Raw genomic sequence first — 54,745 nt, forward strand, 5'->3', positions numbered from 1 at the left:
GCTCAGCCGCAGGGCCGCCGTGTCCTCGTCCTCGCCGGAGAGACCCTCCGCCGCGCGACGGAGGTGGTCGAGGCCGCGGTCGACGTCGTGGCGGGCGAGTTCGCGGGCGGCGCGCACCAGGCAGGCGGCCGGCCCGGTCGTGTCCGGGGGCATCCCGGCGAAGAGCCCGTCGAGGCGTTCGGCGTCCAGGCCCGTCAGCAGGCGGCCGATGGCCAGCTCGTCGACGAGCCGGCCCGCCGCGAGATCCCATTCGCCCGCCCCCGCGGCGTGCGGCAGCGCCTCCGCGAGGAGCCCCGCGTCGCTCAGCCAGCGGGCCGCCCGCCGGTGCAGCTCGGGTTCGAGCCCGGGGTTCCTGACGTGCAGATGGACGCGGAGGATCTCCGCGAAGAGGGGGTGCAGCCGGTACCAGCCGTGTCCGATGGCCTCGACGAACGCGTTGGCGTGCTGCAGTCCGGCCAGGATCGCCTGCGCGTCGTCCCGGCCCGTCAGGACGTCGGCGAGTTCAGGGTGGATCTGGTCGAGGACACTCGTCCGCAGCAGCAGGTCCTGCGTCTCGTCGGACTGCGCCTCCAGCACCTCGGCCAGCAGGAAGTCGGCGAGGGTGCTCTGCCCCGCCTCGAAGTTCTTGATGAAGGTGTCCGGATCGTCCGCGCCGCGCGCGGCGAGGATGCACAGGCGCAGGCCCGCCGCCCAGCCGCCGGTCCACTCGGTCAGCGCCCGCGTCCCGTCGTCCGACAGGCCGAGGTCGTGGTGGCGCAGCAGGTCGACCGTCTCGTCCACGGCGAACGCCAGGTCGGCGCCGCGCACCTCGGCCACCGCTCCGGCGGCGCGGTAGCGGTGCAGCGGCAGCTGCGGCTCGGTCCGGCTGACGAGCACCAGGCGCAGTCCGCCGCCCGCGTGGCTCAGGACGAACTGGACCTCCTCCGCGACCGCGGGTGAGGCTCCCGCCCGGTCGAAGTCGTCGAGCACCAGCACCACGGGATCGACCCGCTCGCTCAGCCAGGCGGCGAGCCGGGTGAGCAGGGAGTGGTCCACGTCGCCGGGGCCGGCCGGACTGCCGACGCCGTCCGGCACGCTCACGCCGTGCCGGCGCAGGGACTCCAGTACGTACGTCCAGAAGATGCCCGGTCCCGCGTCCTCGTGCTCGACCGTCAGCCAGGCGAGGTCCCCGGGGTGTTCCCGGGTGGAGGCCCAGTGGGCGACGAGGAGGGTCTTGCCGGCGCCCGCCGGTCCGTTGACCAGGGTCAGCGGACCCTGGACGCCCCGGGCCAGCCGGTCGACCAGGCGGGCTCTGCGGACGAAGGTCTCGGTGAGGTCCGGGACGGCGAACCGTACGGCGAGCAGGGGATCGCCGCCCGGTGTCAGAAGCCCTGCCATGGGGTCGGCCTCCGCGATCTCTCGGCTGCGGCGCGGCGTCTCGGTCCGGAGCGACCGGCTCCGGCGCGGTCCTGTCCCGTCCTGCCCGGAGCGGTCCGGGCGCCACAGCCCACGGTCCGGAGCGGTCCCGCCCACTGATCGTCACCCCGTGCACCGGAAGTCGCAAGGCAGGCTCCGCTCGCCCGCGGCGGGTGAGGCGCGAGGGCCCAGAATCCGGTGTCATGGGGGCAGGGCAGGAGCCGGACGCGGTGGGTCCGAGGGACCGGCGGCGACGGCAGGCCCGGTGAGGTGGTGACCGGTGAAGCACTGGCACGCGCTGATGGTGCTCGGGACGGCCCAGTTCCTGATGGTCCTGGACACCTCGGTCATGAACGTCTCGATCAGTCAGCTGGTCGAGGACTTCGACACCGAGGTCACCTCCATCCAGGCCGTCATCACGCTCTACGCACTGGTCATGGCGGCCTTCATGGCCACCGGCGGCCGGCTCGGGGACATCCTCGGGCGTCGGCGTCTGTTCCTGGTCGGACTCGTCGTCTACGGCGTGGGGTCGGCCCTGACCGCGGTGGCCCCGACCCTGTGGGTCCTCGCCCTCGGCTGGTCGGTCGTGGAGGGGCTGGGCGCGGCGATGGTGCTGCCGGCCATGGCGGCCCTGGTGGCCGAGTCGTACACCGGAAAGGACCGGGCGGTCGCCTACGGCGTCATCGGCGGGCTCGCCGGGGCGGGCATCGCCGTCGGGCCGCTCCTCGGCGGCTGGGTGACGACGTATCTGACCTGGCGCCTGGTGTTCGCCGGGGAGGTCGTGGTCGTCGTCCTGATGCTCTGCTTCCGCGGGGTGATCACCGAGTCGGCCCGCTCCGGGCCGCGCCCCCGGCTGGACGGTGTCGGCGCCGCGCTCTCCGCGGCCGGCCTGGGACTGGGTGTCCTCGGCGTGCTCCAGAGCAGTTCCTGGGGCTGGGTGCAGCCCCGCAACCCTCCGTTCACCGTGCTCGGCTTCGCCCCGACCCTGTTCGTCGTCGCCGCCGGAGTCGTCGTCCTCGCTCTCTTCGCCCGGTGGGAGCGCCACCGCGAGGCGCAGGGCGCCGATCCGCTGGTCCACCTCTCCCTGCTGCGCGTCCCGCCCCTGCGCTCGGGGCTGCTGACCCTGGTCAGCCAGAACCTCATCCTGCTCGGCCTGTTCTTCGCCATCCCGCTGTATCTCCAGGTGGTGCAGGGCTTCGACGCGTTCCAGACCGGGCTGCGGCTGCTCCCGGTGTCCGTCACCATGCTGGTCGCCTCCGTGCTGGCCTCGCGGCTCGGGCGGGTGATGGGGCCGCGCCGGGTGGTGCGGCTCGCCCTGCTGACCCTGCTCGGCGCCATCGTGTGGCTGCTGGCCACCATCGACCCGGTCATCGACGACGCCCAGTTCGCGGGTGCCATGGCTCTGCTCGGTGTCGGCATGGGGCTGCTCGCCTCGCAGTTGGGCAACGTGGTGCAGTCCAGCGTCGGGGAGAAGGAGCGCAGCGAGGTCGGCGGGCTCCAGTTCACCGCGCAGAACCTGGGTTCAGCGCTGGGCACCGCGCTCATCGGGTCGATCCTGATCGGCGCCCTGGCGCAGGCGTTCACCACCCAGGTGGAGAAGAACCCGAGCGTGTCCGAGGAGGCGCGGCAGCAGACGGGTGTGGCCCTGGAGGCGGGGATCAGCTTCGTCCCCACGGACCAGGTCCGTGCCGGGGCGGAGCAGGCCGGACTCCCGCCGCGCGAGGTGGACGCCGTCACGGACTCGTACGCGACGGCGCAGTTGAACGGTCTGAAGGCGGCGGTGCTCGCCGCCGGCGGCATCACGCTCGTCAGTTTCCTGGTCACCGGGCATCTGCCGTCCGGCCGCACCGGACGCGGGAAGGCCGGTACGACGGCGCGGGCCACGGGCACGGGCGCCGGGACCGACACCGAACCCGGCGCGTCCGCCGACTCGCCCGGAGCGGCGTGAACGCGCCGGGCCCACGTTCACCTGCCGCGGGTGAGGGCGGACGGGCCCCCGCGTCGGATGATCGCAGGGAAGGGCCGTCCGCCTGCCCCAGGCCGCTCGCCGGGGGGAGCACAGCATGCGTTACGAGATCCGCGTCGAGGGACATCTGTCGGAGACGCTCGCCGAGGCGTTCCCGGAGATGGAACACGTGGTGGTCTCCGGACAGACGATCCTGTTCGGCCCCGTCGTCGACGAGGCTCACCTGTACGGGCTGCTGGCCCGTTGCCGGTCGCTGGGGCTGCGCGTCGTGGAGATGCGCCAACTGCCCGAGTGACCAGGAGGATCACCCGTCGGGGGTGACCCGCGGGCGGGTGGCGGACGGGACGCTGAAGTGCGGGAACCCACCCGCCGTCCCGTCGGCGGTCCGGCGGTGCGCCGCTCGACCGCGTGAGGAGGAGCCATGACCCAATCGCGTGGTCCGACGCCGCACACCGGGTCGGAGTCAGGGCCCGGCGGGACGGCTTCGGCGTCCCCAAGTGACCCGGCGGAGCTGCTGGCCGGAGTGGGTGCCTCGTGGACCTGGCTCCTCGGCTCGGCGCTCGCGACCCTGATCCCGGGCATCCTGGTCCTGGTCTGGCCCGAGGAGACGCTGCATGTGCTGGCCGTTCTCCTCGGTCTCTATCTGCTGGTGATCGGCGGCTTCCGCTTCGTGTCGGTCTTCGGCCACCGGGAGCAGGGCGACCGCATCGCCGGCCTGCTGATCGCGGTGCTGTACGTGCTCGCCGGGGTCCTGTGCCTGCGCAATCCCTTGCAGACCATCGCCGCGCTGTCCGTGATCATCGGCATCGTCTGGCTGGTCTCCGGTGTGCTCACCGCCTACACCGCCCTGGCCACCAGGGATCTGCCGCACCGCGGGTTCGTGCTGTGCGCGGCGGCCATCGGTGTCATCGCGGGCATCGTGGTCCTCGCCCTGCCGACCGAGTCGGCGCGCGCCCTGACCCGGCTGCTCGGCCTGTGGATGATCCTGATCGGCCTGGTGGAGCTGGCCGTGGCCTTCGCCTGGCGGTCCGCCCTGCGCAGGGCGCTGGCGGTGACACCGCGCGATCCGGCCTCGCCGATCTGAGCGGGCCGCCGGCGCCCCGTCCGTGCGGGAACTCCCCGACGAATTCGGGTGGCGGCCGGTGAGCAGGCCGGGGAGTCGCGCACGTACCAAGGGGCATGCCGACTTTCATGGCCAGCAGGCACGACGACCGCGTGCCGGTGGGCGGCGACGCGACGTCCGCCACCGGGCGGTGGGGGGGCCTGCGGCGGCACCGGCGGGCGCTGTTCGCGGTGGCCGTGGTCCTGCTGCTGGCGCAGATGACGGTCGCGATGGTGACCTCGGCCGTGGAGCAGACGCCGACGATCGACGAACCCGTCTACGCGGGCACGGCCGTGGTCTACGTCCAGCAGCACAGCCTGCGCTACAACCCGGAGCATCCGCCGCTGGGGAAGCTGATCATCGGCGGCGGCATGCTGTTCGCCCGCCCGCACCTCGACCCGGCGTTCCGGGGCGACCAGACGGAGCTGGGCCGGCATCTGCTGTACGAGTCGGGCAACGACCCGTGGCGGGTGATGCTGTGGGCGCGGCTGCCTGTGATCGTCCTGACGCTGCTGTTCGGTCTGGTCGTCCTCGCGTTCACCCGTGAACTCGTCGGCCGGGTCGGGGCGTTGACGGCGCTCGCGCTGTACGCGTTCTCACCGGACGTGATCGCCCACGGCTCACTGGCGACACTGGACGTCCCCGCGTCCGGGTTCCTGCTGACGTCGGTGTGGCTGGTGTGGCGGGCCCGGCGGCGGCCCCGGCTGTACGTGCCGCTCGCCGGTCTGGCCCTCGGCGCGGCCCTGGCCACGAAGATGAGCACGCTGCCGGCGGTCCCGGTGCTGCTGCTCCTCGCGGTCCTGTCCGTACGGCACGCGGGCCGCCCGGCCCCCGACGCCGCACCGCGCGACGGCGGAAGGGCCGGGCCCCGGCTCTCCGGCACCGGCGTCGCGGCACGGGACGACGAGGCCGTCGAGACCGACGAGGGCGTGGGGAAGCGGCCGCCCGCCCGTCCCCTCGTGCCGGGAGGGGACGAGCCGGTGGAGGTCCGGCCGCCACGATCGGTGGGTGCGGTGCCCCACCGCACCGGTGGCGCCCTACGGCTGCTCGGGAGCGGTGCGGTGGCGGCGGCCGGGATGGCTCTGGTGGCCGTCGCCACGGTCTGGGCGGCCTATCTCGCGGTCGATCCCCGGCTGCGCTGGACGGCACCCGCGGACCTGCCCGCCGTGCACGGGCTGCGCGCGCTGGCGGTCGACCTGCTGCCCCTGCCCCAGCCCTACCGGGACGGCATGCGGATCCAGTTCGGCTTCGAGAACACGGTCTGGCAGGGCTTCCTCTTCGGCCGGCTCTACCGGGGTTCCCTCTGGTACTACCTGCCGGCCGCGCTGCTGGTGAAGACCCCGCTCGGCATGGCCGCCCTGTGGGCGGCCGGCACCGCCGCCCTGACGGCCGTGCGCCGCCTGCGGCCCGCCGTCCCGTACCTCCTGCTTCCCCCCGTGGTGCTGCTGGCCGCGGCGATGACCGGCTCCCGTGATCTCGGCGTGCGCTACGCGCTGTTCGTGCCGGTGTTCCTCGCGGTCGTGGCGGGCTGTGCCGTCGTCGTGCGGCGGCGCTGGGCGGGGATCGGCGCGGCGGCGCTCGTCCTGTTCGTCGCGGTCAGCTCCTTGCTGGCGTACCCGTACTACCTGCCGTACTCCAACGAGGCGTTCGGCGGGCCGGCCGAGACCCGGCTGCGGCTGCACGACTCGAACGTCGACTGGGGCCAGGACCTCGGGCGCCTGGCGGACCGGCTCCGCGAGGAGCATCCGCACGAGAAGGTGTGGCTCGTGTACAAGGGCGCAGGTGTGCCCGCCGCGTACGGGATCGACGCGGCCGATCCGCGCACGGTGCCGCCGGGCCGGGTGCACGGACTGCTCGTGGTGTCCGACTCGGCGATCGCCAAGGCCGATGCCCGGCTGAAGGCGCTCCTCGCCGGCAGCCGGCGGATCGACGACGTCGGGCACTCGATCACCGTGTTCCGGCGGCCCTGACCGTCAGGCGCGCCCGCCCTCTCCCTCCGGGCCGCCGAGCAGGTCAAGGACCCGCTCCCACCGGAAGTCCCCTCGCCCGCCGTCTTGTTGGTCCTCGCCGGCGTACGGGTCGCCGAAGCGCACGCCCATCCCGGTCAGCCGTTCGACGCTCGCGCGGTACGCGGGGTGGACGGCCAACGCCTCGTTCACGCACGGCAGTACGGCGATCGGAACGCCGAGTCCGTACGCCTCGTTCAGTGTTCCGAGGGCGAGCGTGTCCGATATGCCGGCCGCCCACTTGTTGACGGTGTTGAAGGTGGCGGGCGCGACGGCCACCGCGTCCGGGGCGGGGAAGGGGCGCGGCTCGCCGGGAGTTCGCCAGGCGGAGCGGAGCGGGCGGCCGGTCCGGGCCTCGACGGCGGCCGCGTCGAAGAAACCGAGACTCTGGGGGGTGGCGATGACGCCGACCTCCCAGTTCCGCCGCTGGGCCGCGGTGATCAGCGTGTCGATGTCCTCGGCGACGCCCGCCGCGCAGACCACGACGTAGAGGAAGGGCTTCTCGGTCGGTTCACTCACACGGGGAACACTAAGGGGAACACCGAAGAGTGCCCCACCGGTGTCCCCCGGGCCCTGTCCCGGAGCCCGCGGCCGGTGCGTCCGTCCGCGGGCCGGGCCCGGCCGAGCCGGCGCCCGGCCCGGCGCGACCCGGCCTCGATGCCCGTCGGCCCGTCGCCGACGAGGCCGCCCTCAGGTCTCCTTCACGGTGATGGCGGCGACGGGGCAGGCCCGGGCGGCCTCCCGGAGCATCGGGTCGCCCCCGCCGTCCGTGCCGCCCGGCAGCAGTTCGCTGAACCCGTCGTCGTCCTGGGTGAAGACCCGTGGCGCGGCCAGGGCGCACTGGCCCGCGCCGATGCAGACGTCCCTGTCGATGGCGATGTCGACGCTCATCCGGCCCTCCGCTACCAGGTCACGGGGAGTTCGAGCATCCCCTGGATCGTGTCCCCGGGCTTGAAGGGGACGGTGTCGGCGGGGGTCGCCAGCCGCAGACCGGGGAAACGGTCGAAGAGAGACAGCAGCGCGATCTCCATCTCGGCCCGGGCGAGGTTCTGCCCGAGGCACTGGTGGATGCCGAAGCCGAACGCGACGTGGTGCCGGGCCGGACGGTGCCAGTCCAGGTCGTCGGGGTCGGGGAAGGTCCCCGCGTCACGGTTGATGACGGAGGTGGAGAAGACCACGCCGTCGTCGGCGCGGATCGTCGTGCCGGCCACCTCGATGTCCTCGGTGGCGACCCGCAGCAGGCCGTCCGCGATGGACAGGAACCGCAGCAGTTCCTCGACCGCGGCGGGCATCAGCCCCGGGTCGGCGCGCAGTTCGTCGAGCTGTTCCGGGTGCCTGAGCAGCGTGAAGGTGCCCAGCGAGATCATGTTGGCCGTCGTCTCGTGCCCGGCCACGAGCAGGATGGTCGCCAGCCGGATCAGCTCCTGCCGGTCGACCTTCCCCTCCCGCATCTGGTCGTGGATGAGTTCGTCGAGCAGCCCGTCCCCGGGGTCCGCCTGCTTGCGGTCGATCAACGAGCCGAAGTAGTCGTCCAGTTCACTCCGGGCGGCGTCGACGTCCGCTCCGCCGGGACCGCGCAGCAGTCGGCGGGACTGCGCCTCGAAGAAGTCGTGGTCGGCGTACGGGACACCGAGGAGCGCGCAGATCACCGTGGAGGGCACGGGGAGCGCGAAGTCGTTCACCAGCTCGGCGGGCGGCCCCTGTTCGGCCATCCGGTCCAGGAGCCGGTCCACGGTCTCCTGGATACGGGGGCGCAGGGCGCCGATCCGCCGGAGCGTGAAACTCGGCACCAGCATGCGGCGCTGGACGTGGTGTTCGGGATCGTCGACGCCGAGCAGCGCGACCCGGCGGTCGCGGGACGCGGCCAGCCGTTCCGTGGTCGCCGGGAAGGCGGGCCGCGTACGGTCCGAGGACAGCCGCTGGTCGGAGAGGAGGTCCCGGGCGGCGGCATGACCGGTGACCACCCACACCGCGCGCCCGTCGAACAGGGAGATCCGCGAGAGAGGGCGTTCCTCGCGCAGCTGCCGGTAGCCGGTGGGCGGGTGGTACGGGCACGTGCGGTCCTGCGGAAACGCGACCGGGTCGGCGTGCTGCGACGTGGGCGCCTGTGACGTGGGGGGTCGGTGGGTCAGGGGGGCTTCTGTCATGAGTGACCTCGCAAGCGATGGTTCCCTCTTACCGATCTTCATTAGATGCCCCAGGCATCTATGTGGCCACGCGAAGTTCGGCCAGATGCGCCGTTCGCCCGATCTGGCCGAAGTGCGGCGGCACGCATTCCGGTTTCCTTGGGAATGCGGCGCACGCCCTCGCCCCGGCGCCGAGTCCATGGCCTGATCCGCGCGTCGACGCCCCTTCCGAAATTCGGTTGCGTGGGCAGATCCGGTGCCCCGAACATCAGCCCATGTCCACGATCGAAGCCTTCCTGCCGCCGACCTCCGCCGCCGTTCGTCCGGTGCGGGTCCAGCAGCAGCCCGGCCGCCCGCGGAGGCCCGACCGTTCCGCGTCGTGACCGCCGCGCTGCTCGCGGGCCTCCTCGCGGGCTACGGCATCGCCGTCCCCGTCGGAGCGGTCTCGACCTACCTCGTCTCCCTCACCGCCCGCACGACCCTGCGGACCGGTGCCTGCGCGGCGCTCGGCGTCGCCACGGCCGACGGCCTGTACGCCCTCGTCGCCACTCTCGGCGGTACGGCACTCGCCGCCGCCCTCCAGCCCGTCCTGGTGCCGCTGCGCTGGGCCTCGGCCCTGGTCCTCGCGGTCCTGGCGGTCCGGGGCGCGGTCGGCGCCCTGCGGCAGTACCGCGGGCGCCGGCTCACCACGCGGTCCGCGCAGGATCCACCGCGGCCGGCCCTCGCCTATCTGGCCCTGCTGGGCATCACACTGCTCAACCCCACCACGGTCGTCTACTTCGCCGCGCTGGTGCTCGGCAGCCGGACCGCCGAGGCCGTCCGTCCGCTGGAGCAGGGGGTGTTCGTGCTCGCCGCGTTCGCCGCCTCCGCCAGCTGGCAGCTCTTCCTCGCCGGGGGCGGCGCCCTGCTGGGCCGCGCCCTGACCGGTCACCGCGGACGGCTGGTCACGGGGCTGCTGTCGAGCGTCGTGATCATGCTGCTCGCGGTACGCGTGTTCGTGGCGCCGTGACGTGGTCCCTTCGCCTGTCACATTCCCGCGCCGGGCTCCGTCAGTGCGATGACGGCGCGACGGGCGCCGCGAACGGTCGAGGAGAGCGCGATGCAGGCACGGATGAAGAACCCGGCGATGATCCTTCCCGGCGCCATGGAGGCGATCCAGGGGCTGTACAAGGCGACGAACAAGGGCGGTGTCCCCCAGCAGACCCTGGAACTCGTCCATCTGCGGGCCAGTCAGATCAACGGGTGCAGCGCCTGTGTCGACGCGGGCGGCAGGGGCGGCCGGAAGGCCGGGCTGACGGACGAGCGGCTGTGGTCGGTCGCGGCGTGGCGCGAGGCGCCGTACTACTCGGACGCCGAACGCGCCGCCCTGGCCCTGGCCGAGGAGATGACGCGGCTGAACGACCGCGGCGGGGACGCGGTCTCCGACGAGCTGTGGGACGAGGTGGCCGACCACTACGACGAGCAGCAGGTCGCCGCGCTGATCCTGTGGATCGCCACGACCAACTTCTTCAACCGTCTCAACGCGACCATCAAGGAGCCCGCGGGAGCGACCTGGGGCTGAACGCGGTCGCCGGGGTCGCCGGCCCCGGCCCCGGCCCGCACGGGTCGGACGCGCGGGGCCCGCCCCCGGCGGGGGCGGACTCCGACGCGAGCCGCAACTCGGGCCGCCGGTGCGGAAGATTCGCGTCCGCTCTGGTGTTGAATCGTGCCGAGACACGACCAGTCCGACGCGATGATGGGACGGAAGTCATGCCACTCGAGGGCGAGTACGAACCCAGCCCGACCCAGTGGGTGCGGGACCAGGTGGAGTTGTACGAGGGGTCCGGCGGGACCAAGGGGACGACGCTGGCGGACACCGGCCTGCCCGTCATCATCCTCACGACACGCGGAGCCAAGAGCGGGAAGATCCGCAAGACCCCGCTGATGCGCGTCGAGAACGACGGACGCTACGCGGTGGTCGCCTCGCTCGGCGGAGCCCCCAAGCACCCGGTCTGGTACTTCAACATCAAGTCCGACCCGCAGGTGGAGCTCCAGGACGGAGCCGTCCGCAAGGAGTACACGGCGCGGGAGATCACCGGCGACGAGAAGGCCCAGTGGTGGGAGCGCGCGGTCGCCGCGTACCCCCCGTACACCGACTACCAGAAGAAGACCGACCGGGAGATCCCCGTCTTCGTGCTGGAGCCGACCGGCTGACGGGCGTCCGCCCGCGCACACGCGTGGCCCGGGCCGGCATCGTCGCCGGCCCGGGCCACGCGTGTGCGGGTTGCCCGGCGGGGGACGGCCGCGGGACCCGGTGCGCATGAACGCGCGGGCATCGGGCACCCGGCCGTCAGGCCCCGCCGCGCTCCCCCGTCGCGGCGGGGCTTTCCGCTGCCGTGTCGTCGACGTGCCCCCAGTCGCTCACCCCGGTCTCGCCGCGCCGTGCGGCAGCCCGCGCGGTCTTCGCGTCGGTCACGTCGAGGAAGATCTGGTCGGCCGCCGGAAAGGTGTGGGCGACGGAACGCTTGATGCGGACGGCGACGTCCTCGACCTCCTCGCTGTCGAGTCCCGGCACGAGGTCGATGCGTGCGGCCACCAGCGTCGAGTCGAGGCCCAGCTCCATGGTCAGCAGCGTCTCGACACTGTCGATCTCGGGCTGCGCCTTCAGCAGCTCACGGATCCGGTCGCTCTCCTCCTCGTCGACGGCCCGCCCGATCAGCTGGTCACGGGCGTCCCGGCCGAGCCAAAAGGCGACGAACACGAGCAGCAGACCGATGGCGAAGGAGGCCGACGCCTCCCAGACGACCTGGCCGGTGACCATGTGCAGCACCATGCCGATGATCGCGAGGGTGACGCCGAGCACCGCGGTGCCGTCCTCGGCGACGACGGTGCGCAGGGCCGGGTCCTTCATCCCCGCCGCGCCGCCCTGGCGGCGCACCTGGAGGAGGGCCCGCAGCAGGGAGGCGCCCTCGGCGAGCAGCGACACGACGAGGACCGCGATGCCGACCATGTAGCCGCTGAAGGACTCCTCGGCGCCGTTGCGCAGGGCTTCGAAGCCCTGGAAGAAGGAGAAGCAGCCGCCCATGACGAAGATGCCGACGGCGGCGAGAAGGGACCAGAAGAACCGTTCCTTGCCGTAGCCGAAGGGGTGCTTGCGGTCGGCGGGGCGCTTGCTGCGGCGGAGCGCGGCGAGGAGGAAGACCTCGTTGAGGCTGTCCGCCACGGAGTGCGCGGCCTCGGACAGCAGCGCGGGCGAGCCCGAGATCAGGCCGCCGACGGCCTTGGCCACGGCGATCACCAGGTTGGCGCCCAGCGCCACGAACACGGTGACCCGCGTACTGCTGTCGGATCCGCTGCCTCTGCCCTTGCCTTCGCTCTCGCTGTCGCCCGTGTCGGCTGGGGTGGTCTCCGGCTGTTCCTTCGTGTCTTCACTGGTCACCCCGGCCGGTTTCCCCTGCCCTCGCTCCTCAACCATGCGGACGGAGTGAATCGGTGGGCATACTTCGGGCACTCGTACCGCGTCGGACGGGGCGGTGTACGCCCACGGCCGCCTCTGCACCGAGAGCGAGAAGGAGCCCCAGTGTCCAAGAAGCAGAAGAAGCAGAAGCTGTCCCTGGCCTACAAGCCCGTCGGCTTCGCGCTGAGCTGGGCCGGAGGCTCCCTGGCCGGGCTCGCCTTCCAGAAGACCTGGATGGCCATCCGGCACGAGGAGAACGCGCCCGACGCCCTCGACCGCGACCGCGGCTGGGGCGAGGTACTCCTCGCGGCCGCCATCCAGGGTGCGATCTTCGCCGTCGTACGCAGCGCGGTGGACCGGTCGGGCGCGAAGGCCATCGAGCGTTCGACGGGCGTGTGGCCCGCCGCCGCCAAGAGCGGCGGCCGCGACTGAACCGGTCCGGCGGGCCCCGTCCACCGTGGCGGGGCCCGCCGGATCAGCCCTGCTTGGGTGCGGTGGAACGGACGCATCGCAGCGTGAAGGAGTGCCCGGACGGGTCCGCGTAGCCGCGTTCCTCGTACGGTCCCGCCATGTCCTTGGTCTCCAGGGGGCGCCCGCCGAGGCCGATCACCTGGCGCTCCGCCGCGTCGAGATCCTCGACGTGGAAGTCGATGTGGGCCTGGAACGAGTTCTCGGGGCGCGGCCAGCTCGGCGGGGTGGCGGTCACGTCCCGGCGGAAGGCCATCCGCATGCCGTCGGCGCCCTTGATCTCGACGCGGTTGCCGCTCGCGTCCGTCTCCTCCGCGCCCAGCATCTCCTTGTAGAACGCGGCGAGCTTCTCGGGCTCGGCGCAGTCCAGCACCACGACCGCTGCCGTGACGAGTGCCATGTGTCCTCCGTAGGGTTCCGGGACGACGGCCGGCGTCCGGCCGCCACTGCCCTGTCGTCCCGGGTTACCCCGTCCGGCCGATTCAGTCGGCCACGAGCCACTCACCGTCGCGCATGAGGTCGCGTCCGGCGATCTCGTTCGCCTCGCGCCAGGCCTGCACCCGCTGCGGTGTGACCCGGAAGTACCGGTAGTGCGCGGTGAGTTCGCGGGGGTCGAAGCCGGTCCCCGCCGCGAAGGCGTCCCCCACCCCGTCCGGCAGCTCGCCCGCCTCCAGGGTCTCCACGGTGCCGTCGATCATGACGACGTCGCGGGTCGGCCCGATACCGAGCCGCACGGTGCCGCTCGACCGCAGGTTGAGCCCGGTGGGGCTGCCCGCGAGGGTCGCCAGCAGCAGGGTCGTCCCGTCCCAGAGGTAGGACAGGGGGACGAGGTAGGACGTGCCGCCGGTGCCGTCGGCGGTGGACACCCAGGTGTCGACGTCGGACTCCAGCCGGGCGAGCGTGTCCTGCTTGCGCTGCTTCGGGGTGCGGGCGGGCGCGTTCATCTGTGGACTGCCTCCTGGTCGGCGTGCGGGGACGACGCGCCCGCGGAAGGGCGCGCGCGTCGGTCTGCCTCGATGACGGTGGAGCGGCCCTCAGTGTGACGGGCCGCGGGGCCGTGATCCCCCTCCGGACGCCCCCGGGCCGGCCTCGACCTCCGCGAGCCGGGCCGCGGCGGCGCTCAGCAGCAAGTCGAGGGCGCTCGGGTAGGCGCTGCGCCCCATGTCGCGCACCAGGTGGTGGGCGGTCGCGGCGATGTTCGGGTGGCTGGCGGCGGGCAGCCGCGCGTACATCGCCCGCCACACGCCGGCCTCCGCCTCGCGCGCGGCGCGGGGCAGGGCGACGCTCGCGGCGTCGAGGGCGGCGAACGCCAGGGCCTGGTCGACGAACGCGTGGTAGATCCGTACGGCGTCGGGATCGGGGAAGCCGGCGCCGCGCAGCACCCCGATGATCGTCTCCACCGCCTCGATCTCGTGGACGCGGCCGGTCACCCGGTAGGAGCTGAGCACCGCGGCCTGTGGATGGGCGAGGGCTCCGGCGTGGATGCGCAGGCCGAGATCGCGCAGGTCGGCGCGCCAGATGCCGGTGGCCCGCCAGTCGCGCAGCGTACGTCCGATCAGCTCGTCGGCGATGGCGAGGAGCAGGTCGTCGGTGTCACGGAAGTAGCGGTACAGGGCGCTCGGGTCGGCGCCCAGGGCCAGCCCGAGGCGGCGGACGGTGAGCGCGTCGGCGCCGTGCTCCCTGAGCAGCCGCAGCGCGGTCTGGACGATCAGTTCCTCGGAGAGGACCACGCCTGTCTTGGTGGGGCGTCTGCGCCGCCGGGCGGCGGCGGGGACGACACGGTCGTTGGCGGACGTCATGGCGTTCTCCCTCCGGTCCCGGCACCTTATGACAACAGCGTTGACCTGTTAAGGCCCCGCGCAGTTTCATTTCCGGTCATCGGGCCGGAATCAGGCCCCGGGTGCGATCGGAGCAGGCCATGACGCAGAAGCCGTACGGTGTGGATCCCCCGTCCTTGCGCAGGACCCTCGGTGTGGCGGACGGCGTCGCCATCGCCGCGTCCAGCACCGCGGCGACGACGAGCATCGGCATCGGGCTGGGGGTGACGGCCGGGGTGGTCGGGCTGCATCTGCCGGCGATCATGCTGCTGGCCTTCCTGCCGATCCTCGGGATCGCGGGCGCCTACTCCCGGCTGAACAAGGTGGAGCCGAACGCGGGCAACGGCTACGTGTGGGTGGGGCGTTCGCTCAGCCCCTGGCTGGGGTTCCTGGTCGGCTGGGTGAGCATCGTCGCCACGGTCGCGTTCCTCGCCTACACCACGGCGGTGACCGGTTCGGCGATGATCCAGCTCGCCGGTGAGGCGGGCGTGCACGAGGTGGCGGGCCTGACGCTCGATCCGGGCTCGACGGCCCAGACGACGGCCGTGGGCATCCTGGTCCTCGTCGCCGTCACCCTCACGGCGGTGACCGGGGTGAAGACGGCTGCGCGGCTGCAGAGCGGGCTGCTGGTCTTCGAGTACGTGGTGCTCCTCGGCTTCTGCTGCTACGGCATCGTGACCGGCCCGCACCCCTTCAGCCTGAGCTGGTTCGACCCCTTCCAGATCCCCTCGACGACGGCGCTGGCGCAGGGACTGCTGCTGTCGGTGTTCTGTTACTGGGGCTTCGAGGCGGCCTTCACGGTGAACGAGGAGGTGCGCGATCCCCGGGACGCCTCCCGGGCCGGGACGATCACGCTGGTGACCATGCTGGGGCTGTTCCTGCTCGGCTCGGTGGCCTTCCAACGGGTGCTGTCCGAGGACGAGTTGGCCGGGCACGGCGCGGAGGGACTGGCCTTCCTGGGGAACCGGCTCGCCGATCAGCCGCTGGCCGCGCTGCCCCTGGTCGCCCTGATGTTCTCGGCGGTCGCCTCGCTCCAGGCGGGCGTGATCCCGACGGCGCGCGGGATGTTCGCGATGAGCCGCGACCGTACGCTCGGGCCCGTGTGGTCCCGGGTGAGCACCCGGTACGGGACCCCGGCGACCGGAACGCTGCTGATCGGCGCGCTGGCCGTCGGCGTGGCGGGGCTCGCCCTGGTGATCCCCCGGCTCGCCGACATGATCATGGCGACGGTCAACGCGGTCGGGATCGTCGTCGCACTGTCCTACGCCCTCACCGCCCTCGCGGCCGCCGTCCGTTTCCGCGGGCTGCTCCGGGAGGACTGGCGGGTGGGTGTCCGCGCGGTCGTCTTCCCGGCACTGAGCGCCTGCGCGCTGCTCGGGCTCGGCGGCTATCTGGCCTGGTCCTTCTACACCTCGACCGACCACTTCGAGGTGAGCGCGGACAACGGCTGGTTCCTGCTGCTGACGCCGACCGTCATGGTCGTCTCCGGTTTCGCCGCCGCCGCGTGGGCCAAGTGGGTCCGCAAGTCCCCCTACTTCACCACCGGACGGGGCACCGACGCCGACGCGCCCCAGCTCCTCGCCACCCCCAACTAAGGAACAGAAGAGCATGCACGCTGACCTCATCCTCACCGGCGGCCCGGTGTTCACGCCCGAGGGCCCCGCCGCGACCACCGTCGCGGTCACCGGCGACCGGATCACCGCCGTCGGCGCCTCCGAGGTCCTCGACCTGAGAGGTCCGGACACCGAGGTCGTCGACCTGGCCGGGCGGCTCCTGCTGCCCGGGTTCCAGGACGCGCACGTCCATCCGGTCCCGGCCGGCCTGGAACTGGCCCAGTGCGACCTGACCGGCGCGAAGACCGCCGAGGACACCGTCGCCGCCGTCCGGGCGTACGCCGACGCCCACCCCGGACGGGAGTGGATCCTGGGCGGCGGCTGGTCCATGGAGGCCTTCGCCGGCGGCACACCCACGAAGGAGCTGCTGGACGCGGTCGTACCGGACCGGCCCGTGTACCTGCCCAACCGGGACCATCACGGAGCCTGGGTCAACAGCCGCGCGCTGGAGCTGGCGGGGGTCGACCGCGACACACCGGATCCCGCCGACGGGCGGTTCGAGCGGGACGCGTCGGGCGAACCCACCGGCATGCTCCAGGAAGGAGCCATGCAGTACGTCGGCCGGCTCACTCCCCCGGCCACGGCCGCCGACCGGCTCGCCGCGCTGCTGCACGCCCAGCGACATCTGCACGCGCTCGGCATCACCGCGTGGCAGGACGCGATCGTCGGCACCTTCCTCGGCATGGAGGACCCGTCCGAGGCGTACATGACGGCGGCACGCGACGGCTCCCTCACCGCGCGCGTGGTCGGTGCGCTGTGGTGGGACCGGGCGCGGGGCGCCGAGCAGATCCCCGAACTCGTCGAACGGCGGGCCGCGTTGCAGCACGGCCGGTTCCGCGCGACCAGCGTCAAGCTGATGCTGGACGGGGTCGCCGAGAACGGCACCGCCTCACTCATCGACCCCTACCTCGACACGTGCGGCTGCGCCACGGCCAACCGGGGCAAGAGCTTCATCGACCCGGCCCATCTCCCCTCTTACGTCAGCGAGTTGGACGCGCTCGGCTTCCAGTGCCACTTCCACGCACTGGGCGACGGGGCCGTGCGGCACGCCCTGGACGCGGTGGAGGCGGCCCGCAAGGCGAACGGTGCGAGCGACACCCGCCCGCATCTGGCGCACCTCCAGGTCGTCCACCCCGACGACGTGGCCCGGTTCGCGCACCTCGGCGCCACGGCGAACATCCAGCCGCTGTGGGCCGCGCACGAACCGCAGATGGACGAGCTCACCATCCCCTTCCTCGGCCCCGAACGGGCCGCCTGGCAGTACCCGTTCGGAGCGCTGCTGCGCTCCGGCGCGCGCCTCGCGGCGGGCAGCGACTGGCCGGTCAGCAGCCCCGATCCGCTTCAGGGCATCCACGTCGCGGTGAACCGGGTGAGCCCCGACGAGCCCGGCCCGGTGTTCCTGCCGGACGAACGCCTCGGCCTCGCCGCCGCGTTGACGGCCTACACCGCGGGGACGGCGTACGTGAACCATCTCGACGACACCGGCGTCGTGCGGCCGGGCGCGCTCGCGGACCTCGTCGTCCTGGACCGCGACCCCTTCGCCGGACCCCCGGAGGCGATCAAGGACGCTGGGGTCGCGCTCACCTACGTCGGCGGGGAACGGGTGTACGCGGCCCCGGACGCGTGACGTCCACGACACGGTAGCTTCTTGGACAGGTGTCCAGCTATATTGGACACCTGTCCAAGAAGTGTGTCCGTGAACGGAGCGCAGACGATGCAGACGGCCGCGAACGTGCTGGTGGGCCTGGTGGCCGCACTGCACGTGTACATCCTGGTGCTGGAGATGTTCCTCTGGGAGAAGAAGCCGGGGCGGGGGCTGCACGGATTCGACCCCGAGATGGCACGCGCGACCGCTCCGCTCGCGGCCAACCAGGGGCTGTACAACGGTTTTCTGGCCGCGGGGCTGGTGTGGGGACTGATCGCGGCGGACCCGACCGGGTTCCGCGTCCAGGTCTTCTTCCTGTGCTGCGTCGTGGTGGCCGGTGTGTACGGAGCGGCTACGGCCAACCGCCGCATCCTGTTCGCCCAGGCACTGCCCGGCGCGGTCGCCCTCGCCGCCGTCCTCCTCGCTCGGTGACACCCGACGACCCGCGCGCCGCACGGACCCGCGCCAAGCTGCGGCAGGCACTGCTCGACGAGTGCGCCGAACACCCCCTGGAGGAGACCGGCGTCGCCGCGCTCGCCCGGCGGGCCGGCGTGGGCCGGGCCACCTTCTACGTGCACTACGCGGACCTTGAGGCGCTGGCCGTCGACGCCTGCGCCGATGTCGTACGGGAGGCCGTGGAGGCGCTGCACGCGTGGCGCGGGCGGCCCGACCCGGTGTCCGCGCCGCCCGCGCTGCGCACCTTCTTCGCCCAGCTCGCCCCGCACACCGGCCTGTACCGCGCGTTGCTGAGCCCGGGCGGCGGTGGCCCGCTGGGCCGGGTGCTCCACCACGACCTGCGGGCCCGCAGCCTCGCCGAGCGCACGCTCGCCGGCGCGCCGGACGCCCCGCTCGTGGCCTCCGCGGTCGCCGCGACGTTCACCGGCGTCCTCGCGGACTGGCTGCACGGCCTGCTCGACGGCACCCCGGACGCCGTCGCCGACCAGGTCTGGCAGTTGCTCGTCGCGCTGCACATGAGCCGGTGAGGCCGCCGGCGGCGGGCCGCGCCCGGCCGAGCTAGCGGCAGCCGATCCGGTCCGCTGCCGCCGGCCAGGCCTCCACGCCGTCGGAGGTACGGATATAGGCCGTCGACCTGTCCGTGGCGAGCCAGAGGGACCAGTCGCGGTAGTGGTAGCCGGTGTCGCGCGCGTCCGTGGGCATGCGGGTATCCGCGTCGTAGGTGCCGTTCAGCAGCTCGGTGCCGAAGAGCCCCTCCGGATCGCGCACGTACATGCGGGAGTTCGGGCCGCTGCCCAGATCGAGGAAGTGCGCGCTCTGCCAGTCGCAGTGCTCGGCGCCGGGCGAGCTGATCACCTTCGTGGTCGGCACCCGGTGGCCCGTGCGGTCCGCCCAGATCTCGTAGCCCTTGGACCGGGCATAGCTCGCCGGCCATTCCGACGGGTCGCAGGACGCGCTGGTCTCCGGGCCCCAACCCGGGCGGCGGGGCTGGTCCTTGGCCACGACGACGGCCACCTTGGTCCTGCCCTTCACGTCGAAGGAGAACAGGACGCGATCGCCCTCCCGGCGCTCCACGCGGTAGCCGTAGTCCGGCTCCTCGGGCACGTAGATGTCGAAGTACGCGTTCAGCCCCTCCTCGGGGGTGGAACCGCCGTCCCCCTTGCTCCAACGGTCCGAGCCACCGCCCGAGAAGATCGCGCCGTCGCATTCCAGCGCCTTGCCCGCCGCGCCCGAACCCTCCCCCGGCTCCGGCTCGCCCTCTCCCGAGCTCTTCTCCGAGGGCAGATGGAGCGGCCCCGTGTAGGGCCTGGCCGGCGGGGTGCCCTTCACCACCAGGCCGTCCCGCACGTCCGCGCCGCCGCACCCCGCCAGCGCCAGCCCGGCCAGCGCCACTCCGGCCGCGATCACCCTGCGCATACCCAACCCCCGTCACACCGTTCCGTGTTCGTGCTCCTACGACGCCGGAGGCACGGGGATCGTTCGGTGACCGGCGGATGGAGGACGGGCCGGGCTCAGCGCGCCGCCTGGAACGTCCGGCGATACGTCTGCGGCGAGACGCCGATCGTCGCGTGCAGGTGCTGCCGCAGCGAAGCGCCGGTCGCGAAGCCGACCTCCCCGGCGATCTGGTCCACCGACAGGTCGCTGGCCTCCAGCAGATGGCGGGCCCGCGCCACCCGCTGCTGGATGAGCCAGCGGCCCGGGCTCATGCCCACCTCGTCGTTGAAGCGGCGGGCGAAGGTCCGCAGGCTCATCCGCGCGTGGCCCGCGAGGTCGCTCAGGGCGAGCGGGTCCCCGAGACGGGCCAGCGCCCAGGCACGGGTCGCCGCGGTGCTCGCCGCGGAGAACTCCGGCACCGGCAGCTCGATGTACTGGGCCTGGCCGCCCTCGCGCAGGGGTGGCACCACACAGCGGCGGGCCACCCGGTTGGCCAGCTCGCTGCCGTGGTCCTCGCGCAGGATGTGCAGGCAGATGTCGATGCCCGACGCCGCACCGGCCGACGTGAGGATCTCGCCGTCGTCGACGAACAGGACGTCCGGGTCGAGGTCGACGCGCGGGAACATGCGCCGGAACTGCTCCGCGACGAACCAGTGCGTGGTGGCCCGGCGGCCGTCCAGCAGCCCGGCGGCGGCCAGCACGAACGCGCCCGTGCAGATGGAGACGATGCGGGTGCCGGGACGGATGTGCGCGAGCGCGGCCGCCACCTCGTCCGAGATCTCGGGGCTCACCTTGGACGGCGTGACCGCCGCGATCACCACCGTGTCGGCGGTGGCCATGATCTCGGGGCCGTGGTCGACGGTGACGGAGAAGTCCGTCTCCGTGCGGACCGGGCCGCCGTCGACCGTGCAGGTCAGCACCTCGTACCGGCCCTCGGCCGCGCCGAAGATCCGGCTGGGGATGCCCAGCTCGAAGGGATAGACGCCGTCGAGCGCCAGCACGACGACGCGCTCCACGTGGCCTGCCGCCCTGACGGGCCTCGCCTGCTTCATCCGGTCCACCGGGTCCATCTGGTCCGTCCGCTCCATGGCACGATCGTATCGAAGGTTGGCAATCATGCCATTTCCCGATCGGGCGGGGCACGGCAGGCTGGTTCACCATGAGCACTGTGAACACCATGCGAGCCATCAGCCAGAACGTCCTCGGCGGCCCCGAGGTCCTTGAAGAAGTGACCGTGGAACGACCCGCTCCGCGCCCCAACGAGATCCTCGTCCGGGTACGGGCGGCCGGGGTCAACCCGACCGACTGGAAGCACCGCGCGAACGGCGGCTTCCTCGGTGAGCCGCCGTTCGTCCTCGGCTGGGACGTGTCCGGCGTGGTCGAGGCGACCGGGATCGGCGTCGCCCTCTTCCAGCCCGGGGACGAGGTCTTCGGCATGCTGTCCTACCCGTTCGGCCACGGCTCGCACGCCGAGTACGTGACCGCGCCCGCCCGCGCCTTCACGCTGAAGCCGTCCTCCATCGACCACACCCAGGCCGCCGCCCTCCCGCTGGTCTCCCTCACCGCGTGGCAGGCCCTGACGGAACGGGCGGACGTTCAGCCCGGTCAGCGCGTGCTGATCCACGCGGCGGCGGGCGGGGTCGGCCACGTGGCCGTGCAGATCGCCAAGGCGCGCGGCGCGTACGTGATCGGTACGGCGAGTGCCGGCAAGCACGACTTCCTGCGGTCCATCGGCGTGGACGAGCCGATCGACTACACGAGCGTCGACTTCGCCGAGGCCGTACGGGACGTCGACGTCGTGCTCGACCCGATCGGCGGGGAGACGGGGCTGCGCTCCCTGCGCGTGCTGCGCCCCGGCGGCGTGGTCGTCTCGATCATTCCGGTCGGTTCGGACGAGTTCTACGAGGAGGCCGAGCGGCTCGGGGTGCGCGCGATCCGGATGCTCGTCGACGCCGACCAGGCGGGGATGCGGGCGATCGCCGGACTCGTCGAGGAGGGGGCGCTGCGGGCGACGGTCGCGGAGACGTTCCCGCTGAGCGACGCGGCGAAGGCCCATGCGCTGGGCGAGACGGGCCGCACGGCGGGCAAGCTGGTCCTGACCGTCGACTGACGGTCCGCGGGCTGCGGGGCTGCCGGGTTGCCGGCCCGGGCACGGTTCCGGTCCGGTGGGTGGGTCGGGGCCGTGCCGGTACATCCGCCCGTCGCCGTTGGATCAGACGTCGGTCGAGAGGCTGGAGCTGCTCGATCTGAACGTAAGCGACGGGCATCTGATGTACCGGCACGGCCCCTCACGCCGGATGCCGACCGCGGGCCGTGCGTGGCTGAGGAGAATTCAGCCCCTCCGGCGCTCGGGAAATTCAGCCCCTCCGGCGTTTGAGGAGCGGGGTCTGGGGCGGCGCCCCAGGTACGGGAAGGGTAGGGGCGGCGGGGGCGAAAGAAGGTTGCCGTCCGGGGTAGAGAGGGCGAGCCCGCGAGGCGGGGGGTTACTCGTTGCGGGGGGCGTCGAAGAGGGCGCTCACGGACTCCCCGTTGTGAATCCGCCGCACCGCCTCCGCCAGCGCCGGCGCGACCGACAACACACTGAGCTTCTCGGTGTGCTCCTCGACCGGCACCGGCACGGTGTTGGTGCACACGATCTCCAGGACGTCGGGCTGCTCACTGAGCCGCTTCAACGCCCCCGCCGCGAACAGTCCGTGCGTACAGGCGACCCGGATCGAACGGGGCCCCATCTCCCGCAGCCGGTCGAGGAGTTCGAGGACCGTGCTGCCCTTGGCGATCTCGTCGTCCAAGACGATCACGTCCCGTCCGGCGACCTCACCGATCACGCTGCTGATGCTCACCCGGTCGTCCGCGAAGCGCTGCTTGGCGCCCGCGGCCACCTGGGCCCCGATCAGCCGCGCGAACGCCGCCGCCTCCTTGGCGTTGCCGAGGTCGGGCGAGACGACCGTCGTCCGCGACAGGTCGTTGCCCCGGAAGTGTGCGGCCAGCTCCCGCAGCGCGTGCAGATGATCGACCGGCACCGAGAAGAAGCCGTGCACCTGCGGGGAGTGCAGGGTCACCGCGAGGACCCGGCTCGCGCCCGCCGCCACCAGCAGGTCCGCGACGAGCCGACCGCCCATGGAGATCCGCGGCATGTCCTTTTTATCCGAACGTGCATACGAATAGTGCGGCATCACGACGGTGATGCGTCCGGCCGAGGCGCCGCGCGCCGCGTCGCACATCATCAGCAGTTCGACGAGGTGCTCCTGCACCGGGGCGACCAGGGGCTGCACCAGGAAGACGTCCCGTTCGCGACAGTTCGCCTGGAGCTGGACCTCCAGGCAGTCGTTGGCGAACCGGCTGACCCGGGTGGGACTGAGGGGCACACCGAGGTGGGCACAGAGCTCGGCCGCCAGCTCGGGATGGGCACTACCGCTGAACACGGCGATGTCACGCACGACCGCTCCTCGCATGATCGAACCGGGTTGCGTCGCCGGTTGGCAAGATCGTCCCGGAGTGCGTACCTCATGCTACTGGGCACCCCTCGGGCCTTCGACCGGGGGGAATGCCCGCCGCGGCGGGCGTTTCGGCCGTGGGGGCCGCGGGCTCCGGTCGCCGTCCGACCGGGCCCGGCGTGGTGCCGCCGCCCCGGCTCCGGTCCAACCCGTTGGCCTGTCACGGGACTTGCCGGGTATACGGGCGCTGAAAGGAGGGCCGTCGACATGACGACGTCCATCAAGCGCATGCCCGGTTGGGCGAAGGTGGTCTGCGCCTTCGTACTGGTGCTCGTGGTGCTCTTCGCCGGGTTGCGGCTGGCCGTTCTGCCGGGTCTACGTGACCTGTTCGGCACGGAGAGTCACGACAGGTCGGGGCCCACACTCCTCAAGTCGATCCAGGACATGAGCCGTTACGACGCGGCCTCGGGCAACTTCCAGGTGGTCGTGGACCTGGAGAAGGACGCCAAGTACCTGCCCGACGCGATCCGTGGCACCCGCACGCTGTACGTGGGAGCCGGCACGGTCGACGCCTACGTCGACCTGGGGCACCTCGCCAAGGAGGACGTGAAGGTCAACAAGGACCGGACGTCCGCCACGCTGCACCTGCCGCACGCGGCACTGGGCAAGGCCGCCCTCGACCCCGACCACTCGTACGCGGTCTCGAAGCAGCGCGGCCTCCTCGACCGGCTCGGGGACGTCTTCTCCGGCAACCCGAACAACGAGCAGGCCGTGCAGAAGCTCGCGGTCAAGCACATCAGCGACGCCGCGAAGGACAGCGAACTCACCTCGCGGGCCGAGAAGAACACCACGGGCATGCTCGAAGGCCTGTTGCGTTCGCTCGGCTTCGAGGAGGTGAAGATCACCTACGGCAGCTGAGCCCGGGAGGGCCGGAGAGCGGCGGGCGGCGCCCGGTGCGACCTTGTGGTCGCACCGGGCGCCGTCCTGTCTCCGGGGTCCGTCCGAGCCTCTCGTGCGTGCTCACGGAGCGTGTTCCCAGCCCGTCCCGTTCACCTCCTCACGGAGGGCGGTGGAGGCCTCGAACCTCCTCTGGATCGGCCGCCGAACACGCGCATCGACAGGCCTTTAGGGGGTATGCGGGCTGCACCAGAGGGCAGCGTGACATTAGGGGAGGGCCGCATGGTCCGCACGGCGTTGGGCACACGGGTCGCGAACGCGGGTCGCCGGAAATCGGCACCGAAGTCCGGATCAGACCGAAGCAGGACGTCGAAGTCGGAGCGGAGCAAGGGCACTTCGAAGTCCGACCGGGTCAAGGGCGGGACGTCGCGGTCCTTCTTCGGCCGCAGGGCCCCGGAACCGGCACCCCAGCGCGAGACGATGGCCTGGCCGCTGCGGGCCGTGGCCATGCTGATCGGGTTCGCCGCGATGGTCGCCTTCGCGGTCGCGCTGGCCCATCTCACGCTGGAGCCCTCACCGGCGTCCACGGCCCTGATCCACAACAACCTCCACCCCGGACGCTCCCTGAAGGCCTATCTCGACCAGCCGGAGCTGCGCGACGCCGTCAAGCAGATCGGCGGCAACATCCTGCTGGGGATCCCCTTCGGAGTGCTGCTGCCCGTGATCTTCCCGCGGACCAGGGGCATCCTGCGCGTGCTCCTCCTGACCGCGGCCGTCATGCTGCTCGTCGAACTGGTCCAGGGAGCCCTCATCACCGGACGCTCCTTCGACATCGACGACGTCATCCTCAACACCAGCGGGGCGCTGATCGGTTACCTGCTGCTCGGCCGTCGGCTCGGCCGGGCGGTGCACCCCCGCAAGCGCCTTCGCGCCTGAGGCGTCACCCCAAGTGATGGTACGGACCAGAGTCTTGACACTCCCTTACCTCACTTCTTAAATCAAGAGGCGAAGCATGCACCCCCCACCACAGTCGGCTCGCCCGCCCCGCGGGCAGCCGTAGGAAGGGAGAGTCATGGACTCCCCACGCCTGCTGCGCAGATGCCTCTTCGCCGCGCTGTCCGCCGCGCTCGTCGCCTCCGCCTCGGCCGTCGCCGCTCCCGCCCACGCGGGTCCGGCGGCGGCCGCTGCCGCGGTCACGTTCCAGGACACCTTCGACGGTGCCGCCGGTTCGGCCGTCGACTCGTCCAAGTGGCAGATCGAGACCGGCGACAACGTCAACAACCACGAGCGGCAGTACTACACGTCGGGCAACAAGAACGCGGCGCTGGACGGCCAGGGGCACCTGGTCATCACGGCCCGCAAGGAGAACCCGTCCAACTACCAATGCTGGTACGGCACATGTCAGTACACCTCGGCCCGGCTGAACACCTCCGGGAAGTTCAGCTCGACGTACGGCCATGTCGAGGCGCGCATGAAGATCCCGCGCGGGCAGGGCATGTGGCCGGCGTTCTGGATGCTGGGCAGCGACATCGGGCAGGTCGGCTGGCCCAACTCCGGTGAGATCGACGTGATGGAGAACGTCGGCTTCGAGCCGTCGACCGTGCACGGCACGATCCACGGCCCCGGCTACTCCGGGTCCGCCGGTATCGGCGCGGGCTACTCCCTGCCGAACGGGCAGGCCTTCGCGGACGCCTTCCACACCTTCGCGGTGGACTGGGCCCCGAACTCGATCACCTGGTCGGTGGACGGCACGGTCTACCAGCGGCGCACGCCGGCCGACCTCGGCGGCAACACCTGGGTGTTCAACAAGCCGTTCTTCCTGATCCTCAACCTCGCGGTGGGCGGCTACTGGCCCGGCGACCCGGACGGTTCCACGTCCTTCCCGCAGCAACTCGTCGTCGACGAGGTGAAGGTGACGACGAGCGACAGCCCGAGCGGCACCGCGGCACCGATCAAGGGCCTCGCGGGCAAGTGCGTGGACGTCGCGGCGGCCAGTACGGCCAACGGAACGCCCGTACAGCTCTACGACTGCAACGGAACGGCCGCCCAGCAGTGGACGGTCGGGTCCGACGGCACGATCCGCGCCCTCGGCAAGTGCCTGGACGTCACCAACAACGGCACGGCGGACGGCACGCCGATCCAGTTGTGGGACTGCACGGGCGGCACGGGCCAGAAGTGGGCCGTCAGCGCGGCGCACGACATCGTGAACCCGGCGGCCAACAAGTGCCTGGACGTCACGGGGAACAACTCGGCCAACAGCACCCGGCTGCAGATCTGGACCTGCTCCGGCGGGGCCAACCAGAAGTGGACCGTGGGCTGACGGACCGCTCGGGCGGCGGCGCGGGTCACCAGCGCCGCCGGCTCGCCGAGTTCGGCACAGTCGCCGGCGCACCTCAAGCCGATTCGCCGGGCCTCAGATACCGGTAGCAGCCGTTGGTCTCCTGGGCGAGCCAGCCGTTGACGCTGCTGAGGCCGCGATCGTTGATCTGGGCGTCATGTACGGCGAACGCCCGCCGAGGCTCGACGGCCTTGACGAAGTCGATCGCCTCCGCCGTCTTCATCCACGACCCTTGGACCGGGACCAGGAGCGTCTCGATCGGCTGATCGGGTACGTGCAGCGAGTCTCCGGGGTGGTAGACCGCCTCATCGATGATGTAGCCGAGGTTCGCGCAGTCCGGCCGGCCCGCGTAGATGGTCGCGTGACGACCGCCGACCGCCCGTACGCGGAAGCCGGCGGCGGTGAATCCCGCGCCGGAGGGCACCCCGATCACGTCCACCCGCGGGATGTTCGCCTCGACGGGGGCGTAGACCGGCACGCCGAGCCCGGCCAGGCGAAGGACGTCGACGTGATCGGCGTGTTCGTGCGTCACCAGCACGGCGTCCGCACCGGTCAAGGCGGCCGGCTCGCTCCACGTCCCGGGATCGATGACCAGCACGCGGCCATCATGTTCGAGGCGTACACAGGCGTGGGTGTACTTCGTGATCCGCATGGCGCCCCAACGTACTCGCCACAGGTACGCGACCCAGCGTTCCACAACCGGGCCGTCGCCGAGACCGGGCCCTGCGGCTTCCGCACGTCGTTCGTCCACGACGAGCAGCGGGCGGTCGAGATCATGGCCCTGGAGGAGCGCGAGGCCATCAAGGACCCGCGCCTGCTCGTTCAAGGGCTGATCGTGCTCGCCCTGGTCGTCGCCGGGTTCGTCCTGCACCCGGTGCTGCGCTACGAACCCAGCATCGTCGCCCTGCTCGGGGCGGGACTCCTCATCGCCGTCTCCAGCGCCGAGACCGGCGAGGTCCTCTCCGAGGTCGAGTGGCCGACGCTCGCCTTCTTCGCCGGCCTGTTCATCATGATCGGCGGACTCATCGACACCGGCGTCATCGACGAGGTCTCCAAAGCCCTCGCCGACGCCGTCGGCACCAACGAACTCGGCGGCTCCCTCACCCTGCTGGGCGCCTCGGCCGTCCTCTCCGGAGTCATCGACAACATCCCCTACGTCGCCACCATGGCCCCCATCACCAGCGATCTCGTCCACAACATGGGCGGAGGCAGCGACCACGTCATGTGGTGGGCGCTCGCCCTCGGCGCGGACCTGGGCGGCAACGCCACCGCGATCGGCGCCTCGGCGAACGTCGTCGTCCTCGGCATCGCCGAACGCAACCGCCAGCCCATCACCTTCTGGCAGTTCACCAAATACGGCCTCGTCGTCACCGCTGCCACCGTGACGATCTCCCTGATCTACGTCTGGCTGCGTTACTTCGCCCTGGCTGCCTGAGCCGTGGGCAGTCCCTGGTGCGTCCGGACGTCGTCCCGCCGAGCGCCGTCGACGTGCCCGTGCGGGGAGCGAGGGAGGAATGCGCGGTCTCCCGAGCTCGGCCGATCCCGCCGGGCCGGGCTCTCACGTGTCGACGAGGCCCATGTGCTGCTCGTTGTAGCGGTCTCCGTGCACGCCCAGGCGCGCGGCCACGGCGTTGAGATCGGCCACCTCGTCGGCCGACAGTGCCACTTCGGTCGCGGCCGCGTTCTCCGCGACGCGCTCGATCCGCCGCGTGCCGGGAATAGGCACGATCCACGGCTGCTGCGCCAGCAGCCAGGCCAGCGCCACCTGGCCGGGCGTGGCGTGCTTGCCGTGGGCGAGCGCGGTGACGTGATCGACCAGGGCTTGGTTGGCGGCACGATTGTCGTCGCTGAAACGCGGGATCGTGGTGCGGATGTCTCCGTCGGTGAACACGGTGCCGGTGCTCACGCTGCCGGTGAGGAAGCCCTTGCCCAACGGACTGAACGGCACGAAGCCGATGCTGAGTTCGGCCAGTGTGGGCAGGACCTCGGGCTCGGGGTCGCGGGTCCACAGGGAGTACTCGCTCTGCACGGCGGTCACGGGGCAGGTCGCGTGGGCACGGCGGATGGTGGCCGCCGACGCCTCGGACAGGCCGAAGTGGCGTACCTTGCCCGCCCCGATGAGGTCGCCGACGGTGCCCGCGACCTCCTCGATCGGGACCTGGGGATCGACCCGGTGCTGGTAGAAGAGGTCGATCGTGTCCGTACGCAGACGACGCAGGGCGGCATCGGCCACCCGCCGGATCTGCTCGGGGCGGCTGTCCAGTCCCGTCGCCCGCCCGTCCTCGATACGCCAGCCGAACTTGGTGGCGATCACGGCCTGGTCGCGCACCGGTGCAAGGGCCTCGCCCACCAACTCCTCGTTCACGTACGGCCCGTAGACCTCGGCGGTGTCGAAGAAGGTGACGCCCCGCTCCAGCGCGCCGCGCAGGACGGCGATCATGTCGTCGCGGTCACCCGGGTTGGGCCCGTACGACTGGGACATGCCCATGGCGCCCAGTCCGACGGCCGAGACCTTCAACCCCTGGCCCAGGGTGCGGGTATGCATCTGTGTCTCCTCGTGCGGTCGCTGGAACGAGGCGACGACAGCCACCCCCGTCCGTGTGCGGTGAAGCGGCCGTCGACGGGCGCAGCGGTGGCCCAGGACGCCCCTGACAGTGGGCCAAGATCTGGAGACGAATTGCGCCGGCCCGCAAGGGGGACTCCGTCGGAAGCCGGCCCTCGGTCGGGTTCCGTGACCGGACCGCTCCCTTGTGGAACCTCCATGGGTGGGCGGCGAAGTATCTGCCGGGAACGTCCCACCCGGACTCTTCGCGCATCCGGCACCCGTGGGCCGCCGGGTGGGCACAGGCGGCGGTCGCGTCCGGCTCATCCCGCGAGGGCCGGGCCGCCCCCGTCCGCCGGGCCCCGTGTCAGCGCGGCACCCACGTGAGCTTGTCGCCGCCGACCCAGCGGACCACGTCGGGGTCGTCGAGGTCGTGCACGGTGATGCCGTACGCGGCGGCGTACTCCAGGACGTCCGTGATCGCCCTCGCCTCGCCGACCATCTCACCGTCGATCTCCATGATCCGGAACGGCGGCGTGCCCGGCTGCACCCCGAGCACCAAGATCCGTGGGCGGGAGATGTACGGGCTCGAGCTTTCGGTCATGGCTAGATCGTAAAGCGGTTGTCGCCGGTCAGCGCGGCGCCCGGGAGCCACGGACCCGTCGCGCCCGGAAGGCCCCGGAGCTGCGGGAATCCGTTGTTCACCCAGCCGGGTGAGCCGCCTGCGGCTGTCGTCCGCGGGCCGGCTCGCCGCTTCCGTCGTGCGGCCGGAGGACGGCTGGGCAACCCTGGGAGAAGCGGGCGGCGGCCTGCGCGACCGCGGCGAGGAGGTGGCGATGGACCCCGTGGAGGCCCTGGACCGCATCGCGTTCCTGCTGGAGCGGAGCCTCGCCCCCACCTATCGCGTACGGGCCTTCCGCACGGCGGAGGCGGTGCTCGCGGCGCTCCCCGCGGACGAGGTGCGCGAGCGGGCGGGCAACGGCTCGCTGGAGAAGCTCAAGGGCGTCGGCCCGAAGACCGCCCAGGTGGTCCGGGAGGCGCTGGCCGGTGAGGTGCCCGGCTATCTGGCGACGGTGGAGCGGGAGGTCGGAGGGCCGCTCATCGAGGGCGGTACGGCTCTGCGGGCGCTGCTGCGCGGGGACTGTCATCTGCACTCCGACTGGTCGGACGGCGGCAGTCCGATCGAGGACATGGGGCGGGCCGCCGCCCGGCTCGGCCACGACTGGGCGGTGCTCACCGACCACTCGCCGCGGCTGACCGTGGCCCGCGGACTGTCCCCCGAGCGGCTGCGGGAACAGCTGGCGGTCGTCGCGGACCTGAACGAGCGCTGGGCGCCCTTCCGGCTGCTGACCGGCATCGAGTGCGACATCCTCGACGACGGCTCGCTCGACCAGGAGCCGGAGCTGCTGGAACGACTCGACGTGGTGGTCGTGTCGGTGCACTCCAAACTGCGCATGGACGGTCCTTCGATGACCCGCCGGATGATCGCCGCCGTACGCAATCCGCTCTCGGACGTGCTCGGGCACTGCACCGGCCGCCTCATCGGCGAGCGCGGCCGGCCCGAGTCGGCGTTCGACGCGGACGCCGTCTTCGCGGCCTGCGCCGAGACGGGGACGGCCGTCGAGATCAACAGCCGTCCCGAGCGCCTCGACCCGCCGCGCCGGCTGCTGCGCCGCGCGGTCGAGGCGGGCGTCCTGTTCTCGCTGGACACCGACGCGCACGCGCCGGGGCAACTGGACTGGCAGGTCTACGGCTGCGCGCGGGCCGAGGAGTGCGGGGTGCCCGCAGGCCGGGTGATCACCACCTGGGGCGTGGACGATCTGCTCGCCTGGGCCAGGACGCGCCGGACACCCGCCGGGGCGTGACGCACATCACCGTCGGTTCGGACACCCCGGGGAACACCGACCGGTAGTTTCCCGTTGAACGACTCGTGGGTGCGGATGGGACAGTGTCCCCGGGCCTCACCTTTTGCCCACAGGGACGATCGTTCGGCTGAAGCCCTGTGGAGCGTTTCGCCGAGAGGCGACCGCCATCCGTGCCCACCCACAGACGGCCCCGACCGCGATTCCCCCGTCCGGTCGGGGCCTTTCCCTTGCCCTCCCCCGCCCCCCGGTCGCCGACCGCGGGCCACGGATGCCGTGTCCGCTTGACTTGGAGTCCGCTCCAATTCGTAGCGTTCAGGACATGAGCACTGCACAGCACAAGATCGGTTCGGGTTTCGGCGCCAAGAGCACCGCCGACGAGGTCCTGGAGGGGATCGACCTCTCCGGCAAGCTCGCGATCGTCACCGGCGGCTATTCGGGCATCGGTCTGGAGACGACCCGGGCACTGGCCCGCGCGGGCGCCCACGTGGTGGTCCCGGCGCGGCGCCCGGAGGCCGCCCGTGAGGCCCTGGAGGGCATCGACGGCGTCGAGACGGACGAGCTGGACCTCGGCGACCTGGAGAGCGTGCGGGCCTTCGCCGAGCGGTTCCTCGCCTCCGGACGCACCGTCGACATCGTCATCGACAGCGCGGGCATCATGGCCTGCCCCGAGACGCGGGTCGGCCCCGGCTGGGAGGCTCAGTTCGCGACCAACCACCTCGGCCACTTCGCGCTGGTCAACCGGCTGTGGCCGGCGATCGCACCGGGCGGGGCGCGGGTCGTGTCGGTCTCCTCCACCGGCCACCACACCTCCGGCATCCGCTGGGACGACGTGCACTGGCGCACCGGCTACGACAAGTGGGAGGCGTACGGGCAGGCGAAGACGGCGAACGTGCTGTTCGCCGTGGAGCTCGACCGGCTCGGCCGGGACTCGGGCGTACGGGCGTTCGCCCTGCACCCGGGCGGCATCCTCACGCCCCTCCAGCGGCACCTGCCCAAGGAGGAGATGGTCGAGCGCGGGTGGATCGACGAGAACGGCGACGTCCTGCACCCCGACCTGTTCAAGACGCCGGAGCAGGGCGCGGCCACCCAGGTCTGGGCCGCGACGTCGCCGCGGCTGGCGGGCCTCGGCGGGGTGTACTGCGAGGACTGCGACATCGCCGAGCCCGCGCCGGAGGACGACTCCCGGACCGGAGTGAAGGCGTACGCCACCGACCCCGAGCAGGCCACCCGGCTGTGGGCGCTGTCGGCGGAGCTGACCGGGGTGAACGCCTTCGCCTGAGCCGCCCGGACCTCGTCCGCGACGGGGGGCCATGGGAGCGACTCCCGTGGCCCCCCGTCGCGTTGACGGTGACTCCGGCGCGTGGCCACGTGATGGCGGCGCGCACGTCCTCCGGCCGCTCAGGCCGGGGACTCCTCCGGCCCCGGGTCCTCGGGGTGCACGGTGTCCGAGCGGGGGACGCCCTGCCGGGCGGTGCCCGCCTCGTCGGTGTCGGGGACGTCCGTCGCCGGTTCGTCCTCGCCGAGTTCGGGCCCGTCCTGCCCCGAGACGACGTCCCAGGGGTCGTCGCCCTCGTGGGCCTGCTGGTCGGGCATGTCCCGCGGTACCGGGTGAGGGGTCTCACCGGGGGCCTGCGGAAGCTCGTCGCTCACGGCGCACTCCGTTCGTGGGGCGGATCGGGGCGTGCCGGGGCGGCCCGCACAGCGTCGGGCGGGCCACCTCCGGACGTCGTCCGAGTACCTCGACACCCGCCGGTGAAACCCCCGCGTGCCCGCTGACCTCGCGTTCTCGCCCGCACGGACGTCAGTGGGGCGCCCGCTCCTCCAGGGCCGTGCGCCAGGCGGGCGAGGGACCGGTGGGCGCCGGTTCCGCGCGCCGGCCGCCGCGCGCGAAGAAGTCGGCGAGCGGCAGGATCGCGGCGCCCACGGTGACCGCGTCCGGGCCGAGTCGGCCGAGGTCCACGGTGACCCGCTGGGCGGGATAGCGCAGGGAGTACGAGATCGCGTAGCGGCGCACGGCGGGCAGGAAGCGCGAGCCGAGCTGGAGGCCCGCCCAGCCGCCGATGAGGATGCGCTCGGGCTGGAAGAGGTTGATCAGGTCGGAGAGTCCGGCGCCGAGGTACTCGGCGGTCTCCTCGAGGACGGCGAGGGCGATGGGGTCGGAGGCGGTGCCCTCGGGCGGGTAGGCGGCGGCCAGCATCGCGGTCAGCGCCGTCTCCTCGTCGGTGCCCTCCGGGGGGTGTCCGCCCTCCTCGCGCCAGCGGTCGAGCAGCGCCTCCGCTCCCGCGTACGCCTCCAGGCAGCCGAGGGAGCCGCAGCGGCAGCGGCGTCCCCTGACCCGTACCGTCAGATGGCCCCATTCGACGGACCGGCCGTTCTCCACCTCGTCGGTGACCAGGCAGGCGCCGACGCCGGAGCCGAAGAGGACGACGACCGCGTTGCGCGCGCCGCGTCCGGCGCCGAACCACATCTCGGCCTGGCCGAGGGTGCGGGCGCCGTTGTCCGCGAAGTACGGGACGGTGTCGGGGAGTTCGCAGGCGGAACGGAGCAGGGACTCCAGCGGGACGGCGTCCCAGCCGATGGTCTGGCCGTGCACGACCGCGCCGCGCTCGGGGGTGCGGTCGACGATGCCGGGTACGCCGAGGCCGACCCCGAGCAGCTGGTGCGGGGCGATGCCCGCCTCGGCGAGCACCTCGGCGATGCCGTCGCGGATGTGGCCGACGATGACGTCGACGTCGTACCCCTGGCTGCGGAGCGGGCGGTCGATGCTGTGCCGCTCCAACGGCCTTTCCACTCTGGCGAGTTCGGTGAGGGTCAGGTCGAACAGCTCGACGCGGACCCGGGTTTCGCCGACGTCGACGCCGATCATGTGGCCGCTGCCGGGGACCACGCGCAGCAGGGTGCGGGGGCGGCCGCCGTCGGAGTCGACGCTGCCGGCCTCCTCCACGAGTCCGTCCGCGACGAGTTCGGCGACGACGTTGCTGATGGATCCGGAGCTGAGCCCGGTCGCGGGACCGAGCTCGTAGCGACTCATCGGCCCATCGAAATACAACCGTTGCAGTACGGCGGTGCGGTTGCCCCGTCGCAGGTCACGCACTGTCCGACCGTTCCGCGCCGCCATGTGATTCCCTTCCGGCCTGCCCGACCTGCAAGATACCCCTGCGCGATCCCTTGACGCGACTTTCTTCCGGGTCTTAACTCACGTCCTAAATTAAGCCATGAGGATCGTTCGGGAAGTGAACGCGGGCGCTCCTCATGGCTCCCTCCGGGAAAGGGACATACGCAGCCATGCGCAGAATCCGAGCCGCGGCCGCCGGTGCGGTCACCATCACCCTGCTGACCGCCGCGACCGCCTGTGGCGGCGGCTCGTCGAACGGTGGCGGGTCCAACGACTCGCCCAAGACGCTCACGTACTGGGCGTCCAACCAGGGCGCCAGCATCTCGATCGACAAGAAGGTGCTCGCACCCGAGCTCGCCAAGTTCGAGAAGCAGACCGGCATCAAGGTCAAGCTGGAGGTCGTCCCCTGGTCGGACCTGCTGAACCGGATCCTCACGGCCACCACCTCGGGTCAGGGCCCCGACGTGCTCAACATCGGCAACACCTGGAGCGCCTCGCTGCAGGCCACCGGTGCGCTGCTGCCGTGGGACGCGAAGAACTTCGACAAGATCGGCGGCAAGGACCGCTTCGTCGACTCCGCGCTCGGCTCGACCGGCGCCGAGGGCAAGGACCCGGCCGCGGTCCCGCTGTACTCGATGGCGTACGCGCTGTACTACAACAAGGCGATGTTCGCCGACGCGGGCATCTCCAAGCCGCCGGCCACCTGGGACGAGCTCGTCGCCGACGGCAAGAAGCTGTCCAAGGGCGGCAAGTGGGGCATCGGCGCCGAGGGCGCGAACGTGTCGGAGAACATCCACCACGCGTTCGTCTTCGCCAAGCAGCACGGCGCGGACTTCTTCAAGGCCGACGGAACCGCCGACTTCACCAACGACGGTGTGGTGGCCGCGGTCAAGCAGTACGTCGACCTGATGGCGAAGGACAAGATCATCGCCCCGGGCAACGCCGAGTACGCCCAGAACCAGTCCATCAGCGACTTCGCCAAGGGTAAGAACGCCATGCTGCTGTGGCAGTCCGCGGCGGCCAACCTCAAGTCGCAGGGCATGAGCCCCGACGCGTACGGCATCGCCCCGGTGCCCGTGCAGTCCGGCACCCCCGGCACGGGCACGAACACCAACTCCATGGTCGCGGGCATCAACCTCGCGGTGTTCAAGAACACCAAGAACCTCGACGGATCGACCAAGTTCGTCAAGTTCCTGACCAGCGACGCCGAGCAGAAGATCCTCAACACGGCGTACACCTCGATCCCGCCGGTCAAGACGGCGCAGGAGGTCGCGCCCTTCACCGACCCGGCGAACGCGGTCCTCAAGGACACCCTGGCGAAGAGCGCGGCGGCCCTTCCGCAGGTGGCGGACGAGTCCCAGTTCGAGACCGCGGTCGGCACCGCCGTCAAGGAGCTGTTCGCCGACGCGGCCGGCGGTAAAGCGGTGACCACGGCCTCGGTGAAGGCGGCGCTCGAGAAGGCCCAGCAGCAGATGCCCAAGAAGTGAGTGCGGGAACCACGATGACCACCACGACCGCCGCCTCCGCCGAACCCGGCGAGACGACGGTGCGCGAGAGCTCCCCCGGGGCGGCGCGAGGCCCGCGCCGCCCCGGGCGGATCAAGCGCATCGGACTGCCCTACCTCCTGCTCCTGCCCGCCCTGGTCCTCGAACTCCTCGTCCACCTGGTGCCGATGGTGATCGGCATCGTGATGAGCTTCAAGGAGCTCACCCAGGTCTACATCAGCAACTGGGGCACCGCGCCCTGGTCCGGCTTCGACAACTACTCGGTGTCGGTGGACTTCGACGCACCCGTCGGCAAGGCGCTGCTGCACTCGTTCTTCGTCACCGTCGTCTTCACCCTGCTCTCGGTCGGGCTGTGCTGGCTCATCGGCACCGCCGCCGCGATCTACATGCAGGACACCTTCCGCGGGCGCGGCATCCTGAGGGCCCTGTTCCTCGTGCCGTACGCGCTGCCCGTGTACGCGGCCGTCATCACCTGGGTCTTCATGTTCCAGCACGACAACGGCCTCGTGAACCACGTCCTGCACGACCAGCTGCACCTCACCGACGAGCCGTCCTTCTGGCTGATCGGCGACAACAGCTTCTACGCCCTGCTCACCGTGTCCGTCTGGAAGGGCTGGCCGTTCGCCTTCCTGATCGTCATGGCGGGCCTGCAGAACATCCCGGGCGAGCTGTACGAGGCGGCTGCTCTCGACGGGGCCGGCATGTGGCAGCAACTGCGCCGCATCACGCTCCCGTCGCTGCGGCCGGTCAACCAGGTGCTCGTCCTGGTGCTGTTCCTGTGGACGTTCAACGACTTCAACACGCCGTTCGTCCTGTTCGGCAAGACGGCCCCGGAAGCGGCGGACCTCATCTCGGTCCACATCTACCAGGCGTCCTTCGTGACCTGGAACTTCGGCACCGGCTCGGCGATGTCCGTGCTGCTGCTGCTCTTCCTGCTCGTCGTCACGGGCGTCTACCTGCTGCTGACCTCCCGGGGAAGGAAGACGGCCGATGTCTAGCACCTCCACCACCCGGCCGCGCTCGCCGATGGCGCCGCCGCGGTCCTTCCAGGCGGGCCGCGCGGTCTTCCTGACGCTGCTCACCGGATTCGTCCTGGTGCCGGTGTACGTCATGATCTCCAGCTCGCTGAAGCCGCTCGCGGACGTCACCGGCAAGTTCCGCTGGCTGCCGAGCGGTCTGACGATCCGGCCGTACGTCGACATCTGGTCGACGGTGCCGCTGGCGCGGTACTTCGTGAACTCGCTGATCGTGGCGGGGGCGGCCACGGCCCTCTCCGTCGTGATCGCGGTCTTCTCCGCGTACGCCGTGAGCCGCTACAACTTCCGCGGCAAGCGCGTCTTCACGGTCACCGTGCTGTCGACGCAGATGTTCCCCGGCATCCTCTTCCTGCTGCCGCTGTTCCTCCTCTACGTCAACATCGGGAACGCGACGGGCATCGCCCTGTTCGGCTCGCGCGGCGGTCTGATCCTCACGTATCTGACCTTCTCGCTGCCGTTCTCGATCTGGATGCTGATCGGGTACTTCGACTCGGTGCCGCGCGATCTCGACGAGGCGGCGCTGGTGGACGGCTGCGGGCCGCTCGGGGCGCTGTTCCGGGTGGTCGTGCCGGCCGCGATCCCCGGCATCGTCGCGGTCGCCGTCTACGCCTTCATGACCGCCTGGGGCGAAGTGCTGTTCGCGTCCGTGATGACCAACGACGCCACCCGAACGCTCGCCGTCGGGCTTCAGGGCTACTCCACGCTCAACGACGTGTACTGGAACCAGATCATGGCCGCCTCGCTGGTCGTCAGCGTTCCTGTGGTCGCCGGCTTCCTGCTGCTCCAGCGCTATCTCGTCGCCGGGCTGACCGCGGGAGCCGTGAAGTGACCGATTCCATTGATGACGAAGGGACTTCAGTGACCATCGACCTTGCCGCCCTCCCCGAGGACTTCCTGTGGGGCACGGCCACGTCGGCCTACCAGATCGAGGGTGCCGTCAGCGAGGACGGCCGCTCCCCCTCGATCTGGGACACCTTCTCGCACACCCCGGGCAAGATCGACAACGGCGACGACGGGGACGCGGCCTGCGATCACTACCACCGTTGGCGCGAGGACATCGACCTCATGCGTCAACTGGGCACCAACGCCTACCGGTTGTCCGTCGCCTGGCCGCGCGTGGTGCCGGGGGGCGACGGACCGGTCAACGCGAAGGGACTCGCGTTCTACGACGAGTTGATCGACGGGCTGCTGGAGGCGGGCATCACCCCCTCCGTGACCCTCTACCACTGGGACCTGCCGCAGGTGCTCCAGGACCGCGGCGGCTGGCCGGCCCGTGACACCGCGGAGCACTTCGCCGCGTACGCGTCGGTGGTGGCGGAGCGGCTCGGCGACCGCGTCAAGCACTGGACCACGCTCAACGAGCCGCTGTGCTCGGCGTGGATCGGTCACCTCGAGGGCCGGATGGCCCCGGGCTTCACCGACCTCACGGCCGCGGTCCGCACCTCGTACCACCTGCTCCTCGGACACGGTCTCGCCACCCAGGCGATCCGTGCCGCCGTGCCCGGCGCCCAGGTCGGCATCGTCAACAACCTGTCCGACATCCAGCCGGCCACGGACCGTCCCGAGGACGTCGCCGCGGCGAAGCGGCTCGACGGACACACCAACCGCTGGTGGCTCGACCCGGTGCACGGCCGCGGCTTCCCCGCCGACATGGTCGAGGTGTACGGGGTCGAACTCCCCGAGGTGGCGGGCGACCTGGAGACGATCGCCGCGCCGCTGGACTGGCTGGGCCTGAACTACTACTTCCCGTCCACGGTCGCCGACGACCCGACGGGACCGGCCCCGCACGTCCGCTCGATCAGCCGGCCCGGCGTGCCCCGTACCGCCATGGACTGGGAGGTCGAGGCCGCGGGTATCGAGCGTCTGCTGCTCCGTCTGACGCACGACTACGGCGCCCGCAAGCTGTACATCACGGAGAACGGCTCCGCGTATCCCGACGTCGTGCGCCCCGACGGCGTCGTCGACGACCCGGAGCGCGCCGCCTACCTGGAGCAGCACCTGGCGGCCTGTACCTCCGCGGTGCGCAAGGGTGTCCCGCTGGCCGGCTACTTCGCCTGGTCGCTGCTGGACAACTTCGAGTGGGCGTACGGCTACGACAAGCGGTTCGGTCTGGTGCACGTCGACTACAAGACCCAGAAGCGCACGATCAAGGGCAGTGGTCACCGCTACGCGGAGATCGTCCGCGAGCACCTCGGACGGGGTCGCAACGCGGCCTGACCGTAGGAGCGTCCGGTGGTGGCGCGGCCCCTCGTCGAGGGGTCGCGCCATCGCCGGGTTCAGGAGCCGTTGCCGGCCGGGGCGTTCGCGCTCCGGCCGATCTCGTCGAGAGCGGCGGCGCGCCGCGGGGCGGCCGGCTCACGGGCGGTCCACGTGCCGGGCACCCCGTACTCCGGCGTGCGACCGCCCCTCGCCGTCCCCGCTCCCGGTGGGGCCCCGAAGCGGGCGAGGCAGTGCCAGACCTTCTTGAGGTCCTGGAGGTCGTGGCGTCCCGTTCGGGCGGCGTCGCCGATGACGCGGGGGTCCAGCCGGCCGTTCTCGGCGATCTCCGCGCCGAGTTCGACGAACTCGGGGCCGCGGAAGCCGGGGTGTCTGCGCAGTTCGGCGACGTCGAGGCGGTAGCCGGGATGCCAGGCGACCGGGCAGGGCAGGCGGTCGGCCGCGGCCTCGACGGGGGTGCCGCGGTAGGACGGGTCGAGAACCAGCGCCTCCACGTCCCTGGCCAGGACCACCGGTCCGTGGACCTGTGCCTCGATGTAGTCGTCGAGGGCGTCCCGGTCGTCCGCCTCGGCCAGTTCCACGAGGGACATGCGGGACGCCACACCGAACGCGGACGGTTCGGCCGCGCTGTCGGGGTAGCAGAAGGTCGCCCGGCGCAGTGCCGCGCCGGTGAGGCGGAAGTGCGAGGACCCGAACCGGGGTGCGGCGCCCACCACTTGACGCCGGAAGTCGAGACCGCCATAGACGGGCCGCTCGGCGGAGGCCGCCGTGTCGTAGGCCGAGCCGAAGATCCGGCTCTCCCAGCGCCAGCGGTCGCCGCCGGGGTGCGCGGTCAGTCCACCGTTGCTCGTGCCCGTGACGAACTGTGACCGGTAGACGCCGTCCCGGGCCAGCGCGTCGAGGACCGGGACACCGTGCGCCGACCGGTCGGGGTGGAAGTTCAGGGTCAGCCGCAGGGTGGGATCGAGTGCGGGCCCAGAGGAGAGCGCCTCGACATGGCGCAGCGCGCGCTCCCGCGGGGCGCTCCCGGGCCGCGTCGTCCGACCGTCCCCGACATCCATTGGTTCCTCCCCGTGGAGCACGCCGCCCGGCCCGGGACCCGCCGCTCCCGGTTCCGGGCCGGTGACCTCGGGAGCACTCCCCCAGTGATCTCCCATGGCACGGGTCGTCCGCAACTCGTTTGCCGGCGGCGACCTGGCCGGGTCGCCCTCCCCCGGGCACCCGGTTCAGGTCATCCGGTTCAGGCCGACCGCGGCGTCCAGTACGGGTCACGGCCGAGGAACGCCAGCAGGGACGCGGCCGGGCCCGCGTCCGCGGGTGTCTCGCGCGGGGCGGCGAACACTCCGAACGCGTCGCGGAGATGATCGGCCAGGAGGTCCGCCGCGAGACGGATGCCTCCGGCCAGCTCGTCGTCGAGAGGCGACCTCTGGCCCGTCGCGACGGCGATGTCCCAGGCGTGCACCCCGGCGTCCATGGCACCCGCCGCGGCGGCCACCCGCAACGGCAGCGGCCCGAGCGGTGTCGGCACGGCCTCCATGTCGGCGGGCAGCCCCGCGTAGACGCCGGCGACGTCCGTGAGCACCTTGTCGAGCGCCGCGGTGGCATCGGCCACGGGCTCGTCGGAGGGCTGGAAGGCGTCCGAGTCCGGCCAGCCGGTGCCGGTGACGGCCGCGCCGTACGCCTGCTGGTCGAGTCGCGCGTGGTTGAGTACCTGCCGCACCGTCCACTCGCCGCACGGCGTCGGTGCTCCCCACCCGCCCTCGGGAACGCCTGCCGCCACGTCACGCAGCCGGGTGTGGGCGCGTGTCAGCAGTTCGATGCCTTCGACGTCACTCATCCTGAAGTCCTCCAGACGCGGTCCTGCCGGGCTGATGACCTCAACTTAGATGGCCTTGCGGACAGATACGGTCCGCAAGGGGAACGTTCGTACAGCTGTGAAAGGGGAAGGCCCAAGAGATGCAAGAGGCACGTGGTGAGTGGGCGGCGTCCGTCGCGAAGATCGTCGAGCGGCGACGGGAGCCCGTGGTCGTCCAGACGCTCCGATCCACGTTCGCGGCGACCCTCGCGTACGTGGTGGCCGTGCATCTCAGTCCCGAGGCCGCGCCCCTGACCGCCCCGCTGACCGCTCTCCTGGTCGTCCAGGTCACCCTGTACTCGACGATCACCACCGCCATCCGACGGGTGAACTCCGTGGTGGTGGGCGTGGTCATCGCCATCGGGTTCAGCAGTCTGGTGGGTCTGACCTGGTGGAGTCTGGGTCTGATCATCCTCGCCTCGCTGGGGGTGGGACATCTGGTCCGGGTCAGCGAGTTCGTCCCCGAGGTGGCGATCAGCGCGATGCTGGTCCTCGGGGTCACCCGGGTCGGGGACACGGCGTGGGCCCGTGTCCTGGAGACGCTGATCGGCGCGGTCGTGGGCCTCGCCTGCAACCTCGTGCTCGCGCCTCCCGTGTGGGTGGGGGTGGCCGGCGAGTCCATCGAGGATCTGGCACGCCGGGTGCGGCAGTTGATGTTGCGGATCGGCGAGGAGGCCGCCGGCCGCACGCCGTACCAGCTGGCCGCCGAGCGGCTGCACGAGGCGCGCCGCCTCGATCACGACATCGCCTCGGTGGACGCGGCCCTGCGGCAGGCCGAGGACAGCCTGAAGCTGAACCCGCGCGTGCGCGAGGGGCTGCTGCACCGGGTCGTCCTGCGCACCGGTCTGGACACCCTGGAGATCTGCACCGTGGTCCTGCGGGTCCTCGCGCGCAGCCTCACCGACCTGGCGAAGGAGCGGGAGCCGGAACGACTGTTCGATCCGCAGGCGGGTGCCGTCCTGGAGGAGTTGCTGTCCGAGATGGCCGACGCGATCGTCAGCTTCGCCGTCCTGGTGACGACGGACGTCAGCCGCAGCGCGGAGAACGCCGAGGAACGGCTCAGCGCGGAGCTCGCCACGGCGGCCGGGACACGGGACAAACTGGCCCAGCTGTTCCTCGAAGAGGTCCAGCGGGACGCGAGTCAGTGGCAGTTGCACGGATCGGTCCTCACCGAGGTCAACCGCATCATCGACGAGCTCGACACCGAGCACCGCACCCGCCGGCTCCTGGAGGAGCTGGACCGCAGCGGCCGCGAGGAGCGCGAGAACCGGCCGCATCTCGCGCGGTTGCGGCGCCGGCTGCGGCTGCCGTCGCGGCTGCGCCGGAACCGGAACCGTTCCGGCGCCTCCGGTCGTTCTACGTGAGAGGTCCGGCGTGCGGGCGGGGGTGACGGCGTGGAGTGGTGCGCCGCCGTTCGGCCGGCGCCGGGTGCGGAGCGACACGACGAGGGGGCGGGCGGATGACCGAGGACACCGTACGGATCGACGGAAACGCGCTGCGGCTGCCGGGCGGGGTGCAGGTGCGGTTCATCCGTACCCTGCGGCTGCCCGAGTCGGGCACCCACGCGCTGCCGCCGGGGCTCGGGGAGTTCCCCGTCCGGCGGGTCGAGGACTACGGCGACCGGGTGCCGGCCGAGTGGCGCGCCCGGGGCGGCGTGATGCTGCCGGTGTATCTGCGCGAGGCGATGTGGCTCAGTTTCGCGGGCACGGCGGAGCCGGCCGCGTTGCAGGTCGGCGTGGGCAAGGTGTGCGCCGTCTCGGGCAGGCCGTGGAGCTCCCGGCTGCACCGCGACCCGCAGAACTACGTCGTACTGCCGCGGCAGCCGTGGCTGGACGGGATCAACTCCGGCAAGGGCACGGTCCGCCAGTTCGTGGCCGTCCCGCTGGGTCTCGGGGCGACCGTCGAGGGCCAGGTCACGGGCGAGGAGGTCTGGGGCGGCGTCCAGCTCCAGTCGTTCCCGCTGGACGAACGGGAGCTGGCCGCGTGGCGCGAGGCGGAGCGCCGCAGGGCCCGGCAGCTCCCGCGGATGCCGATGGCACCCGGGGCGTACGGCGGCGCGGCGATGCCGATGGCCGCGCCACCCGCGCCGGGAGCGGCCCCCGCCGCCGCGGGCGCGGCACCGCTGCGGGCGCGCAGCGCACCGGCGATGGGCCTCGGTGTCGGCGGTTCGATGCGCCAGGAGGTCTATGAGGACGACCGGCCGCTGAAGGCCTGGGCCGAGGAGCCCGCCGGGCGGGTGTTCGTGCATCTCGTGACGCCGCCGGAATGGCGCCGCATCACCGGCGAGGCCCCGCCGCCGTCCCCGGTGGACCGTGCCGCGTACACCCGCGCGGGACTCCCCTGGTTCGACTACTACGACGAGGACGCCTCGGACCTCGCGCCGGCGGACGGGCTGGGCTCGGTCAAGCCGGTCGGCGACTGGCTGGGGGACGACCACGAGCCCTGGCAGCAGCCGTCACCCCACCAGGTGAAACCGCTCGGCGACGCGCCCGGCAAGCCGGTCGGGGACGGCGACTGGTAGACACCCGACCCGCGTTGCGTTCTACGCAACGCGGGTTGCCGTTCTTGCACTCGCGGCGCGGCGCACGCCAAGGTGGGTGTCACAGCTGAGGCAACCGACACCCCGAGGTGCAGGCATGAGCAGTGGTGCAGAGCCGTCACACGGCCCGGGCGGCGGCTGGAGCAGGCGTCGTTTCGTGGGCGCCCTGGCCGGGGCCGCCGCGATCACGACGGTCCCGGCACCGGCCCGGCCGCAGTCCGACGCCTCCGCGGAAGGAGCGACGCCGAAGGCCCCGGCCGCGTCCCCGTCCACGCCCCCGGCGAAGCGTTCCGGCCCCCGGCCGCTGTATCTCGGCACGTACACCTCGGGCGAGGGCGCGGGGAAGGGGATCGGCCTCGCCACGTACGACGCGGAGTCGGGCGCGGTGACCGGCGGCGGTGTCGTGACGGGCGTCGCGAACCCGTCCTTCCTCGCGGTGCATCCCGACGGGCACACGCTCTACGCGGTCGACGAGCAGGACGCGGGCGCGGTGACGGCCGTACGGCTCCCGGGGCACGAGGTGCTCGGCTCGCGGCCCACGGGCGGCGCGGGCCCCTGCCACCTGTCCGTTCATCCGGGCGGGCGTTGGCTGCTGAGCGCGAACTACACCTCGGGCAGCGTGGCGGTTCACCCCCTCGACGCCTCGGGCGCGATCGGTGAGCGCACCGACCTGGTCACGCACTCCAGCCCGGCACCGGGTCCCGGCCAACAGGGCCCGCACGCGCACCAGTTCGCCGCCGCCCCCGACGGCGGCCATCTGCTCGCCGTCGATCTGGGGACCGACACCGTCTACACCTACCGGCTCGACGAGTCCGCGGGCACGCTCACCGAGGTGTCACGGGCGGCCGCGAAACCGGGCGCCGGCCCGCGTCATCTGACGTTCCACCCCGGCGGACGGTACGCCTACCTCGCCGACGAGGTCGACAACACCGTGGCGGTCTGCGGCTACGACCCGGCCGACGGCCGCCTCACGATCGGCGCGCCCCAGTCCACGGGCACCGGGAGCGGCACCAGTTACCCGGCGCAGTTCGTGGTCACGGCGAACGGCTCGTACGCCTTCCTCGCCAACCGGGGCCACAACAGCCTGACGCGGTACGCGATCGAGGAGGACGGCGCCCGGCTGCGCCTGCTGGACACCGTGCCGGTCGGCGGCGACTTCCCGCGCCACATCGCGCTCTCCCCGGACGGGCGGCTGCTGTTCGCGGCGAACCAGCGGTCCGGCACGGTCACCGTCTTCGAGGTCGACGACACGAGGGGTGAACTGCGGCGCGTGGGCGAGCCGTACGCCTCACCCGTCGCGGTCTGTGCGCTGCCGCTGTAGGGCCCGGGGACAGGACGCGGCACTCGCCTGCGTGAGCAGGACGTGCATGCGCTCGGTGAGCTGGGACACGTCGTCGGCGGGTGCGTGGAAGGGCAGGCGCACGTCGCCGTTGCCGCGCGCCCGCTCGATGCGCAGGGTCAGTCCGTGCCGGTCGACGGCCAGCGGCTGGACGCGCACCGCGCCGTGCAGGCTGTCCGGTTCGACGAGGCGGGTGAGCCGCTCGACGGCGTCCGGGTGGGCGTCGGCGAGGTGGGTGAGCAACTGGGCCTCGGCGACGGCGAGCGGGTCGGGCTCGGCGGCGGCCAGTTCGTCCAGGTCGACCACCACGGTCCCGGAGGGCCGGCGGAGCACGGCGCGGGTCGGCCGGAAGGCCAGGTGACCGTCCTCGACGGCGAACCAGCCGGCGAGCCACAGCCGGGCGCGGATCCGGTTCCGTACGGGCACCGGTGCGACGTCGGCGAACTCCAGGACGGCGGAGGGCTCCCCGCGCGGCGCGCAGATGGCGTTGGCGAGCAGCGCGCTGTCCTCGGGCACGTGCAGGAGCACCCGGCCGTCGGCGGCGACGGAGTGCGCGCCGACGAACTCCTCCCGGCCGCCCTCCGCGCTGACCGCGCAGGACCAGGCCGCGGCGAGCACCGAGCGGGCGTGCTCCGCCGCGGCGGGCGCGGCCGTCCAGGTGTCACGGTCACCCATCAGCTTCCTCCTAAGGTAAGGCTTGCCTAACTTATCGAAGTTCCGGGCGTACGCCAACCACGCCTCGCCGAGAGTTCCGGACAGGGTCAGAACCCGGGAGCGGGAAGGGAGCCCGGCCACCACAGGGGGACGCCGTCGGGACAGGTGGGGGTGACGCCGCTCCAGAAGAAGGAGAGGGCGCACCAGCACAGGCCGAGGAGCGTCACCGCGAGGGCGACGATGTGGAGGAGGGGGTGGCCTCCCAGGACAGCGCCCACCAGCACCCAGCCCATGAGGAGGAGGGCGGAGAGGGCGGGGATGAAGAAGTAGAGCAGGAAGAAGCTGTTCGCCGCGTTGTGCACTCCCGCGTCACAGGCGTTCGTCGCCCGGCCCAGCAGCATCGTCGTGAGCAGCGCGAACGCCACGCCCACCACCAGGCCGAGACAGCCGTGCACTCGTCGGTTCTCCATGCGTCGTCCCATTGTCGTCGGCTCCGGCAGGCACCTCAGCCGCACGGCTCGTCACGATGTCCACCTGCTCGGCGAGCCCCGAAGTAGGCCCCTCCAAGATCAACCGGCCCGAACTCCCCTCACGCCCCCTTCCCGCGCCCCTCGGAGAAAGGGTGATCCACGCGCGGACCGACGGCTCCGAACAGACCGTCGTTCAGGGCGCGATGGCCCCGAGCAGCGCCCGCGCGCACAGGTCGCGCACCTGGGCGCGGGTCAGTTCGGCACCGCGGAGCCACTCCAGGCAGACGGCGGTGGTGAAGGCCAGCCAGCCGCGGACGGCGATCCGCAGCTCGGGACGGCTCTCGGGGGCCCAGCCCAGTTCGGGATCGGCGGCGAGCGCGGCGAGGATCTGCCGCTCCTGCGCCGCCAGCGCCTGCCGGTAGACCTTGCGCACGGCCTGGTCGCCGGCCGCGTCCGCGCGGTGGAAGGCACGGAAGCCGTGCGCGTGCTCCTCGACGTAGCCGAGGAAGGTGTCGAGGCCGGCCGAGAGCTGCTCACACACCGGGACACCCGGCACGGCCGCGGTCATCCGCAGCATGCGCCCGCTCTCCCGCTCGACCACGGCCGCGAAGAAGTCCCGCTTCGTCGGGAAGTAGTGGTACAGCAGACCGCGGGAGACCCCGGCGATCTCGGCGACCTGCTCGATCCACACGTCGTCGTACGGGCTCTCCGAGAAGAGGCGGGCCCCGACCGTGAGGAGTTGCTCGCGGCGCTCCTCGGTACTGAGCCGCCGACGCGCGCGCTCCCCCTGTGTCCCGGCCATGCCCGCACTGTACTTGACGTCGGTTCAACAACGGGACGACACTGGACGGCGTTATTGAACCCGCGTACAACAGGTCCCAACCAGTGGTACCCACAAGGGAGATGGCGTGATGGCGGAGACCAGGGAAGCCGCACCGGCCGCGCTGCCGAAGGGGTTCCGCAGCGCGGAGCTGGGCTGGCCGGAACTGCGCCGCATCCCGCACCCGCCCCGCCGCGTCCCCCTGGTCGGCGACGTACTCGGCGCCAACGTCCGTTCCCCGCTGCAGGATTCACTGAAGTTCGGGCGGCAGCTCGGACCGATCTTCCGGCGCAAGGCCTTCAGCAACGAGATCGTCTTCGTGTGGGGCGCGGACCTGGCCGCCGAGCTGGCGGACGAGTCGCGGTTCGCGAAGCACGTGGGCCTCGGGATCGCCAACCTCCGTCCGGTGGCCGGGGACGGGCTGTTCACCGCCTACAACCACGAGCCCAACTGGCAGTTGGCGCACGACGTCCTGGCCCCCGGCTTCAGCCGCGAGGCCATGGAGGGCTACCACCCCATGATGCTGGCGGTGACCGAGCGGCTCACGGACCGCTGGGACCGCGAACAGGCGGCCGGGCGCGCGGTGGACGTGCCCGGCGACATGACGAAGCTGACCCTGGAGACGATCGCGCGGACCGGCTTCGGCCACGACTTCGCCTCGTTCGAGCGCTCCCGGCCGCACCCCTTCGTGACGGCGATGGTGGGCACCCTGACCTACGCCCAGCGCCGCAACGTCGTGCCGGTGCCGCTGGCCCCGGTCCTGCTGCGCGAGGCCTCCCGGCGCAACACCGCCGACATGGCCCTCCTCAACCGCACGGTCGACGCCGTGGTCGCCGCCCGCCGCTCCGGCGGCAGCGGCCAGGGGGACCTCCTCGACCGCATGCTGGAGACCGCGCACCCGGAGACCGGGGAGCGGCTGACGGCGGAGAACATCCGCCGCCAGGTCATCACCTTCCTGATCGCCGGCCACGAGACCACCTCGGGCGCCCTGTCCTTCGCGCTGCACTACCTCGCCCAGAACCCGGACATCGCCGCCCGTGCCCGCGCCGAGGTCGACCGCGTCTGGGGCGACACCGACCGGCCGGCCTACGACCAGGTCGCCCGCCTCCGGTACGTACGACGGGTCCTCGACGAGTCGCTGCGGCTGTGGCCGACCGCGCCGGCGTTCGCCCGGGAGGCCCGTCAGGACACCGTGCTGGGCGGCGTCCACCCGATGCGGCAGGGGGCGTGGGCGCTCGTCCTCACGGCGATGCTGCACCGGGACCCGGCGGTGTGGGGCGCCGACGCCGAGGCGTTCGACCCGGACCGCTTCGACGCCAAGGCCGTACGGGCCCGTCCCGCGCACACCTTCAAGCCGTTCGGCACCGGGGCGCGGGCCTGCATCGGCCGCCAGTTCGCGCTGCACGAGGCGACCCTCGTCCTCGGCCTGCTGCTGCGCCGCTACGAGGTGCGGCCCGAGCCGGACTACCGGCTGCGGGTGGCCGAGCGGCTGACCCTGATGCCGGAGGGACTGCGCCTGCGTCTCGACCGCCGCGCCCCGGTGGCGGCGGTGCCGCGGACACCGGCGGCGCGGGCCGCCGAGTGAGGGGCCCGCTCAGTCCGCGGGAGTCCAGTGGCCGGGGCGGGTGAGGGACTCCGGGAGCCGGGTGCCGGCGCTGCCGCGGGCCCCGTTCAGCTGCGGCTGGGTGAGGAAGAAGGCCCCGGTCAGATCGGCGTCGGTGAGATCCGTGTCGCGGAGGTCCGCACCGATCAGGTCGGCGCCGCGCAGATCCGCGCCCGTCAGGTCGGCGGCGATGAGGTAGGCGCCGCGCAGGCTGACGCCCCGCAGGTCGGCGCCCTTGAGGCGGGCGCCCATCAGGTCGGCGCCCCGGCGGTCCTTCTTCTTGCCGCGCCCGGTCCCCGCGCGCACCAGGTCGCTCGTGCGCAGCAGCAGCTCGTTGACCTTCTGCCGGTGCGCGCCCACGTCCAGGGCGCCCAGTTCGTCGGGGGTCAGCCGCGCCAGTTCCTCGGTCCGGTCGAGCAGCCGGCGGACGTCGGCGTGCACCGGTCGGGCGGCGGGCAGGGCCAGGGCCTCGTTCAGGTACCAGAGCAGTTCGTGGAGCTGACGGACGACGGGGAAGACGTCGAACATCTGCCGGGCGTGCTCCGGGGAACCGGACCGCCAGTCGACACCGCCGTAGGTCTCCTGGGAGACCCGCTGTCCGGCGCCGAAGCAGTCGTACACCGTGCAGCCGGTGAAGCCGGTCTCCCGCAGGCGGGTGTGGATGCCGCAGCGGAAGTCGTCCGCCAGGTTGGGGCAGGGCTTCCCGGCGTCCTTGTCGATCGCGAAGTCCGCCGACCGGGAGAAGGGCAGGGCGACGCAGCAGAGCCCGAAGCACTGGCCGCAGTCGGCCCGCAGTGCCGGGCGTGGGTCCTGGGCCGTGGTTCCGTCGTCTCGCATACGGTCCAGCGTACTGAGCGCGGCCTCATGCCCTGAACTGCGTCGACGTCCCGGACACGCGTCTCCCGCGCCGATCGCCGCGGTGACTGTCTGGATGTTTGACGGCACACCGGGTATCGAGGGGGCCATGGATCCCACCGCCGGGCTGCCCGGTCTCCCCGCCCCTCCCCCGCTGGGCGCGAGTGCCCTGCCGGCCGGGACGTTCGACGGCTCGCTGGTGCTCGTCACCGGGGGTGGCACCGGGCTCGGGCGGGCCGTCGCCGCGGAGTTCGCCCGGCTCGGCGCCGACCTGCTGATCGTGAGCCGACGCGAGCGCCATCTCGGCCCGGCGCGAGCGGAGTTGGCGAAGCTGGGCACCCGGGTGGCGTCCGCGGTGTGCGACATCCGGGACCCGCGGCGGATCGCCGAGGTCTTCGACTCCCACTCGCTGCCCGACGTACTGGTGAACAACGCGGCCGCCAACTTCCCCGTGCCCACCGAGGACATGTCGCCGAACGCCTGGCAGGCGGTCGTCGACATCACTCTGACGGGAACGTTCCTGATGACCCGTGAGTTCGGGCGCCGGCACCTCGCGGCGGGGACACCGGGGTCGGTCATCGACGTCGGCGCCTCGTACGCCTGGACGGGCGGACCGGGGTTCGCGCACAGCGCGGCGGCGAAGGCGGGGGTGGAGAGCCTGGTGCGGACGCTCGCCGTGGAGTGGGGCCCGTACGGCATCCAGGTCAACGGGCTGGTGCCCGGGCTGATGCCGCACACCGACATGAGCGAGGACATCCGCGGCAACCTCGCCCGGGCCGAGGACGCCACGGAGTCCGCCGGACCGGACGGACACGACCGGCGCCAGCCCGCGCTGCGGGTCGGCGCCCCTCGCGAACTCGGCTGGGCGGCGACCTTCCTGGCCTCCCCCTACGCCCGTTTCATCACCGGCCACACCCTCGTCGTGGACGGCGCCAACTGGCAGCGCAGGGGGCTCGTCAGCCCTCCGGTGACACCGGTGCGGGAGCAGCTGGGGCGCGGCCCCTTCACCGGCTGACCGTCACTCCCCCGGCCCCGCGAGTCCGAGCCGGGCGAGCCGCTCGGGGTCGGCGAGGATGTGCAGGGCGACGATCCTGCCGTCGACGACGGTGATCCCCATGACCGACAGCGGCCGCCCGTCGACGCGGGCGACGACGCCGGCCTCCCCGTTGACCAGCACCGGCTGCGAACTCGCCGCGAACCGGGAGAAGGTGAGGGCCTGCCGGGCCACCGCCGCCGCCCCGCGGACGAGCTTGGAGGCGGCCGCGCCGCCGACGTGCGGTCCGGAGTCGGCCCGCAGCACGACGTCGGGGTCGAGGACGGCGAGCAGCGCCTCGAAGTCCCCGGCGCGGGAGGCGGCGAGGAAGGCGTCGAGGACCTTCTTCTGCCGGGTGACGTCGCGTTCGGGTTCGGGGGCGTCCGCCTTGACGCGGCGGCGGGCCCGGCTCGCGAGCTGGCGGGTGGCCGCGGTCGACCGGCCCACGATCGGCGCGATGTCGTCGAAGGGCACCGCGAACAGGTCGTGCAGCACGAACGCGAGCCGTTCCGCGGGTTCCAGCGCCTCCAGGACGACGAGGAGGGCGAGTCCGACGGAGTCGGCGAGGAGCACCTCCTGCTCGGGGTCGATCCGCTCCAGGGAGCCGATCACCGGGTCGGGCACGAACGTGCCGGCGTGCTCCAGCGGATCCTCGCGGCGGGCGGTGCGGGAGCGCAGCATGTCGAGGCAGATCCGGCCGACGACGGTGGTCAGCCAGCCGCCCAGGTTCCTGATCTCGTCCGGGTCGGTGCGGCCGAGTCTGAGCCAGGCCTCCTGGACGGCGTCGTCGGCCTCGCTCAGCGATCCGAGCATCCGGTAGGCCACCGCTCTCAGATGCCCGCGCTGTTCCTCGAACCGGTCCGCGAGAAGGTCGCTGTCGGCCATCGGTCCCCCTGACTCGTCGTACGTGCCGGTGACCGATCAAAACATGCCGGTCACTTCCCCTCGAAGCAGGGCGCGCGGCGGGCCCCCTTGGCGGCGTATCCCTCTGCCGCGTCCTCGGAGGTCAGGGTGAGCGCGGCCGAGAGGGCCGTGCGGTCGAGGGCCGCCGTCAGGCCGGCGTCGGCGAAGGCGTCGATGTCCCGCTTGACGGCCTGCACGGCGAGGGGCCCGTTCGCCGCGATCTCGGCGGCGACGGCGCGGGACATGGTATCCAACTCGCCTTCTTCAGCCACGAGTTGAACGAGGTGGAGGCGCTCGGCCGTGGCCGCGTCCAGACGCCGCCCGGTCAGTGCGAGGAACTTCGCCCAGCCGGCGCCCGCCTCGCGCGCGATCCGCAGGTCGCCGCCCGCGTCGACGGCGAGGCCCAACTGGGCCTCGGGCAGGGCGAACACGGCGTCGGCGCAGGCGACGCGGACGTCCGCCATCAGGGCGAGCTCGAAGCCGAACCCGAGGCAGTGGCCCTGGACGGCGGCGACGACGGGCTGCGGGAGCGACGCGAAGGCGGCGAAGCGTTCGTGGGCCCAGCGGATGCCCTCGTAGTAGGCGCGGGTGCGCTCGGCGCCCGAGCGGCCGGTGATCGCGCCGCCCGGTGCCGTCACGTCGATGCCCGCGCAGAAGGACCGGCCCTCGGCCCGGAGCAGGACGACCCGGATCGCCGGGTCGAAGCGGATCCGGTCGGCGAACAGGCCGAGTTGGCGGGTGGACTCCCAGCTCCACGCGTTGAGCTTCGCGGGCCGGCACAGGGTGAGGACGCCGACGCCGTCCTCGACGTCCAGCCGCAGCCGTTCCTCGCCCTGCGGAATGTCCGTGCGTGTGGTGTCGATCATCCGTGCCCCCTCAGGTTTCTGACAGGTCGTCAGAATCCTAAGGGGGTGGGAGGACCGGACGTCAGGGGGCGTCGCGGGACACGGAAACGGTGGGGCCGGGACCGTCAGACGTCGTCGCGGGTGAGCGCGAGCAGCCGGTCCAGGACGCGCGGGCCGCCGGCCCGGACGCCGTCGTGCTCGAACTCGTCGGTCACCCAGGTGCGCAGTCCGCGCACGGACCGCGCGGTCTCGAGCGCGTGCCCGGTGTCCACGTACATGTCGTCGTGGTAGACCGCCGCCGCGACCGGCACCTCGTTGGCGGCGAGCCGGGCCCGGTCGTACAGCGGCGCCCAGTCGGTGCGGGCCGCCAGCTCCTCGGCGGTCTCCCGCAGGGGGCGCAGCGCCGGGTCGGTCTCGAACATCCAGGGGTGCACGGACTCGCCGGTGAACAGCAGCGGCCCGTCGTTCGCGAGGGTCTTGGCGGCGTCGAACTGCGGGAACTCGGCGCGCACCCGCTCGGCGGACCAGGCGGTGGGGCGGCCGTCCTGGGCGTAGATGACCTCGTGGACCAGCGCGTACAGGGGGTGCCCCGCGTACGACAGAAGCCCCTGGACCTCTTCCTGGAAGGCGTCGGAGAGCGCCGGACCCTGCGGGGTGCGCACGAAGGCGTCCTCCAGCAGGTAGTGCAGGCGGTGGCTGCCCTCGCTGCCACCGAGGAGGATGCCCAGCGACTGGAAGGCCTCGACGGTCAGGCGGTAGCCGCCGCTGAGGACCGGCTCGTGCTGGAGCACGTGCTCGGCGATCCGGCGGGCGCGCTCGACGTCCTGCGGGTAGCGCGCGTAGTGCGCGGCGACCTTGCGCTCGATGCGCGGGTAGGCGGCGCGGTAGACGTCGTCGGCGTGCCCGTCGAGGGTGGGCAGCCCGCCGGTGACGAGGGCGGCGCTCAACCCCTCGGGGGCGCTGGACAGGTAGTGCACCGTGCAGAAGCCGCCGAAGCTCTGACCGAGGACCGTCCAGGGCGCGCCGCCGGTGAGCCGGCGGCGGATGGTCTCGCAGTCGCGGACGATGGAGTCGGCGCGGAAGAGCGCGAGGTAGGCGGCCTGCTCGCGGGGACCGCCGCGCAGCGGGAGGGTCTGCCGGTTGGCGGGCGTGGAGTGACCGGTGCCGCGCTGGTCGAGCAGCAGGACGCGGAACTCCTCCAGGGCCCGGCCGAGCCAGGCCTGCCGTCCGACGAAACGATTCGCCCCGAAGCCGGGGCCGCCCTGGAGGTAGACCAGCCAGGGCAGCTCCTGCCCCGCCTTGTCGCTCGCGACGACCTCGCGGGCGAAGAGCTCGATGGTCTCCCCGTCCGGGCGGTCGTGGTCGAGGGGCACGGTGAAGCGGTGGTCGGTGAGGACGACACCGGGCTGGCGGTAGCTGAGGGTCAACGGGACTCCCGGGACGTACGGATTTCAGGCTGTCCCAGTTGAGCACATGTGCCCCCGCCCGCGGAGCCCGGGATCAGGACAACGGACTGAACAGTGACTCAGCAGTCCGGTGACGGAGAACTGAACGGCCGCTCAGCGCGCGGCCAGGCTGGAGTGGCGTACGACCAGCTCGGGCTGGAGGACCACACGCCGGTGTTCGTGCGGCGTGGGCGCGGTCTCCGCCTCGATCTCCTCCAGGAGCAGCTCGGCGGCGAGGGCGCCCATGGTCATGGCGGGCTGGCGGACGGAGGTGAGCGGGACGGCCGCCGCCGCGGCGAACTCGATGTCGTCGTAGCCGACGATGGCGAGGTCGCCGGGGACACCGACACCGGCCGCGTACATGGCCTGCAGGACGCCGAGCGCGAGCAGGTCGTTGGCGCAGAAGACGGCGGTGGGGCGCTCGGCGAGGCCGAGGAGGCGTGCTCCCGCGTCCCGTCCGGCGGCGACGTCGAGCCGCTCGGTGGGCAGCTCGCGGAGGTTGCCGGGGCCGAGGCCGGCCTCGGCCAGCGCGTTCAGCGCGCCGGTGCGGCGGTCCCGGACCTGGTTCAGCCCGGGCGGTCCGCTGACATACGCGATCGAACGGTGTCCCGCGTCCACGAGGTGCCGGACGGCCAGGGCGCCGCCCGCCACGTCGTCCACCGAGACGGAGCACTCGGTGGTGCCCACGGCGACCCGGTCGACCAGGACGAAGGGGATGCCGTTGCGGCGGAACGCCTCGATGTTGCGGCCGCTCGCGTCGCTCGGCGTCAGCAGCACGCCGCGCACCCGCTGCTCCGCGAAGAGCGACAGGTAGTCGGCCTCCTCGCTGGGGCTCTGCGCGCTGTTGCAGACCATCACGCCGAGCCCGGCGTCCCGGGCGGCGCGCTCGGCGCCCCGGGCGACGTCCACGAAGAAGGGGTTGCCCATGTCGAGGACGAGCAGTCCCATGATCCGGCTGCGCCCGGCGCGGAGTTGGCGGGCCGACTCGCTGCGCACATAGCCGAGCCGGTCGATGGCGGACAGGACGCGGGCCCGCGTCTCGGAGGCCACCGAGTCGGGGCGGTTGATGACGTTCGAGACCGTGCCGACGGAGACTCCGGCTGCACGGGCGACGTCCTTGATACCCACCGACTGGGCCATCGGGCGGGAACCTCCAGAAGAACTCGAAGCGGCGGGCAGGGGCCCTCACAGTACCCGCGAGCGGGCCGGAACCGGTGGTCATGAGGGAAGCCCGGGAAGGGACGGGACACGGGGCGGTCGGGCGGTCCCGCCGGACGTCACCCCGCAGGTCACGGGGTGGGTCGCGGCCGGCGGGACGCGCGCGTCGTGGCGCCGGGTCAGGCGAGGTGGAACACCTCGGTGAGGGGTTTCATGGCCTCGTCGGGCCGGGCGCCGTCCAGTGCGGTGAAGAACGGCGCCATCTCCGCCTGCCAGCGGGCGTTGACGTCGGTGGCCTCCATGGCGGCCCGGGCCGCGGCGAAGTCCTCGGTCTCCAGGTAACCGACCAGCAGGCCGTCCTCGCGCAGGAAGAGCGAGTAGTTGTGCCAGCCGGTGGCCGAGAGCGCGTCGAGCATCTCGGGCCACACGGCGGCGTGCCGCTCGCGGTACTCGTCGAGGCGGTCCGCACGGACCTTCAGCAGGAAACACACACGGTGCGTCAACGACCCTCCCGGGCCTGGAAGTCGAGCCGGCCGGGACGGTCAGAAGTCGAACTGGTCGATGTTCTTCGCGTCGAAGACGGTCGGCTTGCCGAGGTTGATCACGCCGTCCTTGCCGATGGTGAAGGAGCCCATGTCACCGGCCTTGAACGTCTCACCCTCCTTGCCGGTGATCTGCCCCGAGGCGAGCGCCACGGCGGTGCGGGCGGCCAGCTCGCCGAGCTTCGCCGGGTCCCACAGCTCGAAGCCCTCGACAGTGCCGTTCTTCACGTACTTGCGCATGTCGTTCGGGGTGCCGAGGCCGGAGAGCTT

General features: G+C 72.2%; 56 protein-coding genes (2 of these 56 only partly in view). 28 read left to right on the top strand and 28 right to left on the bottom strand.

Annotation, left to right across the window (positions count from 1 at the left end; translation table 11 throughout):
• On the bottom strand, positions 1-1,377 hold the 5' portion of the coding sequence (locus OG406_RS06680) for a LuxR C-terminal-related transcriptional regulator (RefSeq protein WP_329184683.1). 1,278 nt of this gene lie to the left of the window's left edge; the window shows 1,377 of its 2,655 coding nt (coding positions 1-1,377); its start codon is at positions 1,375-1,377; its stop codon lies off the left edge, out of view.
• Between the two features lie 298 nt (positions 1,378-1,675).
• Here OG406_RS06680 and OG406_RS06685 point away from each other — a divergent pair, with 298 nt between their 5' ends.
• The 4 genes from OG406_RS06685 (at position 1,676) to OG406_RS06700 (ending at position 6,433) form a co-directional block, all read left to right on the top strand.
• Positions 1,676-3,343, top strand: coding sequence for an MFS transporter (locus tag OG406_RS06685; RefSeq protein ID WP_329184685.1), 1,668 nt, complete (start codon positions 1,676-1,678; stop codon positions 3,341-3,343).
• A gap of 115 nt (positions 3,344-3,458) precedes the next feature.
• Positions 3,459-3,656, top strand: coding sequence for a hypothetical protein (locus OG406_RS06690; RefSeq protein ID WP_164371152.1), 198 nt, complete (start codon positions 3,459-3,461; stop codon positions 3,654-3,656).
• A gap of 126 nt (positions 3,657-3,782) precedes the next feature.
• Positions 3,783-4,445 (top strand): HdeD family acid-resistance protein, encoded by a 663-nt coding sequence (locus OG406_RS06695; RefSeq protein WP_164371153.1) that lies wholly within the window; start codon positions 3,783-3,785, stop codon positions 4,443-4,445.
• Between the two features lie 107 nt (positions 4,446-4,552).
• On the top strand, positions 4,553-6,433 hold the full coding sequence (locus tag OG406_RS06700; RefSeq protein WP_434481459.1) for a phospholipid carrier-dependent glycosyltransferase: 1,881 nt from the start codon (positions 4,553-4,555) through the stop codon (positions 6,431-6,433).
• 3 nt (positions 6,434-6,436) lie between these two features.
• Here the strand turns inward: OG406_RS06700 and OG406_RS06705 are convergent, their stop codons facing one another.
• From OG406_RS06705 to OG406_RS06715, 3 genes are all read right to left on the bottom strand, one after another.
• Complete coding sequence (locus tag OG406_RS06705; RefSeq protein WP_164371155.1) at positions 6,437-6,988, bottom strand: flavoprotein; 552 nt, start codon at positions 6,986-6,988, stop codon at positions 6,437-6,439.
• 171 nt (positions 6,989-7,159) lie between these two features.
• A complete protein-coding gene (locus tag OG406_RS06710) occupies positions 7,160-7,360 on the bottom strand; it encodes a ferredoxin (protein WP_164371156.1) in 201 nt (66 codons plus the stop codon).
• An 11-nt stretch (positions 7,361-7,371) separates the two neighbouring features.
• Positions 7,372-8,616, bottom strand: coding sequence for a cytochrome P450 (locus OG406_RS06715; protein ID WP_239155070.1), 1,245 nt, complete (start codon positions 8,614-8,616; stop codon positions 7,372-7,374).
• A gap of 358 nt (positions 8,617-8,974) precedes the next feature.
• Between OG406_RS06715 and OG406_RS06720 the strand changes: the two genes are divergently transcribed.
• The 3 genes from OG406_RS06720 to OG406_RS06730 all read left to right on the top strand — a co-directional run bounded on the left by OG406_RS06720 (position 8,975) and on the right by OG406_RS06730 (position 10,788).
• Positions 8,975-9,604, top strand: coding sequence for a LysE family transporter (locus OG406_RS06720; RefSeq protein ID WP_329184694.1), 630 nt, complete (start codon positions 8,975-8,977; stop codon positions 9,602-9,604).
• A 90-nt stretch (positions 9,605-9,694) separates the two neighbouring features.
• Positions 9,695-10,156: a carboxymuconolactone decarboxylase family protein gene (locus OG406_RS06725; RefSeq protein ID WP_267049198.1), complete on the top strand. Its 462-nt coding sequence runs from the start codon at positions 9,695-9,697 to the stop codon at positions 10,154-10,156.
• A gap of 188 nt (positions 10,157-10,344) precedes the next feature.
• A complete protein-coding gene (locus tag OG406_RS06730) occupies positions 10,345-10,788 on the top strand; it encodes a nitroreductase family deazaflavin-dependent oxidoreductase (protein ID WP_329184699.1) in 444 nt (147 codons plus the stop codon).
• Between the two features lie 136 nt (positions 10,789-10,924).
• Here the strand turns inward: OG406_RS06730 and OG406_RS06735 are convergent, their stop codons facing one another.
• Positions 10,925-11,899 (bottom strand): cation diffusion facilitator family transporter, encoded by a 975-nt coding sequence (locus OG406_RS06735; protein ID WP_385445044.1) that lies wholly within the window; start codon positions 11,897-11,899, stop codon positions 10,925-10,927.
• A 255-nt stretch (positions 11,900-12,154) separates the two neighbouring features.
• Between OG406_RS06735 and OG406_RS06740 the strand changes: the two genes are divergently transcribed.
• Positions 12,155-12,463, top strand: a complete 309-nt coding sequence (locus tag OG406_RS06740) for a DUF4235 domain-containing protein (RefSeq protein ID WP_164371160.1) — start codon at positions 12,155-12,157, stop codon at positions 12,461-12,463.
• Positions 12,464-12,506: 43 nt separating this feature from the next.
• Here OG406_RS06740 and OG406_RS06745 read toward each other — a convergent pair whose 3' ends face one another.
• The 3 genes from OG406_RS06745 to OG406_RS06755 all read right to left on the bottom strand — a co-directional run bounded on the left by OG406_RS06745 (position 12,507) and on the right by OG406_RS06755 (position 14,298).
• The gene (locus tag OG406_RS06745; protein ID WP_081220649.1) at positions 12,507-12,899 is read right to left on the bottom strand and encodes a VOC family protein; all 393 of its coding nucleotides are present in this window, start codon (positions 12,897-12,899) and stop codon (positions 12,507-12,509) included.
• Between the two features lie 82 nt (positions 12,900-12,981).
• Positions 12,982-13,443 (bottom strand): pyridoxamine 5'-phosphate oxidase family protein, encoded by a 462-nt coding sequence (locus OG406_RS06750; RefSeq protein ID WP_329184704.1) that lies wholly within the window; start codon positions 13,441-13,443, stop codon positions 12,982-12,984.
• A gap of 90 nt (positions 13,444-13,533) precedes the next feature.
• Positions 13,534-14,298 (bottom strand): TetR/AcrR family transcriptional regulator, encoded by a 765-nt coding sequence (locus OG406_RS06755; protein ID WP_329184706.1) that lies wholly within the window; start codon positions 14,296-14,298, stop codon positions 13,534-13,536.
• A gap of 119 nt (positions 14,299-14,417) precedes the next feature.
• Here OG406_RS06755 and OG406_RS06760 point away from each other — a divergent pair, with 119 nt between their 5' ends.
• From OG406_RS06760 to OG406_RS06775, 4 genes are all read left to right on the top strand, one after another.
• A complete protein-coding gene (locus OG406_RS06760) occupies positions 14,418-15,911 on the top strand; it encodes an APC family permease (RefSeq protein WP_329184708.1) in 1,494 nt (497 codons plus the stop codon).
• 13 nt (positions 15,912-15,924) lie between these two features.
• Positions 15,925-17,556 (top strand): amidohydrolase, encoded by a 1,632-nt coding sequence (locus OG406_RS06765; protein WP_329184710.1) that lies wholly within the window; start codon positions 15,925-15,927, stop codon positions 17,554-17,556.
• Positions 17,557-17,643: 87 nt separating this feature from the next.
• Complete coding sequence (locus tag OG406_RS06770; protein ID WP_081220644.1) at positions 17,644-18,006, top strand: DUF1304 domain-containing protein; 363 nt, start codon at positions 17,644-17,646, stop codon at positions 18,004-18,006.
• Positions 18,003-18,557: a TetR/AcrR family transcriptional regulator gene (locus tag OG406_RS06775; RefSeq protein ID WP_266850944.1), complete on the top strand. Its 555-nt coding sequence runs from the start codon at positions 18,003-18,005 to the stop codon at positions 18,555-18,557. The genes OG406_RS06770 and OG406_RS06775 overlap by 4 nt, the downstream gene beginning before the upstream one ends.
• A 31-nt stretch (positions 18,558-18,588) precedes the next feature.
• Here the strand turns inward: OG406_RS06775 and OG406_RS06780 are convergent, their stop codons facing one another.
• Both OG406_RS06780 and OG406_RS06785 read right to left on the bottom strand, forming a co-directional pair.
• Complete coding sequence (locus OG406_RS06780; protein ID WP_329184713.1) at positions 18,589-19,446, bottom strand: hypothetical protein; 858 nt, start codon at positions 19,444-19,446, stop codon at positions 18,589-18,591.
• Positions 19,447-19,541: 95 nt separating this feature from the next.
• The gene (locus OG406_RS06785; RefSeq protein WP_266852255.1) at positions 19,542-20,534 is read right to left on the bottom strand and encodes a GlxA family transcriptional regulator; all 993 of its coding nucleotides are present in this window, start codon (positions 20,532-20,534) and stop codon (positions 19,542-19,544) included.
• 89 nt (positions 20,535-20,623) lie between these two features.
• On the opposite strand from OG406_RS06785, the gene OG406_RS06790 reads away from it, so the two are divergent.
• Positions 20,624-21,574, top strand: coding sequence for an NADP-dependent oxidoreductase (locus tag OG406_RS06790; RefSeq protein WP_081220641.1), 951 nt, complete (start codon positions 20,624-20,626; stop codon positions 21,572-21,574).
• A 373-nt stretch (positions 21,575-21,947) separates the two neighbouring features.
• On the opposite strand, the gene OG406_RS06795 is transcribed toward OG406_RS06790, so the two are convergent.
• Positions 21,948-22,901: a ribose-phosphate diphosphokinase gene (locus OG406_RS06795; protein ID WP_164371167.1), complete on the bottom strand. Its 954-nt coding sequence runs from the start codon at positions 22,899-22,901 to the stop codon at positions 21,948-21,950.
• Positions 22,902-23,165: 264 nt separating this feature from the next.
• On the opposite strand from OG406_RS06795, the gene OG406_RS06800 reads away from it, so the two are divergent.
• The 3 genes from OG406_RS06800 to OG406_RS06810 all read left to right on the top strand — a co-directional run bounded on the left by OG406_RS06800 (position 23,166) and on the right by OG406_RS06810 (position 26,115).
• Positions 23,166-23,816 carry a DUF4230 domain-containing protein gene (locus tag OG406_RS06800; RefSeq protein WP_081220639.1) on the top strand — a complete coding sequence of 217 codons (651 nt, stop codon included), beginning with the start codon at positions 23,166-23,168 and terminating at the stop codon, positions 23,814-23,816.
• Between the two features lie 459 nt (positions 23,817-24,275).
• Complete coding sequence (locus tag OG406_RS06805; RefSeq protein WP_329190680.1) at positions 24,276-24,731, top strand: VanZ family protein; 456 nt, start codon at positions 24,276-24,278, stop codon at positions 24,729-24,731.
• A gap of 136 nt (positions 24,732-24,867) precedes the next feature.
• Positions 24,868-26,115 carry an RICIN domain-containing protein gene (locus OG406_RS06810; protein WP_329184719.1) on the top strand — a complete coding sequence of 416 codons (1,248 nt, stop codon included), beginning with the start codon at positions 24,868-24,870 and terminating at the stop codon, positions 26,113-26,115.
• Positions 26,116-26,188: 73 nt separating this feature from the next.
• On the opposite strand, the gene OG406_RS06815 is transcribed toward OG406_RS06810, so the two are convergent.
• Complete coding sequence (locus OG406_RS06815; RefSeq protein WP_267049192.1) at positions 26,189-26,785, bottom strand: MBL fold metallo-hydrolase; 597 nt, start codon at positions 26,783-26,785, stop codon at positions 26,189-26,191.
• Here OG406_RS06815 and OG406_RS06820 point away from each other — a divergent pair.
• Positions 26,762-27,568: an SLC13 family permease gene (locus OG406_RS06820; protein ID WP_329184722.1), complete on the top strand. Its 807-nt coding sequence runs from the start codon at positions 26,762-26,764 to the stop codon at positions 27,566-27,568. The two genes, OG406_RS06815 and OG406_RS06820, sit on opposite strands and share 24 nt — an antisense overlap.
• A 123-nt stretch (positions 27,569-27,691) precedes the next feature.
• Here the strand turns inward: OG406_RS06820 and OG406_RS06825 are convergent, their stop codons facing one another.
• Positions 27,692-28,678, bottom strand: coding sequence for an aldo/keto reductase (locus OG406_RS06825; RefSeq protein WP_329184723.1), 987 nt, complete (start codon positions 28,676-28,678; stop codon positions 27,692-27,694).
• 364 nt (positions 28,679-29,042) lie between these two features.
• Positions 29,043-29,279, bottom strand: a complete 237-nt coding sequence (locus OG406_RS06830; RefSeq protein WP_081220635.1) for a hypothetical protein — start codon at positions 29,277-29,279, stop codon at positions 29,043-29,045.
• 232 nt (positions 29,280-29,511) lie between these two features.
• Between OG406_RS06830 and OG406_RS06835 the strand changes: the two genes are divergently transcribed.
• Entirely contained in the window at positions 29,512-30,540 is a 1,029-nt protein-coding gene (locus OG406_RS06835) for a PHP domain-containing protein (RefSeq protein ID WP_329190682.1), read from the top strand.
• Positions 30,541-30,859: 319 nt separating this feature from the next.
• The gene (locus OG406_RS06840; protein ID WP_267049189.1) at positions 30,860-31,819 is read left to right on the top strand and encodes an SDR family NAD(P)-dependent oxidoreductase; all 960 of its coding nucleotides are present in this window, start codon (positions 30,860-30,862) and stop codon (positions 31,817-31,819) included.
• A 119-nt stretch (positions 31,820-31,938) separates the two neighbouring features.
• Here OG406_RS06840 and OG406_RS06845 read toward each other — a convergent pair whose 3' ends face one another.
• Together OG406_RS06845 and OG406_RS06850 are read right to left on the bottom strand one after the other, a co-directional pair.
• Positions 31,939-32,190 (bottom strand): hypothetical protein, encoded by a 252-nt coding sequence (locus OG406_RS06845; protein WP_266617762.1) that lies wholly within the window; start codon positions 32,188-32,190, stop codon positions 31,939-31,941.
• 151 nt (positions 32,191-32,341) lie between these two features.
• Positions 32,342-33,658: an ROK family transcriptional regulator gene (locus OG406_RS06850; protein WP_267049188.1), complete on the bottom strand. Its 1,317-nt coding sequence runs from the start codon at positions 33,656-33,658 to the stop codon at positions 32,342-32,344.
• Positions 33,659-33,825: 167 nt separating this feature from the next.
• On the opposite strand from OG406_RS06850, the gene OG406_RS06855 reads away from it, so the two are divergent.
• The 4 genes from OG406_RS06855 to OG406_RS06870 are packed head-to-tail and all read left to right on the top strand — an operon-like array spanning position 33,826 to position 38,414.
• Entirely contained in the window at positions 33,826-35,142 is a 1,317-nt protein-coding gene (locus OG406_RS06855) for an ABC transporter substrate-binding protein (RefSeq protein ID WP_267049187.1), read from the top strand.
• A gap of 14 nt (positions 35,143-35,156) precedes the next feature.
• Positions 35,157-36,158: a carbohydrate ABC transporter permease gene (locus tag OG406_RS06860; protein ID WP_164371176.1), complete on the top strand. Its 1,002-nt coding sequence runs from the start codon at positions 35,157-35,159 to the stop codon at positions 36,156-36,158.
• Positions 36,159-36,186: 28 nt separating this feature from the next.
• Positions 36,187-37,026 (top strand): carbohydrate ABC transporter permease, encoded by an 840-nt coding sequence (locus OG406_RS06865; RefSeq protein ID WP_164371235.1) that lies wholly within the window; start codon positions 36,187-36,189, stop codon positions 37,024-37,026.
• A gap of 29 nt (positions 37,027-37,055) precedes the next feature.
• Positions 37,056-38,414 (top strand): GH1 family beta-glucosidase, encoded by a 1,359-nt coding sequence (locus OG406_RS06870; RefSeq protein WP_267049186.1) that lies wholly within the window; start codon positions 37,056-37,058, stop codon positions 38,412-38,414.
• Positions 38,415-38,473: 59 nt separating this feature from the next.
• Here the strand turns inward: OG406_RS06870 and OG406_RS06875 are convergent, their stop codons facing one another.
• Entirely contained in the window at positions 38,474-39,475 is a 1,002-nt protein-coding gene (locus tag OG406_RS06875; RefSeq protein ID WP_329184729.1) for a DUF3626 domain-containing protein, read from the bottom strand.
• A gap of 179 nt (positions 39,476-39,654) precedes the next feature.
• Positions 39,655-40,251, bottom strand: coding sequence for a TIGR03086 family metal-binding protein (locus OG406_RS06880; protein WP_329184730.1), 597 nt, complete (start codon positions 40,249-40,251; stop codon positions 39,655-39,657).
• 119 nt (positions 40,252-40,370) lie between these two features.
• On the opposite strand from OG406_RS06880, the gene OG406_RS06885 reads away from it, so the two are divergent.
• From OG406_RS06885 to OG406_RS06895, 3 genes are all read left to right on the top strand, one after another.
• On the top strand, positions 40,371-41,633 hold the full coding sequence (locus OG406_RS06885) for an FUSC family protein (RefSeq protein WP_164371180.1): 1,263 nt from the start codon (positions 40,371-40,373) through the stop codon (positions 41,631-41,633).
• A gap of 95 nt (positions 41,634-41,728) precedes the next feature.
• Positions 41,729-42,790 carry a hypothetical protein gene (locus OG406_RS06890; protein ID WP_266617757.1) on the top strand — a complete coding sequence of 354 codons (1,062 nt, stop codon included), beginning with the start codon at positions 41,729-41,731 and terminating at the stop codon, positions 42,788-42,790.
• Positions 42,791-42,905: 115 nt separating this feature from the next.
• Complete coding sequence (locus OG406_RS06895) at positions 42,906-44,129, top strand: lactonase family protein (RefSeq protein WP_329184731.1); 1,224 nt, start codon at positions 42,906-42,908, stop codon at positions 44,127-44,129.
• Here the strand turns inward: OG406_RS06895 and OG406_RS06900 are convergent.
• The 3 genes from OG406_RS06900 to OG406_RS06910 all read right to left on the bottom strand — a co-directional run bounded on the left by OG406_RS06900 (position 44,097) and on the right by OG406_RS06910 (position 46,073).
• Positions 44,097-44,822, bottom strand: coding sequence for a DUF2470 domain-containing protein (locus tag OG406_RS06900; RefSeq protein WP_329184732.1), 726 nt, complete (start codon positions 44,820-44,822; stop codon positions 44,097-44,099). The two genes, OG406_RS06895 and OG406_RS06900, sit on opposite strands and share 33 nt — an antisense overlap.
• A gap of 86 nt (positions 44,823-44,908) precedes the next feature.
• Positions 44,909-45,271, bottom strand: coding sequence for a hypothetical protein (locus OG406_RS06905; RefSeq protein ID WP_329184733.1), 363 nt, complete (start codon positions 45,269-45,271; stop codon positions 44,909-44,911).
• A 193-nt stretch (positions 45,272-45,464) separates the two neighbouring features.
• Positions 45,465-46,073, bottom strand: coding sequence for a TetR/AcrR family transcriptional regulator (locus OG406_RS06910; RefSeq protein WP_329184734.1), 609 nt, complete (start codon positions 46,071-46,073; stop codon positions 45,465-45,467).
• A gap of 109 nt (positions 46,074-46,182) precedes the next feature.
• Between OG406_RS06910 and OG406_RS06915 the strand changes: the two genes are divergently transcribed.
• Complete coding sequence (locus tag OG406_RS06915; protein ID WP_329184735.1) at positions 46,183-47,676, top strand: cytochrome P450; 1,494 nt, start codon at positions 46,183-46,185, stop codon at positions 47,674-47,676.
• Positions 47,677-47,685: 9 nt separating this feature from the next.
• Here OG406_RS06915 and OG406_RS06920 read toward each other — a convergent pair whose 3' ends face one another.
• On the bottom strand, positions 47,686-48,531 hold the full coding sequence (locus OG406_RS06920) for a pentapeptide repeat-containing protein (RefSeq protein ID WP_329184736.1): 846 nt from the start codon (positions 48,529-48,531) through the stop codon (positions 47,686-47,688).
• A 127-nt stretch (positions 48,532-48,658) separates the two neighbouring features.
• Between OG406_RS06920 and OG406_RS06925 the strand changes: the two genes are divergently transcribed.
• Positions 48,659-49,564, top strand: a complete 906-nt coding sequence (locus OG406_RS06925; protein ID WP_329184737.1) for an SDR family oxidoreductase — start codon at positions 48,659-48,661, stop codon at positions 49,562-49,564.
• A gap of 3 nt (positions 49,565-49,567) precedes the next feature.
• On the opposite strand, the gene sigJ is transcribed toward OG406_RS06925, so the two are convergent.
• From sigJ to rhaS, 6 genes are all read right to left on the bottom strand, one after another.
• Positions 49,568-50,467 (bottom strand): RNA polymerase sigma factor SigJ, encoded by a 900-nt coding sequence (gene sigJ / locus OG406_RS06930; RefSeq protein WP_266617751.1) that lies wholly within the window; start codon positions 50,465-50,467, stop codon positions 49,568-49,570.
• Between the two features lie 50 nt (positions 50,468-50,517).
• Positions 50,518-51,351, bottom strand: a complete 834-nt coding sequence (locus OG406_RS06935; protein WP_329184738.1) for an enoyl-CoA hydratase/isomerase family protein — start codon at positions 51,349-51,351, stop codon at positions 50,518-50,520.
• A gap of 104 nt (positions 51,352-51,455) precedes the next feature.
• Positions 51,456-52,757, bottom strand: a complete 1,302-nt coding sequence (locus OG406_RS06940; RefSeq protein ID WP_266617749.1) for an alpha/beta fold hydrolase — start codon at positions 52,755-52,757, stop codon at positions 51,456-51,458.
• Between the two features lie 132 nt (positions 52,758-52,889).
• On the bottom strand, positions 52,890-53,915 hold the full coding sequence (locus tag OG406_RS06945; protein WP_081220614.1) for a LacI family DNA-binding transcriptional regulator: 1,026 nt from the start codon (positions 53,913-53,915) through the stop codon (positions 52,890-52,892).
• A 197-nt stretch (positions 53,916-54,112) separates the two neighbouring features.
• Positions 54,113-54,436, bottom strand: coding sequence for an L-rhamnose mutarotase (locus tag OG406_RS06950; protein ID WP_081220613.1), 324 nt, complete (start codon positions 54,434-54,436; stop codon positions 54,113-54,115).
• A gap of 39 nt (positions 54,437-54,475) precedes the next feature.
• Positions 54,476-54,745: the 3' portion of a rhamnose ABC transporter substrate-binding protein gene (gene rhaS, locus OG406_RS06955; RefSeq protein ID WP_267049175.1), read on the bottom strand. The gene runs 819 nt beyond the window's last position; 270 of the gene's 1,089 nt are visible here — the last part of the coding sequence; its start codon lies off the right edge, out of view; its stop codon occupies positions 54,476-54,478.

Origin of the sequence: Streptomyces sp. NBC_01428 (genome assembly GCF_036231965.1) — a bacterium.
Taxonomy (GTDB): Bacteria; Actinomycetota; Actinomycetes; order Streptomycetales; family Streptomycetaceae; genus Streptomyces.

What these genes read in the sequence shown, in the direction of transcription:
- OG406_RS06910 (WP_329184734.1), bottom strand. Translation starts at nt 46,073, where the DNA reads ATGGCCGGGACACAGGGGGAGCGCGCGCGTCGGCGGCTCAGTACCGAG.
- OG406_RS06810 (WP_329184719.1), top strand. Translation starts at nt 24,868, where the DNA reads ATGGACTCCCCACGCCTGCTGCGCAGATGCCTCTTCGCCGCGCTGTCC.
- OG406_RS06875 (WP_329184729.1), bottom strand. Translation starts at nt 39,475, where the DNA reads ATGGATGTCGGGGACGGTCGGACGACGCGGCCCGGGAGCGCCCCGCGG.
- OG406_RS06880 (WP_329184730.1), bottom strand. Translation starts at nt 40,251, where the DNA reads ATGAGTGACGTCGAAGGCATCGAACTGCTGACACGCGCCCACACCCGG.
- OG406_RS06765 (WP_329184710.1), top strand. Translation starts at nt 15,925, where the DNA reads ATGCACGCTGACCTCATCCTCACCGGCGGCCCGGTGTTCACGCCCGAG.
- OG406_RS06710 (WP_164371156.1), bottom strand. Translation starts at nt 7,360, where the DNA reads ATGAGCGTCGACATCGCCATCGACAGGGACGTCTGCATCGGCGCGGGC.
- OG406_RS06860 (WP_164371176.1), top strand. Translation starts at nt 35,157, where the DNA reads ATGACCACCACGACCGCCGCCTCCGCCGAACCCGGCGAGACGACGGTG.
- OG406_RS06745 (WP_081220649.1), bottom strand. Translation starts at nt 12,899, where the DNA reads ATGGCACTCGTCACGGCAGCGGTCGTGGTGCTGGACTGCGCCGAGCCC.
- OG406_RS06730 (WP_329184699.1), top strand. Translation starts at nt 10,345, where the DNA reads ATGCCACTCGAGGGCGAGTACGAACCCAGCCCGACCCAGTGGGTGCGG.
- OG406_RS06850 (WP_267049188.1), bottom strand. Translation starts at nt 33,658, where the DNA reads ATGGCGGCGCGGAACGGTCGGACAGTGCGTGACCTGCGACGGGGCAAC.
- OG406_RS06935 (WP_329184738.1), bottom strand. Translation starts at nt 51,351, where the DNA reads ATGATCGACACCACACGCACGGACATTCCGCAGGGCGAGGAACGGCTG.
- OG406_RS06895 (WP_329184731.1), top strand. Translation starts at nt 42,906, where the DNA reads ATGAGCAGTGGTGCAGAGCCGTCACACGGCCCGGGCGGCGGCTGGAGC.
- OG406_RS06805 (WP_329190680.1), top strand. Translation starts at nt 24,276, where the DNA reads ATGGCCTGGCCGCTGCGGGCCGTGGCCATGCTGATCGGGTTCGCCGCG.
- OG406_RS06695 (WP_164371153.1), top strand. Translation starts at nt 3,783, where the DNA reads ATGACCCAATCGCGTGGTCCGACGCCGCACACCGGGTCGGAGTCAGGG.
- OG406_RS06750 (WP_329184704.1), bottom strand. Translation starts at nt 13,443, where the DNA reads ATGAACGCGCCCGCCCGCACCCCGAAGCAGCGCAAGCAGGACACGCTC.
- OG406_RS06780 (WP_329184713.1), bottom strand. Translation starts at nt 19,446, where the DNA reads ATGCGCAGGGTGATCGCGGCCGGAGTGGCGCTGGCCGGGCTGGCGCTG.
- OG406_RS06690 (WP_164371152.1), top strand. Translation starts at nt 3,459, where the DNA reads ATGCGTTACGAGATCCGCGTCGAGGGACATCTGTCGGAGACGCTCGCC.
- OG406_RS06855 (WP_267049187.1), top strand. Translation starts at nt 33,826, where the DNA reads ATGCGCAGAATCCGAGCCGCGGCCGCCGGTGCGGTCACCATCACCCTG.
- OG406_RS06865 (WP_164371235.1), top strand. Translation starts at nt 36,187, where the DNA reads ATGGCGCCGCCGCGGTCCTTCCAGGCGGGCCGCGCGGTCTTCCTGACG.
- OG406_RS06825 (WP_329184723.1), bottom strand. Translation starts at nt 28,678, where the DNA reads ATGCATACCCGCACCCTGGGCCAGGGGTTGAAGGTCTCGGCCGTCGGA.
- OG406_RS06715 (WP_239155070.1), bottom strand. Translation starts at nt 8,616, where the DNA reads ATGACAGAAGCCCCCCTGACCCACCGACCCCCCACGTCACAGGCGCCC.
- OG406_RS06700 (WP_434481459.1), top strand. Translation starts at nt 4,553, where the DNA reads ATGGCCAGCAGGCACGACGACCGCGTGCCGGTGGGCGGCGACGCGACG.
- OG406_RS06790 (WP_081220641.1), top strand. Translation starts at nt 20,624, where the DNA reads ATGAGCACTGTGAACACCATGCGAGCCATCAGCCAGAACGTCCTCGGC.
- OG406_RS06835 (WP_329190682.1), top strand. Translation starts at nt 29,512, where the DNA reads ATGGACCCCGTGGAGGCCCTGGACCGCATCGCGTTCCTGCTGGAGCGG.
- OG406_RS06945 (WP_081220614.1), bottom strand. Translation starts at nt 53,915, where the DNA reads ATGGCCCAGTCGGTGGGTATCAAGGACGTCGCCCGTGCAGCCGGAGTC.
- OG406_RS06905 (WP_329184733.1), bottom strand. Translation starts at nt 45,271, where the DNA reads ATGGAGAACCGACGAGTGCACGGCTGTCTCGGCCTGGTGGTGGGCGTG.
- OG406_RS06915 (WP_329184735.1), top strand. Translation starts at nt 46,183, where the DNA reads ATGGCGGAGACCAGGGAAGCCGCACCGGCCGCGCTGCCGAAGGGGTTC.
- OG406_RS06830 (WP_081220635.1), bottom strand. Translation starts at nt 29,279, where the DNA reads ATGACCGAAAGCTCGAGCCCGTACATCTCCCGCCCACGGATCTTGGTG.
- OG406_RS06840 (WP_267049189.1), top strand. Translation starts at nt 30,860, where the DNA reads ATGAGCACTGCACAGCACAAGATCGGTTCGGGTTTCGGCGCCAAGAGC.
- OG406_RS06815 (WP_267049192.1), bottom strand. Translation starts at nt 26,785, where the DNA reads ATGCGGATCACGAAGTACACCCACGCCTGTGTACGCCTCGAACATGAT.
- OG406_RS06900 (WP_329184732.1), bottom strand. Translation starts at nt 44,822, where the DNA reads ATGGGTGACCGTGACACCTGGACGGCCGCGCCCGCCGCGGCGGAGCAC.
- OG406_RS06770 (WP_081220644.1), top strand. Translation starts at nt 17,644, where the DNA reads ATGCAGACGGCCGCGAACGTGCTGGTGGGCCTGGTGGCCGCACTGCAC.
- OG406_RS06920 (WP_329184736.1), bottom strand. Translation starts at nt 48,531, where the DNA reads ATGCGAGACGACGGAACCACGGCCCAGGACCCACGCCCGGCACTGCGG.
- OG406_RS06755 (WP_329184706.1), bottom strand. Translation starts at nt 14,298, where the DNA reads ATGACGTCCGCCAACGACCGTGTCGTCCCCGCCGCCGCCCGGCGGCGC.
- OG406_RS06760 (WP_329184708.1), top strand. Translation starts at nt 14,418, where the DNA reads ATGACGCAGAAGCCGTACGGTGTGGATCCCCCGTCCTTGCGCAGGACC.
- OG406_RS06785 (WP_266852255.1), bottom strand. Translation starts at nt 20,534, where the DNA reads ATGGACCCGGTGGACCGGATGAAGCAGGCGAGGCCCGTCAGGGCGGCA.
- OG406_RS06800 (WP_081220639.1), top strand. Translation starts at nt 23,166, where the DNA reads ATGACGACGTCCATCAAGCGCATGCCCGGTTGGGCGAAGGTGGTCTGC.
- OG406_RS06890 (WP_266617757.1), top strand. Translation starts at nt 41,729, where the DNA reads ATGACCGAGGACACCGTACGGATCGACGGAAACGCGCTGCGGCTGCCG.
- OG406_RS06885 (WP_164371180.1), top strand. Translation starts at nt 40,371, where the DNA reads ATGCAAGAGGCACGTGGTGAGTGGGCGGCGTCCGTCGCGAAGATCGTC.
- OG406_RS06725 (WP_267049198.1), top strand. Translation starts at nt 9,695, where the DNA reads ATGCAGGCACGGATGAAGAACCCGGCGATGATCCTTCCCGGCGCCATG.
- OG406_RS06925 (WP_329184737.1), top strand. Translation starts at nt 48,659, where the DNA reads ATGGATCCCACCGCCGGGCTGCCCGGTCTCCCCGCCCCTCCCCCGCTG.
- sigJ (WP_266617751.1), bottom strand. Translation starts at nt 50,467, where the DNA reads ATGGCCGACAGCGACCTTCTCGCGGACCGGTTCGAGGAACAGCGCGGG.